This is a genomic window from Kitasatospora sp. NPDC033851 (genome assembly GCF_055576085.1).
Map to the genome: position 1 here is coordinate 113,672 of NZ_JBVIRL010000018.1, position 55,411 is coordinate 169,082.

55 protein-coding genes (1 of these 55 only partly in view) are annotated in these 55,411 nt (G+C 72.9%); 28 read left to right on the forward strand and 27 right to left on the reverse strand.

Features of this window, described 5'->3' with window-relative positions:
- The 3 genes from ACZ51D_RS29500 to ACZ51D_RS29510 all read left to right on the forward strand — a co-directional run.
- Positions 1–6: the 3' end of a ParB/RepB/Spo0J family partition protein gene (locus ACZ51D_RS29500; protein WP_465663937.1), read on the forward strand. The gene continues 1,017 nt to the left of window position 1, outside the view; the window shows 6 of its 1,023 coding nt (coding positions 1,018–1,023); its start codon lies off the left edge, out of view; it ends in the stop codon at positions 4–6.
- A gap of 237 nt (positions 7–243) precedes the next feature.
- On the forward strand, positions 244–429 hold the full coding sequence (locus tag ACZ51D_RS29505; protein WP_360502064.1) for a tautomerase family protein: 186 nt from the start codon (positions 244–246) through the stop codon (positions 427–429).
- 331 nt (positions 430–760) lie between these two features.
- A complete protein-coding gene (locus ACZ51D_RS29510) occupies positions 761–1,618 on the forward strand; it encodes a class I SAM-dependent methyltransferase (RefSeq protein ID WP_465623523.1) in 858 nt (285 codons plus the stop codon).
- A gap of 34 nt (positions 1,619–1,652) precedes the next feature.
- Here ACZ51D_RS29510 and ACZ51D_RS29515 read toward each other — a convergent pair whose 3' ends face one another.
- Entirely contained in the window at positions 1,653–2,510 is an 858-nt protein-coding gene (locus ACZ51D_RS29515; protein ID WP_465623522.1) for a class I SAM-dependent methyltransferase, read from the reverse strand.
- Positions 2,511–2,838: 328 nt separating this feature from the next.
- Between ACZ51D_RS29515 and ACZ51D_RS29520 the strand changes: the two genes are divergently transcribed.
- Entirely contained in the window at positions 2,839–4,044 is a 1,206-nt protein-coding gene (locus ACZ51D_RS29520) for a cytochrome P450 (RefSeq protein ID WP_465663939.1), read from the forward strand.
- A 126-nt stretch (positions 4,045–4,170) separates the two neighbouring features.
- Here ACZ51D_RS29520 and ACZ51D_RS29525 read toward each other — a convergent pair whose 3' ends face one another.
- Positions 4,171–5,202 (reverse strand): class I SAM-dependent methyltransferase, encoded by a 1,032-nt coding sequence (locus tag ACZ51D_RS29525; protein WP_465623519.1) that lies wholly within the window; start codon positions 5,200–5,202, stop codon positions 4,171–4,173.
- Positions 5,203–5,533: 331 nt separating this feature from the next.
- On the opposite strand from ACZ51D_RS29525, the gene ACZ51D_RS29530 reads away from it, so the two are divergent.
- From ACZ51D_RS29530 to ACZ51D_RS29560, 7 genes are all read left to right on the forward strand, one after another.
- A complete protein-coding gene (locus ACZ51D_RS29530; protein WP_360502052.1) occupies positions 5,534–5,704 on the forward strand; it encodes a ribbon-helix-helix domain-containing protein in 171 nt (56 codons plus the stop codon).
- A 13-nt stretch (positions 5,705–5,717) separates the two neighbouring features.
- A complete protein-coding gene (locus ACZ51D_RS29535; protein WP_360502050.1) occupies positions 5,718–6,062 on the forward strand; it encodes a VOC family protein in 345 nt (114 codons plus the stop codon).
- Between the two features lie 377 nt (positions 6,063–6,439).
- Positions 6,440–7,831 (forward strand): MFS transporter, encoded by a 1,392-nt coding sequence (locus ACZ51D_RS29540; protein WP_465623518.1) that lies wholly within the window; start codon positions 6,440–6,442, stop codon positions 7,829–7,831.
- Positions 7,832–7,939: 108 nt separating this feature from the next.
- A complete protein-coding gene (locus tag ACZ51D_RS29545) occupies positions 7,940–8,560 on the forward strand; it encodes a response regulator (protein WP_465663940.1) in 621 nt (206 codons plus the stop codon).
- Positions 8,561–8,758: 198 nt separating this feature from the next.
- Positions 8,759–9,556 carry an FAD-binding oxidoreductase gene (locus ACZ51D_RS29550; protein WP_465663942.1) on the forward strand — a complete coding sequence of 266 codons (798 nt, stop codon included), beginning with the start codon at positions 8,759–8,761 and terminating at the stop codon, positions 9,554–9,556.
- 79 nt (positions 9,557–9,635) lie between these two features.
- Entirely contained in the window at positions 9,636–10,406 is a 771-nt protein-coding gene (locus ACZ51D_RS29555; protein ID WP_465663943.1) for an O-methyltransferase, read from the forward strand.
- A 76-nt stretch (positions 10,407–10,482) separates the two neighbouring features.
- Positions 10,483–11,328: a class I SAM-dependent methyltransferase gene (locus ACZ51D_RS29560; protein ID WP_465663945.1), complete on the forward strand. Its 846-nt coding sequence runs from the start codon at positions 10,483–10,485 to the stop codon at positions 11,326–11,328.
- Positions 11,329–11,495: 167 nt separating this feature from the next.
- On the opposite strand, the gene ACZ51D_RS29565 is transcribed toward ACZ51D_RS29560, so the two are convergent.
- The 8 genes from ACZ51D_RS29565 to ACZ51D_RS29600 form a co-directional block, all read right to left on the reverse strand.
- Complete coding sequence (locus ACZ51D_RS29565; RefSeq protein WP_465663947.1) at positions 11,496–11,960, reverse strand: VOC family protein; 465 nt, start codon at positions 11,958–11,960, stop codon at positions 11,496–11,498.
- Between the two features lie 37 nt (positions 11,961–11,997).
- The gene (locus ACZ51D_RS29570) at positions 11,998–13,038 is read right to left on the reverse strand and encodes a pyridoxal phosphate-dependent aminotransferase (RefSeq protein WP_465623511.1); all 1,041 of its coding nucleotides are present in this window, start codon (positions 13,036–13,038) and stop codon (positions 11,998–12,000) included.
- Positions 13,035–13,430: a cupin domain-containing protein gene (locus tag ACZ51D_RS29575; RefSeq protein WP_360502028.1), complete on the reverse strand. Its 396-nt coding sequence runs from the start codon at positions 13,428–13,430 to the stop codon at positions 13,035–13,037. The genes ACZ51D_RS29570 and ACZ51D_RS29575 overlap by 4 nt, the downstream gene beginning before the upstream one ends.
- The gene (locus tag ACZ51D_RS29580) at positions 13,427–14,416 is read right to left on the reverse strand and encodes a methyltransferase domain-containing protein (RefSeq protein ID WP_465623510.1); all 990 of its coding nucleotides are present in this window, start codon (positions 14,414–14,416) and stop codon (positions 13,427–13,429) included. Before ACZ51D_RS29580 ends, ACZ51D_RS29575 begins: the two co-directional genes overlap by 4 nt.
- Before the next feature lie 182 nt (positions 14,417–14,598).
- Positions 14,599–15,717, reverse strand: coding sequence for an NAD(P)/FAD-dependent oxidoreductase (locus ACZ51D_RS29585; RefSeq protein WP_465663948.1), 1,119 nt, complete (start codon positions 15,715–15,717; stop codon positions 14,599–14,601).
- On the reverse strand, positions 15,710–16,672 hold the full coding sequence (locus ACZ51D_RS29590) for a cucumopine synthase-related protein (RefSeq protein ID WP_465663949.1): 963 nt from the start codon (positions 16,670–16,672) through the stop codon (positions 15,710–15,712). The genes ACZ51D_RS29585 and ACZ51D_RS29590 overlap by 8 nt, the downstream gene beginning before the upstream one ends.
- A gap of 238 nt (positions 16,673–16,910) precedes the next feature.
- A complete protein-coding gene (locus tag ACZ51D_RS29595; RefSeq protein WP_465663950.1) occupies positions 16,911–18,068 on the reverse strand; it encodes an NAD(P)/FAD-dependent oxidoreductase in 1,158 nt (385 codons plus the stop codon).
- Between the two features lie 157 nt (positions 18,069–18,225).
- The gene (locus ACZ51D_RS29600; RefSeq protein ID WP_465663951.1) at positions 18,226–19,944 is read right to left on the reverse strand and encodes an IS701 family transposase; all 1,719 of its coding nucleotides are present in this window, start codon (positions 19,942–19,944) and stop codon (positions 18,226–18,228) included.
- Positions 19,945–20,705: 761 nt separating this feature from the next.
- Here ACZ51D_RS29600 and ACZ51D_RS29605 point away from each other — a divergent pair.
- The 4 genes from ACZ51D_RS29605 to ACZ51D_RS29620 all read left to right on the forward strand — a co-directional run bounded on the left by ACZ51D_RS29605 (position 20,706) and on the right by ACZ51D_RS29620 (position 25,421).
- Positions 20,706–21,908 carry a 3-deoxy-7-phosphoheptulonate synthase gene (locus tag ACZ51D_RS29605; protein ID WP_465663953.1) on the forward strand — a complete coding sequence of 401 codons (1,203 nt, stop codon included), beginning with the start codon at positions 20,706–20,708 and terminating at the stop codon, positions 21,906–21,908.
- 82 nt (positions 21,909–21,990) lie between these two features.
- Positions 21,991–22,761 (forward strand): 2,3-dihydro-2,3-dihydroxybenzoate dehydrogenase, encoded by a 771-nt coding sequence (locus tag ACZ51D_RS29610; protein ID WP_465663954.1) that lies wholly within the window; start codon positions 21,991–21,993, stop codon positions 22,759–22,761.
- 27 nt (positions 22,762–22,788) lie between these two features.
- Positions 22,789–23,412: an isochorismatase family protein gene (locus tag ACZ51D_RS29615; RefSeq protein WP_465623500.1), complete on the forward strand. Its 624-nt coding sequence runs from the start codon at positions 22,789–22,791 to the stop codon at positions 23,410–23,412.
- Between the two features lie 92 nt (positions 23,413–23,504).
- Positions 23,505–25,421 carry an anthranilate synthase family protein gene (locus ACZ51D_RS29620; protein WP_465664000.1) on the forward strand — a complete coding sequence of 639 codons (1,917 nt, stop codon included), beginning with the start codon at positions 23,505–23,507 and terminating at the stop codon, positions 25,419–25,421.
- A 52-nt stretch (positions 25,422–25,473) separates the two neighbouring features.
- Here ACZ51D_RS29620 and ACZ51D_RS29625 read toward each other — a convergent pair whose 3' ends face one another.
- From ACZ51D_RS29625 to ACZ51D_RS29645, 5 genes are read right to left on the reverse strand one after another with little or no spacing between them, the layout of a single operon-like run.
- Positions 25,474–26,913, reverse strand: a complete 1,440-nt coding sequence (locus ACZ51D_RS29625) for a nitrosuccinate lyase (RefSeq protein WP_465663955.1) — start codon at positions 26,911–26,913, stop codon at positions 25,474–25,476.
- Complete coding sequence (locus ACZ51D_RS29630) at positions 26,910–28,889, reverse strand: FAD/NAD(P)-binding protein (RefSeq protein ID WP_465663957.1); 1,980 nt, start codon at positions 28,887–28,889, stop codon at positions 26,910–26,912. Before ACZ51D_RS29630 ends, ACZ51D_RS29625 begins: the two co-directional genes overlap by 4 nt.
- Entirely contained in the window at positions 28,886–30,100 is a 1,215-nt protein-coding gene (locus ACZ51D_RS29635; RefSeq protein ID WP_465663958.1) for an FAD-dependent monooxygenase, read from the reverse strand. Before ACZ51D_RS29635 ends, ACZ51D_RS29630 begins: the two co-directional genes overlap by 4 nt.
- A gap of 2 nt (positions 30,101–30,102) precedes the next feature.
- Positions 30,103–31,671: a class I adenylate-forming enzyme family protein gene (locus ACZ51D_RS29640; RefSeq protein WP_465623494.1), complete on the reverse strand. Its 1,569-nt coding sequence runs from the start codon at positions 31,669–31,671 to the stop codon at positions 30,103–30,105.
- A gap of 19 nt (positions 31,672–31,690) precedes the next feature.
- Positions 31,691–32,233: an SRPBCC family protein gene (locus tag ACZ51D_RS29645; protein WP_465623493.1), complete on the reverse strand. Its 543-nt coding sequence runs from the start codon at positions 32,231–32,233 to the stop codon at positions 31,691–31,693.
- Positions 32,234–32,379: 146 nt separating this feature from the next.
- On the opposite strand from ACZ51D_RS29645, the gene ACZ51D_RS29650 reads away from it, so the two are divergent.
- Positions 32,380–33,372 (forward strand): NADPH:quinone reductase, encoded by a 993-nt coding sequence (locus tag ACZ51D_RS29650; RefSeq protein ID WP_465623491.1) that lies wholly within the window; start codon positions 32,380–32,382, stop codon positions 33,370–33,372.
- Positions 33,373–33,435: 63 nt separating this feature from the next.
- A complete protein-coding gene (locus ACZ51D_RS29655) occupies positions 33,436–35,064 on the forward strand; it encodes an MFS transporter (RefSeq protein WP_465663959.1) in 1,629 nt (542 codons plus the stop codon).
- On the opposite strand, the gene ACZ51D_RS29660 is transcribed toward ACZ51D_RS29655, so the two are convergent.
- The 4 genes from ACZ51D_RS29660 to ACZ51D_RS29675 all read right to left on the reverse strand — a co-directional run bounded on the left by ACZ51D_RS29660 (position 34,992) and on the right by ACZ51D_RS29675 (position 39,069).
- A complete protein-coding gene (locus tag ACZ51D_RS29660) occupies positions 34,992–35,825 on the reverse strand; it encodes a class I SAM-dependent methyltransferase (protein WP_465663960.1) in 834 nt (277 codons plus the stop codon). The genes ACZ51D_RS29655 and ACZ51D_RS29660 overlap by 73 nt on opposite strands.
- 222 nt (positions 35,826–36,047) lie before the next feature.
- Entirely contained in the window at positions 36,048–36,539 is a 492-nt protein-coding gene (locus tag ACZ51D_RS29665) for a DoxX family protein (RefSeq protein ID WP_465663961.1), read from the reverse strand.
- 266 nt (positions 36,540–36,805) lie between these two features.
- Positions 36,806–38,368 carry a 4-hydroxyphenylacetate 3-hydroxylase family protein gene (locus ACZ51D_RS29670; RefSeq protein ID WP_465663962.1) on the reverse strand — a complete coding sequence of 521 codons (1,563 nt, stop codon included), beginning with the start codon at positions 38,366–38,368 and terminating at the stop codon, positions 36,806–36,808.
- A 38-nt stretch (positions 38,369–38,406) separates the two neighbouring features.
- Positions 38,407–39,069, reverse strand: a complete 663-nt coding sequence (locus ACZ51D_RS29675) for an FMN-dependent NADH-azoreductase (RefSeq protein WP_465663963.1) — start codon at positions 39,067–39,069, stop codon at positions 38,407–38,409.
- A gap of 322 nt (positions 39,070–39,391) precedes the next feature.
- Between ACZ51D_RS29675 and ACZ51D_RS29680 the strand changes: the two genes are divergently transcribed.
- Genes ACZ51D_RS29680 through ACZ51D_RS29690 form a run of 3 tightly spaced genes read left to right on the forward strand, consistent with a single transcriptional unit; the run spans position 39,392 to position 41,513 of the window.
- The gene (locus ACZ51D_RS29680; RefSeq protein WP_465623481.1) at positions 39,392–40,675 is read left to right on the forward strand and encodes an aromatic ring-hydroxylating oxygenase subunit alpha; all 1,284 of its coding nucleotides are present in this window, start codon (positions 39,392–39,394) and stop codon (positions 40,673–40,675) included.
- A 35-nt stretch (positions 40,676–40,710) separates the two neighbouring features.
- Positions 40,711–41,196, forward strand: coding sequence for an aromatic-ring-hydroxylating dioxygenase subunit beta (locus tag ACZ51D_RS29685; RefSeq protein ID WP_465623479.1), 486 nt, complete (start codon positions 40,711–40,713; stop codon positions 41,194–41,196).
- Positions 41,196–41,513: a ferredoxin gene (locus tag ACZ51D_RS29690; RefSeq protein WP_465623478.1), complete on the forward strand. Its 318-nt coding sequence runs from the start codon at positions 41,196–41,198 to the stop codon at positions 41,511–41,513. The genes ACZ51D_RS29685 and ACZ51D_RS29690 overlap by 1 nt, the downstream gene beginning before the upstream one ends.
- A gap of 62 nt (positions 41,514–41,575) precedes the next feature.
- Here ACZ51D_RS29690 and ACZ51D_RS29695 read toward each other — a convergent pair whose 3' ends face one another.
- A complete protein-coding gene (locus ACZ51D_RS29695; protein WP_465663965.1) occupies positions 41,576–42,631 on the reverse strand; it encodes an alpha/beta hydrolase in 1,056 nt (351 codons plus the stop codon).
- A gap of 461 nt (positions 42,632–43,092) precedes the next feature.
- Between ACZ51D_RS29695 and ACZ51D_RS29700 the strand changes: the two genes are divergently transcribed.
- The 3 genes from ACZ51D_RS29700 (at position 43,093) to ACZ51D_RS29710 (ending at position 45,677) form a co-directional block, all read left to right on the forward strand.
- Positions 43,093–43,842, forward strand: coding sequence for a maleylpyruvate isomerase family mycothiol-dependent enzyme (locus ACZ51D_RS29700; protein ID WP_465623474.1), 750 nt, complete (start codon positions 43,093–43,095; stop codon positions 43,840–43,842).
- 292 nt (positions 43,843–44,134) lie between these two features.
- Positions 44,135–44,731 carry a P-loop nucleotide/nucleoside kinase family protein gene (locus ACZ51D_RS29705; protein WP_465663967.1) on the forward strand — a complete coding sequence of 199 codons (597 nt, stop codon included), beginning with the start codon at positions 44,135–44,137 and terminating at the stop codon, positions 44,729–44,731.
- A 43-nt stretch (positions 44,732–44,774) separates the two neighbouring features.
- Positions 44,775–45,677, forward strand: a complete 903-nt coding sequence (locus tag ACZ51D_RS29710) for an NAD-dependent protein deacetylase (RefSeq protein ID WP_465663968.1) — start codon at positions 44,775–44,777, stop codon at positions 45,675–45,677.
- Positions 45,678–45,709: 32 nt separating this feature from the next.
- Here ACZ51D_RS29710 and ACZ51D_RS29715 read toward each other — a convergent pair whose 3' ends face one another.
- On the reverse strand, positions 45,710–46,405 hold the full coding sequence (locus ACZ51D_RS29715; protein WP_465623469.1) for a hypothetical protein: 696 nt from the start codon (positions 46,403–46,405) through the stop codon (positions 45,710–45,712).
- Between the two features lie 769 nt (positions 46,406–47,174).
- Here ACZ51D_RS29715 and ACZ51D_RS29720 point away from each other — a divergent pair.
- Complete coding sequence (locus ACZ51D_RS29720; RefSeq protein WP_465663969.1) at positions 47,175–47,699, forward strand: SMP-30/gluconolactonase/LRE family protein; 525 nt, start codon at positions 47,175–47,177, stop codon at positions 47,697–47,699.
- A 106-nt stretch (positions 47,700–47,805) separates the two neighbouring features.
- Here the strand turns inward: ACZ51D_RS29720 and ACZ51D_RS29725 are convergent, their stop codons facing one another.
- The gene (locus tag ACZ51D_RS29725) at positions 47,806–48,222 is read right to left on the reverse strand and encodes a DUF3291 domain-containing protein (protein WP_465663970.1); all 417 of its coding nucleotides are present in this window, start codon (positions 48,220–48,222) and stop codon (positions 47,806–47,808) included.
- Between the two features lie 144 nt (positions 48,223–48,366).
- Here ACZ51D_RS29725 and ACZ51D_RS29730 point away from each other — a divergent pair, with 144 nt between their 5' ends.
- Positions 48,367–48,984 carry a MerR family transcriptional regulator gene (locus tag ACZ51D_RS29730; protein ID WP_465663972.1) on the forward strand — a complete coding sequence of 206 codons (618 nt, stop codon included), beginning with the start codon at positions 48,367–48,369 and terminating at the stop codon, positions 48,982–48,984.
- Between the two features lie 155 nt (positions 48,985–49,139).
- On the forward strand, positions 49,140–49,985 hold the full coding sequence (locus ACZ51D_RS29735) for a hypothetical protein (protein WP_465663973.1): 846 nt from the start codon (positions 49,140–49,142) through the stop codon (positions 49,983–49,985).
- Between the two features lie 128 nt (positions 49,986–50,113).
- Here the strand turns inward: ACZ51D_RS29735 and ACZ51D_RS29740 are convergent, their stop codons facing one another.
- The 4 genes from ACZ51D_RS29740 to ACZ51D_RS29755 all read right to left on the reverse strand — a co-directional run bounded on the left by ACZ51D_RS29740 (position 50,114) and on the right by ACZ51D_RS29755 (position 53,215).
- Positions 50,114–50,311, reverse strand: a complete 198-nt coding sequence (locus tag ACZ51D_RS29740; protein ID WP_465663974.1) for a hypothetical protein — start codon at positions 50,309–50,311, stop codon at positions 50,114–50,116.
- The gene (locus tag ACZ51D_RS29745) at positions 50,308–50,757 is read right to left on the reverse strand and encodes a hypothetical protein (protein ID WP_465623460.1); all 450 of its coding nucleotides are present in this window, start codon (positions 50,755–50,757) and stop codon (positions 50,308–50,310) included. The genes ACZ51D_RS29740 and ACZ51D_RS29745 overlap by 4 nt, the downstream gene beginning before the upstream one ends.
- A gap of 212 nt (positions 50,758–50,969) precedes the next feature.
- Entirely contained in the window at positions 50,970–52,457 is a 1,488-nt protein-coding gene (locus tag ACZ51D_RS29750) for a sensor histidine kinase (protein ID WP_465663975.1), read from the reverse strand.
- A gap of 8 nt (positions 52,458–52,465) precedes the next feature.
- Positions 52,466–53,215, reverse strand: coding sequence for a response regulator transcription factor (locus ACZ51D_RS29755; protein WP_465623457.1), 750 nt, complete (start codon positions 53,213–53,215; stop codon positions 52,466–52,468).
- A 186-nt stretch (positions 53,216–53,401) separates the two neighbouring features.
- Between ACZ51D_RS29755 and ACZ51D_RS29760 the strand changes: the two genes are divergently transcribed.
- Both ACZ51D_RS29760 and ACZ51D_RS29765 read left to right on the forward strand, forming a co-directional pair.
- On the forward strand, positions 53,402–53,836 hold the full coding sequence (locus ACZ51D_RS29760; RefSeq protein ID WP_465623456.1) for an SRPBCC family protein: 435 nt from the start codon (positions 53,402–53,404) through the stop codon (positions 53,834–53,836).
- 193 nt (positions 53,837–54,029) lie between these two features.
- Positions 54,030–54,425, forward strand: coding sequence for an SsgA family sporulation/cell division regulator (locus tag ACZ51D_RS29765; protein WP_465623455.1), 396 nt, complete (start codon positions 54,030–54,032; stop codon positions 54,423–54,425).
- A gap of 11 nt (positions 54,426–54,436) precedes the next feature.
- Here the strand turns inward: ACZ51D_RS29765 and ACZ51D_RS29770 are convergent, their stop codons facing one another.
- Positions 54,437–55,321, reverse strand: a complete 885-nt coding sequence (locus ACZ51D_RS29770) for a winged helix-turn-helix transcriptional regulator (RefSeq protein ID WP_465623453.1) — start codon at positions 55,319–55,321, stop codon at positions 54,437–54,439.
- Positions 55,322–55,411 lie beyond the last annotated feature (90 nt).

The window sequence follows — 55,411 nt, forward strand, 5'->3', positions numbered from 1 at the left end:
GAGTAGCGGAGAAGGAGGAGGGACCGACCCCGCATGTGCATCTTGGCGGTACGGACCGCCCGCGGTCCACCGCCGCGACGAAGGACTTTCCCGGGTGCGACGGTCGGCAACGGTGCGGACCGCCGCGTGAGCAGCCGAATCGCGGACGGATCCGAGAGACCCGAGAGACCCGATGGATCCGATGGATCCGATAGGCCGGACAGGTTGGACAGACTGGACAGGTCGGACGGAGAGGAACCGGACATGCCCCTGGTACAGGTGAACTGGTGGAAGGGTGTGGGAGTGGCCGAGCGCCGCCAGCTCGTCGAGGAGGTGACGGCGACGGTCGCGCGGATCGTGAAGTGCCCCGAGGCCGCCGTCACCGTGATCATCAACGATGTCGAGACGGACCACTGGGGTCGCGGCGGGACGCTGGCCTCCGAGCTCTGAGCGAACGGCCGGGCCGCCCCCGGCCCGGCCGTTCCACCGCCCGGTCGCCTGGCGATCTCGACGGCGGGCGCGCTACCTTCGCGTCATCGGACGGCGAGGCCGTCAGCAGCCTGACGTGCGTGGTGCTGCGCGTCGATCCACCCGCGAATTCCAGCAGGGAGAGCGCTGTCCGCACGCCCGGGACCGCGCCGCGCAGCCCCCTCGCCGATCCGCACCCCGCAGGTTGCGATCGGGAGGACACCGGACATGACCATCCCGCACACCGGAACCCCATTCCCCGGAACATCAGCCCCCGGAACGCCGCACGGCCGGGCCGCCGCAAGGGGGCACCATGCCTGAGCAGACCGGCGCCGAGCCCAGCAGCACCGCGGTGCGCACCGCCCTGTGGCGTGCGCTCCACGTGCAACACGACGACCCGCCGGCGGTGTTCGACGACGAACTCGGTCTCCGTCTCGCCGATCCGGGCAGCGACTGGCGTCGGCGCCCCGACATGGACCCGGACGACAACCCGTTCGCCCGGGCCGCCGTCATCACCCGCGCCCGGTTCGCCGAGGACCTGGTCCTCGAACAACTCGGCCGCGGCGTGGGCCAGTACGTCATCCTCGGAGCCGGCCTGGACACCTTCGCCCAGCGCCGCACCGAACTCCTCCCGTCGTTGCGGGTCTTCGAAGTCGACTCGCCGGGACCGCAGTCATGGAAGCGGCGGCGGCTGTCGGAACTCGGCCTCGACACCCCCGCCGGACCGCACTTCGTGCCGTACGACCTCGAGTCGGGCGGATCCTGGTGGGAGGCCGCGGTGACGGCGGGCTTCGACGCCGGGCAGCCCGCCGTCGTCGTCTCGCTCGGTGTCACCACCTTCCTCGGCCGGGAGGCCGTCGTGGCCATGTTGCGCCAGGGCACCGCGCTGGCCCCCGGCTCGACACTGGCCACCACCTTCCAACTCCCGCTCGCCATGGTCGAACCGGGCCCCCGGGAGCTCCGCGCCCGGGTGGAGGAGGCCGCGCGCGCCTTCGGCACGCCGTTCACCAGCTTCTTCGAGCCCGAGGAGATGCTGGCGCTGGCCCGCGACGCGGGTTTCCGTACGGCCGAGCACATCCCCGCCACCGCCCTGACCGCCCGCTACTTCGCCGACCGCGCGGACGGTCTGCGGCCCTCCAACGCGGAGGAACTCCTGGTCGTCACCACGTGACGGCCGACCGGCGCCCCCGTGCGCCGGGCAGCCGTCAGGTGTGCGCCAGCATGAAGGGCTCGCCGGCCGCCGGACGGAAGTCGTCGGTCCGGCCGGCGAAGTAGCGCGCGGTGATCTCCTCGGTGGAGACGTACTGGGCCTCGCGGAATCCGGCCTTCCGGGCGAGGCCCAGTATCGCGTCGGGGGTGAAGTGGCTGCGGAACTGCACCCGGGGCCCGGGCTTCGGTTTGCCCGCGGCCGCGTGCGCGGCGGGATCCTCCGGTTCGTCGAAGGCGGTGGGCAGGATGAAGGTCATCGCCAGCGTCGAGCCGGCGGCGGCCCGCGCGGCCTGGTCCAGGGTGTCCCGCACCGCCTCCTCGCTGAGGTACATGGTGACGCCCGCGCACGCCAGCACCGCGGGCCGGTCCGGGTCGAAGCCGTTCTCGACCAGCCGGTCCCACCACACCTCGCCGGTCTCGAAGTCGACCGGCACCCAGTGCTGCCACGTCGAGGAGCCGTGGCCGAGTTCGGCCAGCCGCCGCCGCTTCCACTCCTGGGTCGCGGGCTGGTCGATCTCGAACACCCGCAGCCGGTCGGCGAATTCGGGCCGGCGCTGGACGAAGGTGTCCAGTCCCGCACCGAGGATCACGTACTGGGTCACACCGGCGGCGCACTGCTCGGCCACCAGGTCCTCGACGAACCGGGCCCGGGCCACCACACCGGCCCGGAACCCGCGCATCCCGTCCCCGGCCATGTCCGGACGCCGGTGCCAGTCCTCGCCGGGGGACACCAGGCGCAGTCCGATCTCGTCCTCGACCACGTGCGGAGGCGCGTCGGTCCGCACGTGCAGGGCCCGCCAGAGGGCCACCCGCACTGCTGTCTCGTCCGGTACCTTCGATTTCTCAGTAGGCACGGTCAACCTCTCGGGTCAGTGGCGAAGGGTGCGTGCACGGGGGACCGCGTCCCCGGTTCCGAGTTTCGAGAGCCCGGATTTACGCGTCAAGCAAGGCCCGGAAACACCGCCGCCGGACGGCGGCGGGCGCATTCGCCGACAGTCGAGTGGGGAGATTCCCCACTCGGACGGCCCGGCGTCGTCCCGGTCCGCTCCGCCTTGCCAGCCGTCAACCTCACTACCTATAAACGGAACTGGTCGAATGCCCTCGTCCGACGGCATTTTCGGCCCGCCGACTTCCGACAGGACGGGATGGAATCCCATGGTCGACCGGAAAACACCACCACCCATGACGAGTGCGGCCACGAACGGGCAGCCGTACGCCTTCGATCCCTTCGCACCGGGAGTTTCTGACGACCCGTATCCGCACTTCGCGAAACTGCGCGCGACCAATCCGGTGTACCGGCACCCGGCGGGTTTCTGGATCGTCACCAGGCACGCGGACGTGGTCAACCTGTTGCGGGCCGACCACTCGGTGGAGGACGACAACGTCGCCAAGAGCCGGATCCACTCCCTGTCCATGATGGACCAGGACCCGCCGGACCACACCCGGCTCCGCAAGCTGCTCACCAAGGTGTTCACCGAGCGGGCCATCAACGCGCTCGCCCCGCTGATCACCGGCCTCGTCGACGAGGCACTGGACCGCGTCGAACAGCGGGCGGCCGAGCACGGCCAGGCCGACCTGGTCTCCGAACTCGCCTACCCGCTGCCGCTGTTGGTGATCTGCGACATGCTGGGCATGGAAGCCGACTACCACTGGCTGCGGGAGCGGGCCGAGATCCTGGCGCACTCACTGGAGCCGGTCGCCGAGCCGACCCCGGAGCTCATCAAGGCGATCGAGACGGCAGAGACCGAACTCGTCGACCGCGTCGCCACCGTGATCGAGGCCAAGCGCCGCAACCTCGTCCGGGAGGATCCGGACCTGCTGACCCAGCTGATCCGGGCCGAGGACGACGGCGACGTGCTCAGCGACGAGGAGCTCATCGCCCAGGTCGTGCTGCTGTACCTGGCCGGCTACGCGACCACCATGAACCTGCTGGCCAACGGCCTGGTGGCGCTGCTCCGCCACCCCGGACAGCTCCGCCTGCTGCGCGAACGCCCCGACCTGGACGCGAACGCGGCCGACGAACTGCTGCGGTACGACACCTCCGTGCAGTACTCGCGCCGGATCACCCGCTCGCCCCACGAGGCGAGCGGCACGGTGATCCCCGCGGGGGCGACGGTGCTGGCCGGCCTGGCCTCGGCCAACCGCGACGAGGAGGTCTTCGGTCCGTCCGCGGCCGAGCTGCGGCTGGACCGGCCGAACGCCCGCAAGCACGTCTCCTTCGGCGGTGGGCCGCACCACTGCCTGGGGGCCGCACTGGCGCGGCTGGAGGCCCGGATCGCCGTGGGCCGCCTGGTGCGCCGGTTCGACCGGCTGGCGTTGGCCGAGGAGATCGTCTGGCAGCCGCTGATGATCACCCGGGGCCCGGTCTCCGTGCAGGTCACGGTGTGAGGCGGGCCCTGCCCACAGCCTGACGCCCACAGCCTGAGCCCGAACCCTGACGCCCACAGCCTGACGCCTGCGACATGCCCCTGGCCCGGCCTCCGTTCGCGGAGGCCGGGCCAGGGGCATGTCAGGTCAGCGGGGCTTGTGGCCCGACTGGAGGTTGAGGCCGCCGCTGGCGGGAAGCCGTACCGGCTTGGCGGGCCGGAGGCCGGCGGCGCGCTGCCAGGAGGCCATCTGCGAGGGCGACCAGGTGCCGGACTCGCTGGCCAGGGCGAAGTAGAAGTCCCGCAGCGCGGCCAGCTGCTGCGTCTTGCCCTCGCCGCTGGCGGCGGGGAACTCGGCGATGGTGTAGGTCCCGCCGGGGCGCAGCGCGCGGGCCACCTTGGCGGTGAGCTCGCGGTTCTGCGCGTCGCTGAAGTGGTGCGCGACGCCGATGATCACCACGGCGTCGTAGCACTCCTCGCCGAAGTCGTCGGTCAGCGCGTTGCCGGGCTGGTGGCGCACCCGGGTGCCCATCCGCTCCTCGGCCAGCAGCGGCGCGGCGTGCCGGACGGCGTCGGGCAGGTCGAACACGACGGCGCGCAGCGACGGGTGGCGGCGGCACAGCGCGACCGAGTAGGCCCCGTGCGAGCCGCCGATGTCGAGCAGGTCGGTGGCGCCCGCGGGGACCGGGATGGCCTTGGCCACCATGCCGGTCTGACCGGTCGTCAGGCACTTCATGCCACGCTGGTAGGAGTCCCACACCTCGTCGCTCATGCCGGTGTGGAAGTCCAGCGGCTTTCCGCTGCGCAGGTACTCGTCGGCCCGCGCCATCAGCCCCAGCTCGTAGAACTGCAGCATCAGTTTGTCGTTCACCGCGTGCTTGCTGGTGGTGACCAGCCATTTGCGGGAGAGCGGGCTGAGTTCGTACTGGTCGCCCCGGGCGCGCAGATATCCGGATGCCGCCAGCGCGGGGAGCAGTTTCGCGGCGCCGTCGGGGTGGATACCGCAGCCGGCCGCGATCTTTTCGGCGGTGGCGGGGCCGTGGGCCATTGTGTCGAACAGGCCGACCTTGACGGCGGCCATGATGACGTGGACGTATGTGCCCGCTACCTGGGTGTCGAGGACGGGCCGCGCGATCAAATTGAACTTGACCAGCAGCCATTCAAGTGGATTGCTTGCCATTAAGCCGAATCGCATGGGCCGAGCATAACGCGGGGTGCTTGGTCGGGGAACTCGTCGGGGTGGGGAACTTGCCTTCCGCGCGGGGGAGTTCGGGCCGCCTGCGCATTTCCGCTATTGGGGGGGACGGTCCGCGGATCGGCCGCCGTTCCCGGAATGCTCGGGCGCTATTCGGGCAGTCGAGTGCGGTGGAGTGCAGTGGAGTGCGGTGGAGCGGACGGCGCCGGCCGGGGCGCGGGGCCCGCGCGGCTGCCCGGTACACGAGGCCCTTGCGGCCGTCCGGTACTCGGTGCCACTTCTTTACGACCCACCCCGGCAGTGCTAGCATACTAGCATGACTGCCGAAGAGGTAAAGCAGTTCAACGTCTACCTGCCGGTGGAGCTGATTCGGCAGGTGAAGCACTACGCCATCGACCGCGAGCTGTCGCTGTCGGCACTGGTTGCCGAGGCACTGCGCAACCATCTCGCCGAGCGCCAGAAGCACATACAAGACGGAACCGCGTGAGAGGAATCAACACATGACGACCCGGGGTGCCGAGGGCGTTTACGTAGAGACTCACAACTGGGGCAAGACGGCCAAGTTCCTGGAGTCTCTGGGCTTCAAGATCGAGTTCGCCACCGAGCACGGTTCCGGGATGCTCAAGAACGACGAAGGACCGTACTTCGTCGTCAGCGAGATCCCTGAGGAGCGTGCACCGCAGGTCCAGCTCGTGCTCCGCGTCGAGGACGCGGAGACCTTCCGGCCCGATCCGATCGTCGAGGTGGTCTCCCCGTTCGAGGAGACCCACTGGGGCACCCAGCGCATGGTGGTCCGCGACCCGGACGGACGGGAGTGGAGCATCGAGGCGCCGCTCAAGGGCTGAGCGGCTGTCGCGAGGTGGGAGCGCGTCGACGGCCGCCGGAACCCGGTGGTTACCCCTGACGTCCGGCGCGCTCCCACCCCGTCGAACGCCCCCGATTCCCTTCGGGGCCGGGGGCGTTCCCCGTGTGCGGCGCGTGGAACGGGCTGAGACGGTGGTGGCTTCGGTGAACGTGCTGCGAACATGGTCCACCAATGCGGTGCCCCCTTGTTCGTGGTGGAGAGCCCTGGCCGGCCGTGGCCCTTTTCGCGCCAGCATGCTAGCAATCTAGTGTAATAGTCATCAGAGGGATGCGGGGTTGGTTAGCGATGGTCAGTGAAAGCATCTCGGCCACGGCGGAGGACACCTCGCGGTTAACACCGCCACGGCGGGGCCTCGGCATGCTCGTCGTGATGATCGGCGTGCTCATCTCCGCGGTCGACGGCACGATCGTGGTACTCGCCCTCCCGGCGATCGAAGAGGACCTGAGCATCACCCTGTCCGCCGTGACGTGGGTGGTCGTCGGCTACCTCCTCGTGGTCACCGTACTCGCCACCCAGCTGGGCCGGTTCGGTGACATGTTCGGCCGGGTGCGCATGTACAAAGCCGGCTTCCTGGTGTTCACCCTCGGCTCGGTGCTCTGCGCCGTCGCCTGGAACGCGTCGAGCATCATCGGCGCCCGGCTCGTCCAGGGGGTCGGCGCCGCACTGATCGCCTCCAACAGCGGCGCGATCATCTCGGAGCTCTACCCGCCGCAGGAACGCGGCCGTGCCTACGGCTACAACGCCTTCGGCTACTCGTTCGGCTCGGTCCTCGGCGTCCTGGCCGGCGGCGTCATGGTGACCTACGTGTCGTGGCAGTGGATCTTCTGGGTCAACGTGCCGATCGGCATCATCGCGCTGGTGCTGGCGCAGCGGGTGCTGCGCGACACCAGCGAGCGGCAGCGCCGGAAGTTCGACTTCGCCGGCATGATCACGCTGGGCCTGGGCCTCTTCGGGGTGCTCTGGGCGATGACCGGACTGGCGTCCGGCCCGCTCGACGCGACCCTGATCGGATACCTGGTCGGCGGCATCCTGCTCCTGGTGGCGTTCGTCTTCGTCGAGCTGAAGCAGAAGGAGCCGACCCTCGACCTGTCCCTGTTCCGCATCCCGTCGATGGCGCCCTCGCTCCTGGCCTCGATGCTCCAGGGCATCGGCAGCTTCGCGGTGCTCTTCCTGGTCATCATGTACCTCCAGGGCACCCGCGGGATGGACCCGATCGACGCCTCAATGCTGCTCGTCCCGGGCTATGTGATCGGCGCGGTGGTGGGGCCCTATGCCGGCAAGCTCACCGACAAACTCGGGTCGGTCATCCCCGCGACCATGGGGCTCGGCATCTCGGTCGTCGCGATGGGGATCTTCGCCCAGATGACCACGACGAGCAGCCTGTGGCTGACCGCCATCGGCAACCTCGTGATGATGATCGGCGGCAGCTTCTTCTTCCCGGCCAACAGCACCGCCGTGATGAAGGCGGCCCCACCCGACCGGCTGGGCATCGCCTCCGGTGTGCTGCGCACCTTCTCCAGCATCGGCATGGTCTTCTCCTTCACCACCGCCATGCTCGTGGCCTCGCACTCGATCCCGCGGAACCTGGCGTTCGAGATCTTCGTGGGCACCAGCAAGCTGAACGGCGAGCTCGCGAGCGCCTTCGCCCACGGCCTGAAGGCGGCCTTCTACACCATGATGGGGATCATGATCCTCGCGGCGGTCCTCTCCGCCCTGCGCGGCGCGGGCCGGAAGGCCGGCACGTCGTAGCGGGACCCGCCGCCGCGGGGGCTCGCCTCCCGGTCCCGAGTGCCCGGGAGGCAAGCCCTCGCGGCGGCGGGCAACAAGGCAACTGTCGACCGACTAGTTGGCGGGAGAATGGTGATCCGGACAGCGACGTCGAAAGCACCCGGCGGCTCGCGCACCACGGTGCTGATCGCAGGCGACCACCCGATCTACCGATCCGGTCTGCACATCCTGCTCGACGAGGTGGAGTCGTTCCACGTCGTCGGTGAGTCCGGAACCGGTTCGGACGCGGTGGCCATGGCGCACACGCTGCGCCCCCAGGTCGTGGTGATGGACATCGTCCAGCCGGGCCAGAGCATCGCCGAGGTGATCACCCCGATCACCGGCTGCTGCCCGGAGACGGCCGTGCTCATCATCAGTCCGCTCGACGACCGGGAGGCCCTGCTCTCCGCGATGCGCGCCGGGGCCCGCGGCTACCTGCTCAACGGCGCCCGCTGGCAGGACCTGGTGCTCGGGGTGGAGATGGTGCGCGCGGGCGGGCTGGTCTTCGATTCCTCCGCGTCCGAGTGGGTGCTGGAGCACCTCAGCCGGCCGCTGTCGCCCACCGGGCGCTACTCCGAGCCGGAGAGCGGCCGGTGCGACATGCTCCAACTGGTCCGGAACGTCGGTCCGGCCGGGTCCGCGGGGGCCCGGCTGCCCGGTGCACGCCGCACGGCCACGCGAGCCGGGGTCCAGCCCGCCACCCGGCGCTGACGGGCAGCCGGAGCGAGTCGCGGCTGGCAGCCGGCCGGAACGAGTCGTGGCTGACGGTAAGCCAAAAACCATACGCCGACCGGGAATTCGGGTGTCCGACTGGGGGAAGTCCCCAGTCGGGCACGCGTACGCGACCAGAGGCCCGCACGGTAGCGTTGCCAGCACTTTCTCGTCGCATTTCACGAAGCGAGGACGGCGATGGACCAGCGTTTCCACGCGTTACGGGTGGCCGAGGTGATCGTCGAGACGGAGGACGCCCGCTCGTTGGTGTTCGACGTCCCCGATGACCTCGCCGAGGAATTCCAGTACCGGCCGGGGCAGTTCCTCACCGTCCACATCCCCGATGCCGAGCACGGATCCGTCACCCGCTGCTATTCGCTGTCGAGTTCGCCGCACACCGCGGATCCCCTGATGGTGACGGTGAAGCGGACGCAGAGCGGCCGCGCCTCCGACTGGCTGCTGGGCAGCGTGCGGGTCGGCAGCGTGGTGCACGTCCAGCCGCCGGCGGGCCGGTTCACCCCCGCCTCGCTCGACGGCGACTTCCTCTTCCTGGCCGCCGGAAGCGGCATCACCCCGGTGATGTCGATGATCAAGTCGGCGCTGGCCGCCGGTTCGGGCCGGCTCACCCTGATCTACGCCAACCGTGACGAGCGATCGGTGATCTTCGGGGAGCAGCTGACCGACCTCGCCGCCGCCCACCCGGACCGGTTCACCGTCCGGCACTGGCTGGAGTCCCGGCAGGGGCTGCCGGACGCGGCCGGGCTGCGGGCGCTGGCCGCGCCGTGCCGCGACCGCGAAGCGTACGTGTGCGGCCCGGGGCCGTTCGTGGCCGGTGCGGTCGAGGCGCTGGCCGCGCTGGGGGTTCCGTCCGAGCGGACGCACCTGGAACAGTACCGGCCGCCGAACCGCACCGCGTTCCCGGAGCGGTCGCCCGGCGCGGATCCGTGCGCGTGGACCTCGCGGAGCGTCAACCGCCTTCAGCTGATGCTGCCTTGACACCGAACGCTCGACACTTGACGTACCGACGCCGAACGGCACCTACCCCTACGAGCGGACCCCGGATCGGAGATCGGTGATGGCGAAACGGCTGAGCATGCTGATGCGGATGGGCAACCTGACCCGGACGGGCCAGGTCGGTGACGGCCGGGAGGAGGCGCTCGCCGACTACGTGCTCGCGCACGCCGCCCCCGGGGACGTCGACGACGCGATCCGGGTGATCGACGAGTACGCCTACCGGAAGGCCACGCTGATCAACATCGGGGACGAGAAGGGCTTGGTACTGGACGCCGCGGTGCGGCGGGCCGAGCCCCGGCTGCTGCTGGAGCTCGGCACGTACTGCGGGTACAGCGCGCTGCGGATGTCCCGGGTGATGGCACCGCAGGCCCGGCTCTGCTCCATCGAGTTCAGCGCCGCCAACGCCTCGGTGGCCCGACGCATCTGGGACCACGCCGGGCTGGGGGAGCGGGTCACCGTGCTGCACGGCACGCTCGGGGACGACGGGCGCACCATCGACCGCCTCAACTCGGAGCACGGCTTCGGCCCGGGCCTCCTGGACTTCGTCTTCGTCGACCACATCGCCCGGGCCTACCTGCCGGACCTGCAACGCATCCTCGACCAGCGGTGGCTCCACCCGGGCTCCATCGTGCTGGCCGACAACATGAAGGTGCCCGGCGCGCCGCACTACCGCGCGTACCTGCGTGAGCGCGAGGGCACGCAGTGGCGCACCCGCGAGCACCACGCCCACGTCGAATACCAGTCGTGGGTCAAGGACCTGGTGCTGGAGTCGGAGTACCTGCCCGCCGGGGCCGCTGCCGCAGCCGGCGGCACCGGCCCCGCGCCCGCGTGACGACGGACCGCTCCCGGCCGGACCCGGGAACCCATGACCACGAGGCCCACGAGGGCCCGACGGAGAGGAACCAGCAGTGACGGCGACGGCGGACAAGACCGCGATCCGGACCGCGTTGTGGCGGGCCCTGCACGTCCGGGCCGATCCCGAGCCGCACGTGTTCGAGGACGAACTCGGTGCGCGGCTGGTGGCACCGGACGACGACTGGCGGTCCCGGCCGGACATGGACCCGGTGCGCAGCGCCCGGGCGCGGGCGTCCATCGTGGCCCGGGCCCGGTTCACCGAGGACCTGGTCGTCGAGCAGGCCGGCCGGGGCGTCGACCAGTACGTCATCCTCGGCGCCGGCCTCGACACCTTCGCGCAGCGGCGTCCGCGGGGCGCCGAAGGCGTGCGGGTCTTCGAGGTGGACCAGCCGGAGACGCAGGCGTGGAAGCGGGCGCGGTTGACCGAGCTGGGCCACGGGGTGCCCGAGGGGCTGCGGCTGGTCCCCGTCGACTTCGAGGCGGACGACGACTGGTGGCAGCGCCTGACGGAGGAGGGCTTCGACCCCGGCCGCCGGGCGGTGCTGGCCTGCTCCGGCGTGACCATGTACCTCACCAGGGACGCGGTCGCCGACACGCTCCGCAAGGCCGCGGCCCTGGCCGAGGGCTCCGCCCTGGCCATGACGTTCATGCAGCCGGTCGACCTGGTCGACCCGGAGGAGCGGGGCGCACGGGAAGGGGTGGAGCACGCCGCGCGCGCCGACGGGACGCCGTTCCGCAGCTTCTTCGGCCCGGACGACATCCTGCGGATGGCCAAGGAAGCCGGGTTCCGGCACGTCGAGCACCTCTCCGCGGGCGATCTCGCCGAGCGCTACTTCGCCGGCCGGGCGGACGGCCTCCGGCCCTCGACCATCGAGGAACTGCTGCTCGCCACCACCTGAGGCGTGACGACGAACCAGCCTGCGTGAACTGACGACACGTCATGTCACGCAGGCTGGTTCCGTGTTGGTGTCGCAGCCTTGGTGTGCCTGGTGCGCCGGGTGCGCGAACGGGCTCCGGGCCTGCCGCGGGTGCGCGGCAGGCCCGGAGCCCGATGGGTGCGGTGGTGTCAGCCCCTGCCCCGGACGTACGCGTTCGCCCGCCGCTCGAACTCCTCCGGGCTCACGTCCTCGATGCGGGTGGCGAGCGTCCAGCGGTGCCCGAACGGGTCGAGGAGCTGCCCGGTCCGCTCGCCGAAGAACTGGTCCTGGACCGGGCGCTTCGCCTCCGCGCCGGCCCGCACGGCCTGGGCGAAGGCGGCGTCCACGTCCGCCACGAACAGGTACAGGGTGACCGGCGTGCCGCCGAGGGCCCCGGGGCCGGGCAGACCGGCCGCGGGGGACTCGTCGGACAGCATCACGATGGTGCCGCCGATCCGGATCTGCGCGTGCGGCACCGAGCCGTCGGGCGCGGTGTACCGCTGCAGCTCCTTCGCCCCGAAGGCCCGGGAGTAGAAGGCGATCGCTGCGTCCGTGTCGGCCACGGACAGGTACGCCGTCAGTTCGGCGTAGCCGTCCGGAATCGGCTTGACCACGGTTGACCTCCAAAGATGCGTCGGATGCGGAGCGCGGCTACCGCACGCCCGCGGTGATCTGGTCGAGCGCGTCGAGGACCGCCCGCAGCTCCTCCTCGGTGCCGAGGGAGATCCGCAGGTGACCGGGGAAGCCGAACATCCCGGTGTCGCGCACGAGGATGCCGTGGTCCCGGGCCAGGACGTCCTGGGCCTTGCCGGAGTCGGGGACCGCGACGGTCACGAAGTTGGTGACCGAGGGCAGCCAGGGGTACCCGCGGCGGTCGAGCTCGGCGCAGAACCGGCGGCGCCGCTCCTCGGTCTCCCGCCGGACGCGGACCAGGAACTCCTGGTCCGCGAGGGCCGCCACCGCGGCGGCCTGCGCGGCCCGGTTCACGCTGAACGGCAGCACGGCCAGCGTCCGGCGCACCTCGGCGATCAGCTCGGCGGGACCGAGCGCGTAGCCGATCCGCAGCGCCGCCAGCCCGTAGGCCTTGGAGAAGGTGCGCAGGGCGAGCACCGGGGTGCCGTCCCGCAGCAGGCTCCTGGCCTGCGGCTGGTCCGCGGGGCCGAACTCGTGGTACGCCTCGTCGAAGACGAGCGGGGTGGCGCTGCCGCGCGCCGCGGCGGCCAGCGTGTCGAGCGCCGCCCCCGGCAGTGCGGTGCCGCACGGGTTGTGCGGATTGCACACGTAGCCGATCCCGCACTCGGGGAGCCGCTCCGCGAACGCTGCGGGGTCGATCCGGGGGCCGTCGAGCGGTACCCGGACGGCGCCACGGCCGATGCGCTCCAGCGCCGCCAGGTAGCCGGGGAAGGTGCCGGCGTTGACCAGGCCGGGGCGGTCCCGGTCGCCGAGGGTGAGCGCGGTCGCCAGCACCAGCTCGTCGCTGCCGTTGGCCACCGCGATCTGCTCCTCGGGCACCTCCCAGTGCCGGCTGAGGTGCCGGACGAGCCCCTCGCGCTCCGGCGACGGGTAGCGGTTGATGCGGTCCAGTTCCCCGGTCACCGCCGCGACCGCGGCGGGGCTCGCGCCGAACGGACTCTCGCTGAGGTGCAGGCGCACCAGCGAATCCGCCGACGGGACACTGGTGTTGTAGATCACAGATGATCTCCCACCAGGATCCCGAAGCAGTAACTCCCCACCGTGGCCTCCAGGGTGAGGAAGCAGTGCTCGCTGCCGGCCGGGATCCGCATCACCGCCGGCGACACCAACTCGTGGCGCACGCCGTCGAGATGGACCTCGATGCGGGCCTGGCCCGGTTCGGGCGAGACCAGCAGGTAGAGCTCGTCGACGTCATGGGTGTGCGGAGCGGCGACGGGCCGGCCGACGAGCTTGCTCAGCTCCCCGCCGGCGAGCTGCACGGGCAGCCCGCCGAACATCTCCGCGGTGACGTAGAAGGGCGCGGGCCGGTGGTGCCCGGCGACCGCGAGCGGGATGGGCAGTGCGGTGATGATCTCGGCGTCCGTTCCGGTCGCCCGGTCCTGCACGGTCACGACGCCTCCAGGACGAACAGGTAGGTGTGCGGAGCGCCGAACGGCACCGTGCGGCGCAGGTGCATCCCGCCGCGTTCGAAGAGCCGCTCGTACTCCTCACGGGTGTGGATGGGCACGCCCATCAGCGCGTGGGCGAGTTCGAAACCGCTGGAGAAGACCGGCAGCCGGGAGTCCTCGCCCTCGGTGCGCGGCCGGATCGTGGTGTCGGCCAGCAGGAAGACCCGCGCCTCCGGGAAGGACTTGCGCAGCCGGGGGATGACCTCCTCGCGGCGCTCCGGATCGGCCAGCAGGTCGTGCAGGAACATGAAGCTCATCACGACGTCGGCCTCGTCGCCGCCGTCGACCTGGTGCTCCTTGAAGAGGATGTCGAGCACATCCGCGCAGACCGGCTGCACGGTGCCGCTCAGGCCGTGCCTGGCGACCGTCTCGTGCGCCAGCACCGTCGCGGGCCGGCTGATGTCGATGCCGATCCCGCGGCTGCCGGGCCGGTCCTTGACCAGCCGGGAGATCCGCTCGCTGACGCCCGCGCCGAGGTCGACCAGGGTGCGGAAGTCGATGCCGGCGATCTCCTCGTCGAGGATGTGGCGCATCAGCGCGGTGTCCGCCTGGGCGGATCCGAGCGCGACCATGGCCTCGTCGCGTTCCAGGTCGACGCGGAAGCGGCGGTCGCCGCGAGCGACCGGCGCCGCGTTGGCGAAGATGTCGTGGTAGCCGCCGACGCCCCAGGTGAAGAAGCCCAGGGCCCGGGCGACGTCCTCGCTGAGGGCGGTCGCCTGGACCCGGTCACCGTGCACGTCGAGGTACCCGAACGAGCCCGCGGCCCGGACGAGCGCCCGGAACACGGCGGTGTCCAGTGTGTTGGTGGCGCAGAACGAGGGAACGTCGAGCGTCCGCTCTGCGGTCAGGTGTTGGAAGACTCCGAGCTGTGCCAGCGCGTGCACCACGTTCGCGCAGATGTAGCCGTTGAACGCGGTGTCCGGATTCAACGGGGTCAGCGCCTGGCCTTGCCATTGCACAGGGAGTGCTTGTGCCGACGACAATTCACACCTCTCAGATCTCACTGCGGAAAACCGGTGCGTCGGCGGGGGCGGCGCGACCGCCCCCGCCGACGCCGTCCCGCGGCTGGGGGAGGGGGCGGCCGTGCCGCCGCCCCGCCGCGGGAACGTACTCAGGCCGGCTTGTGCGCCAGGTTGGTGGCGAGGGAGAAGGGAGTGAGGTCGACCTCCGGCGTGACGCCGCGGTGCAGGTCGCGGATGATCCGGCCGGCGGTCGGCGCGTGGGCCAGGCCGTGACCGGTGAAGCCGGCCGCGAACAGGATCCGCTCGTGCGCGCCCTCGCCCCGGCCGATCAGCGCCGACTTGGTCGGGGTGACGTCCAGGGTCCCGGTCCAGGCGCTGTGCAGCTTGGCGCCCGCGGCCTTCGGGTACCACTTCGGCAGCTCCTCGACGGCCGCGTCGAACCAGATGTCGCGCATGCCCTCCTGCTTGGAGATGCGCTCCAGGCCGACCAGGAAGCCCTTGCCCCGGCCCATCGTCTTCAGGCCGGAGACGGGGTGGAAGGTGAAGGGCGTGTCGGTGTCGGTGTCGGAGATCGGGTCGGTGTACAGCAGCTCGGCGAACTGGCCCCACACCGGCAGCTCCATACCGGCGAGCTTGGCGACGTCGCCACCCCACGGCCCGGCCGCGATGACGATCGCGTCCGCGGTGAACTCCCCCGCGGTGGTGGTCACCTGGCCGCTGCGGGCGTCGATGCCGGTCACCTCGGTGCCGCTCAGCAGGCGGGCGCCGAGCTTCGTCGCCGCGTCCGCGTACCCCTTGACGATCGCTTCCGGCTTGACGCGGTAGCACTCCGGGGACCAGACCGCCGCCTCGAAGGTGCCGGCGTCCAGCCAGGGGTTGTACTCGACGGCCTGAGCGGGGGTGAGCAACTGGACGTCGGCGCCCACCTCGCGGTGGGCCGGCAGCAGCGCCTCGATCTCGGCCGCCTGCTCGGGGCTGGTCAGCACCGTGAGCAGCCCGAGGTGCTTCAGCCCGAGGTCGGTGTTCGTCGTCGTCGCGAACGCGTTGAACTCGGCCATGCTCCGGACCGCCAGCTCGGAGTCGTACGGCTTCTTCGGGAAGTAGGTGCGGAACGCCCGCGCGGTCTGCGACGTGGTGGCCTCGCCGAAGCGGTCCCTCTCCAGCAGGAGCACGTCGATGCCGGCCTTGGCGCAGTGGTAGGCGATGGACACGCCGATCACGCCGCCGCCGATGATCAGCAGTTCGGCGGAGCTCTTCCCGTCAGGCATGTGCACTCCTCGCGGTGGTCGGACGGAACGTCCAGGTGTCGCCCCCCAGTTCCCACGGGAACAGCTGCAGGTTCCAGGAGCCGAGGGCGTTGGTGTAGGTGGCCAGGTGGGAGAGCAGCGCGATGAAGTCCTCCTTGGAGGTGGTCTTCTCCTCGATGACGGAGACCACCTCCTGAGTGAGGTCCCACAGTGTGTTCAGCCCGCAGTAGCCGAGGAATTCGGTGGGCTTGACGATGAGGATCCGGGCCATCTCGACCAGGGCGGACAGCGGTGCGTCGGTCAGCCGGGCGGCCCGCACCAGGCCGGTGTGGGAGACGTAACCCAGCGGCCGGGTCTCGCCGTTGATGCAGACCAGCGTGGTCAGGACCGAGCCCTTGGTCCCGGCACCGGTGTCGAAGCGGCCCTCGTGCGCGGCGACCAGTTCGTCGGGCGGATCGATCAGGACCCGCTCGGTCTCCGCGGCGATCCGCTCGATCAGGTCGCGTGCCCGGGCGGACTCCGCCGGCACGCGCCGCACCCCGTGGCCGGACTCGCCGTCCACCCGCCGCACCTGCGCGAGGATCGGGGCGCCGTTGCCGTGCACCGAGTCCCAGACCAGCTGGCCGATCTTCGGCAGCGCGTCGAGGTCCTCCGGGACGACGGAACCGATCGGCGCGGCGGGCATCGGCTCGGTCAGCTCGCCGTACTTGATGGTGAGGTGCTGCACCGCGGAACAGAAGACGGTGCCGCTGGGCTGGATCTTGCGGTCGACCTTGTGGTCCGGCACGGCGTGCAGGAGGTCGTGCGCCGGCGGAACGTGGTAGATGCAGTCGCCGGCCACGAGCGCGTGTCCTTGCAAGGTCTGGTACGGCAGCGCGGCCCAGAGCGGCTCGACGAGTTGCGCGTTGCGGCCTTCGTCGAGGGTGATGCGAACCCTGGCGTCGATCGACGGCCAGGCGATCTCAAACTGGCGCATTGTTCCTACTCCGTTCTCCTCGGTTCCTCCAATGCCCGCATGCGTTCAACAGGTTCGGCGGGCCGTCGGATAGTGACGTTGGGACGCTATCAGCGACCGGAATCTCCGGGTAGGGAAATCCGCCGCACCTCCCGAAAAGCTTTCGACTTTGTCACGTCGATATCTCGGCGGTAAACCCGGTGTCTGTCAGTCGGGTTTGTCAGTCGTGTTTGTCGGTCGTGTTTGTCAATCGCGTTTGTCAGTCTCCCGGGTTCCGCGGCGGATTTGTCGGTATTTCGGGGCCGACCTGACAAAGCCCGGGTCCGGACGGCGTGGGCGCGAACGGCGTGAGGTCGACACCGGGGGAGCGGCCGAGGTGGAGGTCGCGGATCATCCGGCCGGTGGCGGGTGCCTGGCCGAGGTCCTGGCCGGTGTACCCGGCCGCGACCAGGATCCGCTGGTGCGCGCCGCCCGCCCTGCCGATGCAGGGCGTCCTGGCCGGGGTGACGTCCACCGTCCCGGTCCACACGCTGTGCAGCCCGACGCCCCCGAGCTTCGGGTACCGCCTGGCCAGCTCCTCGGCGGCCTCCCGGAGCCACACCTGCCGCATGCCCTCCTGCCGGGAGACGCGCTCCAGACCGACCAGGAAGGACCGGCCGGCGCCCAGTGTCTTCAGCCCGGACGCCGGGTGCATGGTGAAGGGGACGTCGAGCTCGCCGTCGGCGAGGACCGGGTCGGTGCCGAACAGCTCGGCGGTCTGCGCCCACAGCGGGAGTTCCAGGCCGGCCGAGGCCGCGAGTTCGCCGCTGCCGGCCTCGGCCGCGAGGACGACGGCCTCCGCGGCGAACTCCCCGCGGTCGGTGGTGACGCGGCCGCTCCCCGCGTCCAGCCCGGTCACCCTATGGCCGGTCAGCAGCCGGGCGCCGTGTTCCCGCGCGCCGGCGGCGTAGCCCCGCATCACCGTGTCCACGTCGAGGAGGTAGGACTGCGGGCACCAGATAGCGGACTCGGTGCCGGCCGGGTCCAGCCAGGGATTGCGCGCGCGGGCCTGGTCCGGGGTCAAAGGTTCCAGTTCCACGCCGACGGCGCGCTGGGCCGCCGCCTCGCGCTCCAGCGCGGCGGCCTCCTGCCGGTCGGACGCCACCACCAGCCAGCCGACGTCCGAGAGCACCAGGTCGGCGCCCCCGGCCGGGGCGAACGCCCGGTAGTCCGCGAGGCTGCGCACCGTCAGCTCGGAGTTGTGGACCTTCCCCGGCTGGTAGGTGCGCACCGGGCGGGGAGCCGGCGCGGTCTTTGCGGCGTCCGGGCCGAGCAGGACGACGTCGATGTCCGCCCGTGCGCAGTGGTACGCGATCGACAGCGCGGTCACTCCGCCGCCGATGACGAGCAGGTCCGTGGTGTGTGGCCGGCCAGGCATGTGCTCCCCCGTCTGAGGATTTCCGGTGTCGGAACGTGCGGTGCGGGAATTCACGATGCCGGAATTCACGATGCCGGAATTCACGGTGCGGGAATTCACGGTGTCGGAATGCACGGTGTCGGAATGCGCGCTTCAAGGGTGTGTCGGTGCGGCGGTGTCACCCGAGGTCTGCGCGGTAATCGGTTCGGGCGAGCAGCCGCACGAGATGGGCGACGGACGCGAGCGTGACGTGCCGGTGCCAGCCCGGAAAGGACCGGCCGCTGAAATCCCAGATTCCGGCGTTCCGGGAGACGGATTCCAGGTCCCGGTCCACCCGGCGCACGAGCCGGGCCAGTTTCAGCACGGTGGCGGCCGACACCGTCGTCAGCGTCGTCAGCCACAGCTCTTCGCACACGTTCTCCCCCACCGGGCTGACCGCGATCAGCCGCAGCGGCGCCTCCGCCCCCGGATGGGGCCGCTCGACGTCGGCGGGCCACCGGACATCGACGGTGGTGATCAGGTGGCCCTTCTCGACCGCGGGATCGGGGCCGTCGACCGGCCGGCGGCGGAACCTGGCCGCCTCGACGATCCGGCGCGCGGTGAGCGGCCCGTGCGGGCGGCGCCCGGTCAGCGCCGGGTCCTTGATCTGCAACGGCAGGGTCGCCGAGATCCGTACGAACAGGGGCACCTCGGCGGCGTGCAGCGGCCGCAGGAGCTGGGCGCGTTCCATGGCGCGCCCGTCGAGCACCACCGGCCGGTCGGGGCCCCCGGTGCGGGCCAGGACCTGCAGCAGGGCGCGGGCCGTGCACTCGCCGAGGGACTCCGCGCCGATGTCGTCGGGCATCCCCGCCCGCCGGCGCCGGTGCGCGTCCTCGACCCAGTCCTCGGGCACCTGAAGGCGCCAGCTGACCGGGGTGCTCGCCGTCTCGGAGACCGCGAGGACGCCGACCGCCCGCTGCCCGTTGACGGCCTTTCCCCGGATCGGGTCGAACCGCCGGCTCACCGCCACGGACTGCCGGCCCACCTTGGGGATCAGCACCGGGCGGATCACCCACGCCTCGGGCTCCATCGTCCGTGCCACGTACCGGGTGAGCGCGGTGCGGACGGGCTCCCAGTCCCAGGTGGAGTCGCTGATGAAGTGGTGCAGCCGCTGATCGATCCCCGGGCCGTCGACGAAGGCCGCGATGTTGCGGATGGTCTTGCGGCCGGGCGTGCCCAGGAGCCCCCGCAGGTACTGACGGGCCCTCAACCGCTGGTCACGCCGGGTGAACGTGGCGAACAGCTCGGCGCAGACCCGGTCGAGGACGAGCTCCGTCGGGTCGGACGAGCCGGTGAGCCCCAGCAGGGGGGTCGGGTCGTCCGGGGCGCGCGGGGCCGGCACCGCCGGGGCGGGCAGTGCCGCGGACGGGCCCGGCGCCCCGGTGTCGCACGGCGCCTCGGGCACCTCCCGCAGGCTCCGGCGCAACCGGTTGAGCACGTCGACGACGGTGCACGGTTCCAGTTCGAATTCCGCCGCCACCTGGTGGACCGGCGTGCTGGGCTTCGGTGCCGGCGGCGTCCCGGGGAACTCGGCGTACCGCGGCGCCGCCGCCGGGCGGGTGCGGTCCAGCCGGACCAGGTTGGTCGGCGGGGAGTCGGGGACCTCCAGGCGGCCGCGGAGCGCGCGCACCGTCCGCGGATCGAGCCCGGTCACCGAGGCGATCGCCCGGTCCGGCCAGTGCCGGCGCGAGTTGAGGATGCGGGTGGCCGCCGCGGTGCGGTCGTCGAAGGAGAGGGGCATGCCGTGCCGGGCGTTGGACGACACCGCGGCCACGAAAGCCTCCTCCTCGTCCCCGTCGAAGAAGACCACCTCGATCGACTGGTCACCGCGCAGTTCCGCGGCCTTCAGCCGGTGCATTCCGTCCAGGATCCGCATCGTCGTGCGGTGGACGAAGATGGGCGGGAATTTGACCGGTGACCGGGCGAGCGTGGTGACGTATTCCTGGTTCTCCCCGTGCGTTCTGATATTTTCCCCGTGTCGCAGAATACGAATGGGAATCGTGCAGGCCGGCAGAACCGCCGGCGGCTCCGGTGTCGAAAGGACCTCGGCCACGCTGTCGACCTGAGCGGCCGCAGCTTGTTCCCAGCGCATTGGTGCCCCCTCATCCAGTGAGTCCGTGTGGGGTATGGGTGTACCTGGAGAAAGCGAAAGGGTGGGATGGCCGGCCGACGCGCCGCACACCTGGCGCGCGCAGGAAGTACGCCACGCGGTACTCGATTCGGGAGATTCCCCCGACGGATCCCCGGCTCATGCTGAATTGGCAGATCTCGGCCCCAGGCTATACAAGCACTCGAAGGACAACAAGTGTGCGAGTCGATCGCCGCGGCAAGGGCGCTCCGTATTCTTCTCCCCAGTCGGACGGGTTACCGGAAATACCCAGTCGGACGGGTGCCCGAATGACCCAGTCGGACGGGCGGCGCGGAAACCGCGGAAATGCGCGGCCGCGGTCGGCCGCCGGCCCGGGACACCGGCCCGCGGCCGACCTGATGTGGAAGCACCTCACCTGACACAGTGCCCCGACGGGCATTGGCCCCGCCGCGCACGAGACCTGAGACTGAGGCGCAGTCAGCCGCCGATTCCCACCAGACCGTGTGTACCCGCCGCTTCGGGAGATCACCGTGCTCACTCGTACACCACCCGAGGACGCCTCGGTCACCGCCGCGTGCGACCTGGAGCTGGGTCCGGCGGCACAGCAGCCCCCATGGCCGGACGCAGAACTGGCCCGCCGGGTCCGCGGCCAACTGGCCGCCCTCCCGGGGCTGCTCGAAGCCGAGGAGGTGCTCGCGCTGCGCACCCGGCTCGCCGAGGTCGCCACCGGTGCGGCCCGGGTGGTGCAGGCGGGCGACTGCGCGGAGGATCCCGCCGACTGCACCCCGGGCGACGTCGCCCGCAAGTCGGAGCTGCTGGACCTCCTCGCCGGCCGGATGGAGGAGGGCACCGGCCGCCCGGTGCTCCGGGTCGGCCGGCTGGCCGGCCAGTTCGCCAAGCCCCGCTCCGCGCCGACCGAACGGATCGGTGACCTCGAACTGCCCGCCTATCGCGGGCACATGGTGAACAGCCCGGAGCCCGCCCCGGAGCGCCGGCGCCCCGATCCGACCCGGATGCTCTCCGGCTACCGGCTCGCCGACGCCGTCCTGCGGTACCTGGGCTGGGCCGACCGGGGCGCGCACCGGCGCCCCGCGCCGGAGGTGTGGACCAGCCACGAGGCCCTGCTGCTCGACTACGAGGTGCCGCTGGTGCGCCGCTCGGCGTCGGGCCGGGCCTGGCTGTCGTCCACCCACTGGCCGTGGATCGGCGAGCGCACCCGGCAGGTCGACGGGGCCCATGTCACGCTGCTCGCCCAGGTCGTCAACCCGGTGGCCTGCAAGGTCGGCCCCACGATGACGACCGGTGAGCTGCTGGCCCTGTGCGAACGGCTCGACCCGCGCCGGGAGCCGGGCCGGCTCACCCTGATCACCCGGATGGGCGCGGACGGGATCGGCGGCCGGCTGCCCGCCCTCGCCGCGGCCGTACGGGCCGCCGGGCACCCGGTGATCTGGCTGTGCGACCCGATGCACGGCAACACCTTCGCCACCCCGGACGGGTTCAAGACCCGGCTCCTGCCCCGGATCGTGCAGGAGGTGACCCGCTTCCAGGACGCGGTCGGCGACGGCGGCGGCGTCGCGGGCGGTCTGCACCTGGAGACCACCCCGGACGACGTCACGGAATGCGCCCGGACCCCGGCGGACGTCCCGCACGTCGGGGACAAGTACACCAGCCTCTGCGATCCGCGCCTCAACCCGGACCAGGCCGTCGAGGTGGTCTCGGCCTGGCGGACGTGAGCGCCGACCGGCTCGACGGCAGGCAACCGGCGGGCCCGAACCGGAACTTCCCCGTGCACACCCTGCAATGGAGGTCTGAACGATGGAGGACACAGTCGCCCTGGTCACCGGGGCAGCGGGCGGGATCGGCGCGGCCGTGGTCCGCGCCCTGGCCCGGCGCGGCACGCGAGTGGCCGCGGTCGACCGGGACGCCGGACGACTCCACGAGGTGACGGGGAAGATGGTCGCCGACGGCCTGTCCGTGGCGGCGTTCCCCGCCGACGTCACCCGCGCCGCCGAGGTGGCGGAACTGGTGGACGGCGTGGAGAGCACGCTGGGACCGGTGGACCACCTGGTCAACGCCGCCGGCGTGCTGCACCTCAGCCCGGTGCTCCGACTGACCGACGAGGACTGGGCCGCGACCTTCGCCGTCAACACCACGGGCGTGATGCACGTGTCACGCGCGGTGGTCGACCGCATGGTGCCCCGCCGTCGCGGCGCGATCGTCACCGTGGCGTCCAACGCGGCCGGCACGCCCCGCATGGATATGGCCGCCTACGCCGCGTCGAAGGCCGCGGCGACGATGTTCACCAAGTGCCTGGCCCTGGAGGTCGCCCGCCACGGCATCCGCTGCAACGTCGTCGCCCCCGGCTCCACCGACACCGCGATGCTCCGGTCCATGTGGCACGACGAGACCGGCCCGCAGGCGACGATCGACGGCCGGCCCGAGGCCTACAAGGTGGGCATCCCGCTGGGCAAGCTGGCCCGGCCGGCGGACATCGCGGACGCCGTGGTCTTCCTGCTCTCCGAACAGGCCGGGCACATCACCATGCACGACCTGACCGTCGACGGCGGCGCCACCTTGGGCGTGTGAGGAACCTTGGGCGTGAAGGAGAAGGCCATGGCAGGGATACCCCCCATCGAGCCCTACCCGATGCCGGCCGCGGGCGACCTGCCCGAGAACGTCGCCGGGTGGGAAGCCGACCCGGACCGGGCGGTGCTGCTCATCCACGACATGCAGCGCTACTTCGTCCGCCCGTTCCCGGACACCCTCCGCGGTGAACTGGTGGGCAACACGGCGCAGCTCCGCGAGCGCTGCGTGAGCCTCGGCATCCCGGTCGCCTACACCGCCCAGCCGGGCGGGATGACCGCCGAGGACCGCGGACTGCTCAGGGACTTCTGGGGACCGGGCATGCAGGTCGACCCCGCCGACCGCCGGATCGTCGACGAACTGGCGCCGGCCCCGGACGACTGGCTGTTCACCAAGTGGCGCTACAGCGCCTTCTTCCGGTCGGACCTGCGCGAGCGGATGGTGCGGCACGGCCGCGACCAGCTCGTCATCTGCGGCGTGTACGGGCACGTCGGGGTGCTGATGACCGCCGTCGAGGCGTTCACCAACGACCTCCAGACGTTCCTCGTCGCCGACGCGATCGCGGACTTCTCCGCGGACCACCACCGGCTGACCCTCGACTACGCCGCCCGGCGCTGCGCGGTGGTCACCACGGTCAAGGCGTTCTGCGCGTGACCGCGCCCACGACGCCCCCCGCGCCCACGACGCCCCCCGCGCCCCCCGCGCCCACGACGCCCCCCGCGCCCACGACGCCCGCGGCGCCGGACCTGCTCGAGCTGGTCCGGTCGCCGCGGCCACCGGCGTTCGCGCTGATCCACCGCCCGGAGCGGACCGGCGGCGAGGTGCTGGACGTCCTCGTCGGCGAGGTGTCCGCGGTGGCCGCCCTGGCCGACATCCCGCTGCCCGAACGGGCCGACGGCGCGGGCCACGACGTGCTGGTGCTGGTGCCGTTCCGGCAGCTCGCCGAGCGCGGCTTCGCCTGTACCGACGACGGCGAGCCGCTGCTGGCGATGACCGTCACGGCCCAGGCCGAGGTGCCCTGCCACGAGGCGCTGGCACAGCTGCCCGACCTGCCGATCCGACTCTCCGGTGAGCACTTCGACATCTCCGACGACGACTACGCCGACCTGGTGCGCACGGTCGTCACCGAGGAGATCGGCCGGGGCGAGGGCGGCAACTTCGTCCTCAAGCGCTCCTACGTCGCGGAGATCACGCACTACTCGCCCGGGCACGGCCTGTCGCTGTTCCGCCGACTGCTCCAGCAGGAGACCGGCGCGTACTGGACGTTCATCGTGCACACGGGCGACCGGACGTTCGTCGGCGCCACCCCGGAGCGGCACATCAGCGTGCACGGCGGCACCGCCGTGATGAACCCGGTCAGCGGCACCTACCGGTACCCGCCGAGCGGCCCGGCCCTCCCGGACGTGCTGGCCTTCCTCGACGACCGCAAGGAGACCGACGAGCTCTACATGGTCCTCGACGAGGAACTCAAGATGATGGCCGGGATCTGCGAGGGCGGGGGCCGCGTCGTCGGCCCGTACCTCAGGGAGATGGCCCGGCTGGCGCACACCGAGTACTTCATCGAGGGGCGCAGCACCCGCGACCCGCGCGAGATCCTCCGGCAGACCCTGTTCGCCCCCACCGTGACCGGGAGCCCGCTGGAGAACGCCTGCCGGATCATCCGCCGGTACGAGCCCGCGGGCCGCGGCTACTACAGCGGGGCCGTCGCGCTCATCGGCCGCGACGGCGGCGGCGGCCGCACGCTGGACTCCGCCATCCTGATCCGCACCGCCGACATCGACCGGGGCGGCCGGCTCCGGCTCGGGGTCGGGGCGACCCTGGTGCGCCACTCCGACCCCGCGTCGGAGGTCGCCGAGACGCGGGCCAAGGCCGCGGGGCTGCTCGCCGCGTTGCGGGCCGACCGGCCCGCGTCCCGCGCAGACGGGCCGCCCGTCCGGGCCGACCGGCCCGCGCGCTTCGCCGACGACCCGCGTGTCCGGGCCGCACTGGCCCGCCGCAACACCGGCATCGCCGACTTCTGGCTGACCGACGCGGACCGGCGCAACGGCCCCCGGTCCGGGCTGTTCGGCCCCCGGTCCGCGCTGGACGGCCGCCGGGTGCTGGTGGTCGACGCCGAGGACACCTTCACCGTCATGCTGTCCCACCAACTCAGGTCACTGGGCCTGGAAGTGACGGTCCGTCGGTTCGACGAGCGGTACACCTTCGACGGATACGACCTGGTCGTGACGGGCCCGGGACCGGGCGACCCGCTGGACGTCGGGCAGCCCAAGATCGCCCATCTGCACGCGGCGGTCGACCGGCTGCTCGCGGAACGGCGGCCGTTCCTCGCGGTGTGCCTCAGCCACCAGGTGCTCAGCGCCCGGCTCGGGCTGGAGGTGATCCGCAAGGGGGTGCCGAACCAGGGCCTCCAGCAGGACATCGACCTGTTCGGCCGCCCCGAGCGGGTCGGTTTCTACAACTCCTTCGCCGCCCGCAGCGACGACGACAAGACCGAGTGCCCGGGGATCGGCGCGGTGGAGATCAGCCGCGATCCGGCGACGGGGGAGGTGCACGCGCTCCGCGGGCCCGGGTTCGCCTCGGTGCAGTTCCACGCGGAGTCGGTGCTCACCGTCGACGGCGTCCGCGTCATCGCCGACCGGCTCGGTGAGGCCCTGGGACAGTGAGGACGACGGAAGGGGGCCCGCCGACCGAGGCGGGCCCCTTCCGTCGTCAGCGTCACTCCTTCAGCGCCCGATCGACCAACGGCCCGGCGGCGCCGGTGTAGTGGGCCGGGTCGCACAGGCGCTCCAACTCGCCGACGGGCAGCCGGCCGTCGAGTTCCGGGGCCTCGGCGAGCACCGCGGACAGCGGGCGGCCGGACCGTTCGGCGGCCGCGGCGGCCTCGGTCAGCAGGTGCCGTGCGGCGGCCGGGCCGAGGGTGGCGCCCAGCACGGCGGCGATCCGTTCCGAGACGATCCGGCCCCCGGTGAGGGCGAGATTGTCGCGCATCCGGTCCGCCCGCACCTGCAGCCCTTCGGCCAGCTCCACCGCGGTGTGCGCCGATCCGCCGGTCAGCCGTAGGCACTCGCGCAGCAGTTGCCACTCCGCGTGCCAGCCGCCGGCCGACCGCTCGTCCTCGACGCAGAGGCACTGCGTCAGCCCGGCCGACAGTACCGGTACCTGGAGCGCCGCGCTCCGGATCAGGGTGGCGAGCACCGGATTGCGCTTGTGCGGCATGGCGGAGGAACCGCCGCGTCCGGGCGCGCCCGGTTCGGTCAGCTCCGCGATCTCGGTGCGGGCCAGGGTCTGGACGTCGAGCGCGATCTTGCCCAGGGCGCCGGCGGTGAAGGAGAGCGCGGCGGCGAGGTCGGCGATCGGGGTGCGCAGCGCGTGCCAGGGCAGTCGCGGTCGGGCGAGCCCGGTCTCCGCGGCGAACGCGTCGGCGAGGGCGTCGGCGTACCCGCCGGGGTCGGCGGCGCCCCCCGCGTCGGCGTAGGCGTCGGCGTGGGCGAGGTAGCCGGCGAGGGTGCCGGCCGCCCCGCCGAGCGCCACCGGCAGACCGTCCCGCAGCACCCGGTCGACGCGGTCGGCGGCGTCGAGCACCAGGCTCCGCCAGCCCGCGGCCTTCAGCCCGAAGGTGGTGGGCACCGCGTGCAGGGCCAGGGTCCGGCCGGCCATCACCGTGTCACGGTGCCGGCCGGCGAGGCGGGCCAGCGCCCGCGCCGTCCGGCCGAGGTCCTGCCGGAGCAGGCGCAGCGCCCGGTCGGCGACCAGCATGGCGGCGGTGTCGAAGATGTCCTGGCTGGTGGAGCCCCGGTGCACGTACTCGGCGGCGGAGGGGTCGTCGGCGGCGACGAGCGCGGTGAACGCCGTCACCAGTGCCACCACCGGATTGGCCGTTTCCCGCGCCTGTACGGCGATGCGGCGCAGGTCGAGGCGGTCGGCCCGGGCCGCGGCGGTGATCGCGGCGGCCGCCGGTCCGGGTACGGTGCCCAGCCGGGCCTGGGCCCGGGCCAGTGCCGCCTCCGCGTCGAGCATGGCCTGCAGCCACGCCCGGTCGGCGACGGCGGCCTCGACGGGGGTGCCGGCCCGTACGGGGGAGAGCAGGCCGGCATCGGCATCGGCATCGGCACCGGTAGCGGCACGGGCGTCGGCGGGGGGCGGCGGCATCGTCATATCGGAACTCCCGTCAGTTCGGTCGGATCGCTCGCCGGGTCGGCCGCGACCGGTTGACGGTCCACCGGTGGCACGGCGAGCACGGCGCGGGCGATGGCGTCGGCGTCGGCGAGGGTCACCGAGTCGACCCCGGGGCGGATGCCGGCCGCGGTGACCCAGTGCACCGCCTCGGTGGGGACGCCGTAGGCGAAGCGGCGCGGGTGGGCCTGCCCGTGCGCGTCGAGCAGCCGGTAGGGGCGTTCGGTGACGGCGAGTCCGCCGGTCTCGTGGGCGCCGCCCCGGGCGTTCGGGATGCGGTAGGTGGTGCACTGCTCGGTGCGGAGCAGGTGGAGCAGGAGCGGATCCGCGGTGCGGCGCAGGTCCGGCTCGGGCAGCCGGGCCTCGATGAGGACCCCGGACCGCACCGCGGGTCCCGGCGCTAGGGGCGAGTTGGCGACGAAGCCCGGGGAGGCGGTGTCGAAGCGCACCTGGGTGCCGGGCCCGGTGAGGGTGAGGACGCCCGCCTCGATCAGGGCGATCATCTCCTCGACGCGCGACACCGGCGGGCCGATGGAGAGGAAGGCGTTGAGCGGGGTGTACCACCCGTCGAGCTCGTCCCGGTGCGAGTCGCCGTCCAGGCCGCCGTGGTCCACCGCGAGCCGGATCTCGTTGCGCAGGTCGCGGAGCACGTCCAGGGCGGCCTTCAGCGGCCCGCTGACGTTGCCCGCCTTCGCCTCCCGCACGTCCCGCGCCAGGTACGCCAGCAGCCAGCTCCGGAACTCCGCCCGCCCGCCGAACTCCGTACCGGCGCAGGGCCGGGCGATCCGTGCCCAGTCCCACCGGTGCGCGGGGGCGATGCCGTGGCGTTCCAGCAGCCGGGCCCGGTCCGCCGGGTCCGGCAGCGCCACGTACTGCTCCGAGAAGGCCTCCCGTTCGGCCTGCCGCCCCCGGGACGCCAGCAGGGCGCCGTAGTAGACCGCTTCGACCTCCCGGGCGATCAGCGGCCACAGGTCGGTGCCGAAGCGGACCCGGCCGCCCGCGCGGGCGCGGCGGCGCAGCCCGTCGAGGAACCCGGGTGTCAGCAGTCGGGGCCGGTGGCGGCCGGAGGCGCCCTTCTCGTTCTCCCCGCGTGCGTGGTGCGGGACTCCGCGGCGGGAGAAGGCGTAGAGCAGAGGCTCGTCCCCGCCGGGCCGGTAGCGCAGTCGGTCGCCGTCGCGGACGAAGGAGCCGCCGCGGCCGACGGTCAGCAGGGCCATGTAGTCGAAGAAGTTCAGCCCGAGGCCGCGCAGCAGCACCGGGCGGCCCGGCGTGACCGCGCTCAGGTCGGTCTCCGCGGGGTTGCCGGGCGGCAGGTAGCCGAGGTGGTGGATGCGGGCCAGGCCGGCCGCGCGCTCCTCCCGGGGGGTCAGCCGGGCCGGGAGGTGGCCCTGGGCCAGCACCACGGCGTCCAGGTCGTCGAGCCGGGTCCGGTTCTCCAGCCGGACGCCCTGCGCGCCGTCGGGCAGGCCGTGGGTGTCGGCCATGGCCACGGCGAGCGACCGGTGCACCCGGACGCGCACCCGCTCGGGGGCGAAGGAGACCACCCGCCGGAAGGCGTCCCGGAGGTAGTGCCCGTACAGCGCCCGGGTGGGGTAGGAGTCGGGGCCCAGGGTCCGTGCCTCGGCGAGGACGTCCTCGTCGTAGTCGGCGGGGGAGCCGAGCAGCGCCACGTTCCGCGCCCAGGCGTGCAGGCTGGGGCCGGGCTCGATCGGCCCGGCGATGCGCATGCTGGCGTCCGTGTAGACGGTGATCTGCGAGGCCACGGTGTTGGCCAGCAGGTGGCGGGACTGCCCGGTCCGCCAGACGGCGCCGGCGCCGGGGGCCTGCGGGTCGACGACGTGCACGGTGACGGCGGGGGCCGTCGGATCGTGCCGGGCGTTGGCGCACAGCCGCTCCAGGACCGACAGCCCGCGGGGACCGGCCCCGATGATGCACACCTGCAGGTGCCGGTCGGTCATCGGGCCGCCTCCCGGTGGGGGAGGGCGGCCGGGGCGCCGGTGGTGAAGTCCCGTGCGCCGTGCATCCACGCGAGGTGGTCGTGCAGGTCGGTGGGCGACATCCCGGACAGCGCCGCGTTCCTGGCCGAGGCGTCCGCACCGGCCGGGTGCCACAGCGCGATGCTCGCGCGGGAGATCCGTTGGACCGCGGCGGTGCGGTCGCGCCGCAGCCGGTTGTACTCCGCGAAGCACCCGGCGACGTCCGTTCCGCCGCCGTCCAGCAGGTCGCCCAGAACCACCGCGTCCTCCAGGGCCTGGCAGGCCCCTTGGGCCGCGTAGTGCAGCATCGGATGGGCCGCGTCGCCGAGCAGGGCGACCGGGCCGTCGGTCCAGTCGTCGACCGGGGCCCGGTCGACCAGCACCCAGGACCTCCACTGCTCACCGAGGTCGAGGAGCCGGCGCGGCGTCGTGTCGAGCCTGCCGAACAGGTCGCGGACGACGCGCTGTTCGACCGGGACGCCGGCGAGCGCCCGGGTGGCGCCGCCGTCGTGACTGGCGGCCAGGTTGAGGTACTCGCCCCCGGCGATCGGGTAGTGCACGAAGTGGCACCCGGGACCGGCCCACCACGTCACGGCGTTCCACCGCAGCGGCTCCGGCACCCGCTCCATCGGGATGATCGCGCGGTAGACGGTGATGCCGGAGATGCGGGGCGGTCCGTCGCCGACCAGCTGCCGACGGACCGCGGAGTGGATGCCGTCCGCCCCGATCAGTGCGTCACCGGTGATCCGCTCGCCGTTGTCGAGGACGGCCGTCGCACGGGTGCCGTCCTGCTCGTACCCGGCGACCGGCCGGCTCGGGCACAGCTCGATCCGCGCCGTGTCGAGGCAGGCCGCGAGCAGCAGCCCGTGGAGTTCGCGGCGGTGCACGACCACGTACGGGTTGCCGAACCGCCGCCGGTAGCCCTCGGTGAGCGGCACGCTGGTGACGTGCTCACCGGTGACACCGTCCATGAACCGCAGCTCGTCGACGTGCACCGCGTGGGACCGGACGTCGGCACCCAGCCCGAGGCGGGCCAGGGCGTGCATCCCGTTCGGCGCCAGCTGGAGCCCGGCGCCGAGTTCGGCGAAGTGCGCGCCGCGTTCGAGGACCACCACGTCGTGGCCCCGCCGCGCGATGCCCAAGGCGGCGGCCAGCCCACCGATGCCGCCGCCGGCGACGACTACCTTCGCCATCGCTATCGGCCCCGGTTCCCGTTGCTCAGGGCTTTCGCCAGCTCCAGCCGCTTGATCTTGGTGGTGGCGGTCTGCGGCAGGTCCGCCTGGCGCCACTGGACCGGCGCCGCCATCGGGGGCAGGCCGGCCGTGGCACGCTCCCACGCCGCCTGGTCGAGCGGCTTGTTGTCCCGGGTGCAAACCACCGGCACCGGCCTGCCGTCCGGGCCGGGCACGATGATGACCTCCGCCAGCTCGTCCAGCGCGGAGAAGAGGGTGTCCTCGGCGGTCAGGGTGCTGCCGAAGCCGGGGATGACGTCGACCTCGCGGTCGAGCAGGTGCAGGCAGCCCCACCGGGTGCGGTAGCCCACGTCGCCCATGCGCCACCACGCGTCGTGCTCCTGCCGGGCGTACCGCTCGGCTTCGCCCAGGTACGTCAGGACCCGGCCGTTGGAGCGGATCTCGATGAATCCGGGGGACGCCTCGGACACCGGCCGGCCGTCCTGGCTGACCACCCGGACCGCCGTCATGCCGGGGAACGCGTGGCCGACGCAGCGGCCGTCGGCGTCCTCGCCGCGCCACCGGGTGAAGATCCGCCCGACCACCGGTCCGGCCTCGCTCTGGCCGTAGAGCTGGGCGAAGATCGGCACCTGGTGCCGGGAGGCCCCCAGCATCCGCCGCACGGTCCGGGGGTGGATGGCGTCGAAGGTGCTGCTGAAGTACTTCACCTGGGCCAGCGGCCGTCGCGGGTCGTCCACCAGCTCCTCCCACCGCATGAACGTGTTGGGGTGGGCCTCGACCACACCCGGGCGCAGCCGGGCGAACAGGTCGGCGGTCCGTCGCGGGTCGTCGTCGGCCAGCATGACGAGCGGGAAACCGCGCAGCAGCGCGATGGCCATCGCGGTGAAGAGCCGGGAGTGCACGAAGGACACGTGCATCGCCACCGGGCGCCGCTTGCGGACCAGCGCGGCCGCCGCGGCCTGCGGCCGGTAGCGGGCCTGCAGCGTCCAGCCGGTGTGGACGGCCAGCTTCGGGATGCCGGTGGTGCCGGACGTGTGCGTGATCAGCGTCGGATGGTGGGCGGACACGGCGACCGGCGCGACCCGCGGTGAACCGGCCAGGTCCTGCAGCCGTCGGGCGTCGGGGTGGTCGCCCGCGGCGAGCAGCACCCGGCGCGCGTGGTCGAAGACCGCGGCGGGCAGTTCGCCGTCCAACTTGGCCTGGTCCGTGATGAGGTAGGGCCGGTCCACCCGGCGCACCAGCTCGGCCACGGTCGCGCCGTCGAGCTTCGGCGACAGCAGCACCGGCACCGCGCCGATCCGCACGGCCATGCACGCCAGCAGGGTGATGTCGAAGTTGTTCGTCTTGTAGACGACCACCCGGTCCCCCGGACGGACCCCGGCCGCCCACAGCCGGGACGCGAAGTCGTCGACCAGGTCCGCGATCTCCCCGACGGTCAGCCGACGGCCCGGCTCGGGCGCCAGGTCCAGATCGTGGTCGAGGACCACGACGTTGGCCGGATGCCGGGCCGCCGCCCGGTCGAAGAGCGTGCCCAGCCGGATTCCGCGATTTCCCACCCGTTGCAGCAGCATGTTCCGCCCTTCCTCCCGGTCACGCCTTCTCGACGATCGCCCTGACGCGGCCCAGCGTGGCCTGGAGGTCCCCGGCCAGCTTCTCGGTCCAGTCGGCGAGGAACCTCCTCCTGGTGGCCTCGTCCATCTCCGCGGTGATCCCCCGGATCCCCTCGGTCGCGGTGCCCATGCGCAGGCCGTGCACCAGGACGCAGCCGTCGCCGTCCGGCGCGATCTCGTACGACCAGACGCTGTCCTGCGGGTTCCCGGCGCTGTCCCGCATGGCCCAGCGGAAGAGCCGCCCGGGCTCGGCGGCGACCACCTGCGACTCGGTGCGCCACACGCCGCGGACGACGGGCGCCCACGCGACGACGTCCGGGGCGCGCAGGTTCTCGCCGCGGAAGACGGCGCCCACCGTCCCCGGGCGGCCGGCCACCCACGTACCGCCCGTGCACTCCGGGCTCCACTCGGCGCTCCGCGGCAGATCGCTGACCACCGCGTACACCTCGGCCGGCGACGCGGCGATCCGGATCCGCGCCCGGACATCGAACAAGGGCGTGAGCTGGAAATCGGTTGAGGTCATGGATCGAATCTCGTGCGGGTGGCGCCGGCAGTCAAAGAAGAGGTCGCGGGTGCGTCAAGTCGGCACGTCTTGTGTGAGTTGACGAAGCCTCAGGTCATTTCTCCGCACGTTCCCGCGCGCGGTCCACCGGTGCCAGAATCGGCAGGGTGCTGGCTGCCTATGTAGACCGACTCGGGTCACCCGAAGAGATTCGGCACGGCGAACTCCCGGCCCCACGGCCCCGATCGAACGAGGTGCTGGTCAACGTCCTCGCCTCGACGGTCAACCCGGTGGACACCTTCGTGCGGTCCGGGCAGTACCGGACCGCGCTGAGCTTCCCGTTCGTGATCGGCCGGGACGTGGTCGGCGTGGTCGCCGAGACGGGCGCCGACGTGTCCGGCTTCGCCCCGGGCGACCGGGTGTGGTGCAACAGCCTGGGCCACGACGGCCGGCCGGGGGCCGCGGCGGAACGGGCGGTTGTGGCGGCGGACCGGCTCTACCACCTGCCGGAGGGAGTGGCGCCGACCACGGCCCTCGCCGTGGTGCACCCCGGGGCCACCGCCTGGCTCGCGCTGTTCCGGCACGGCGCCCTCCGGCCGGGGGAGACCGTCCTCGTCGCCGGTGCCGCCGGCAACGTCGGCAGCGCGCTCGTCGTGCTGGCCGCCGAGGCGGGCGCCCGGGTGATCGCCACCGCCGCCCGCCGCGACCTGGCGTACTGCCACGGCATCGGGGCAGCCGAGGCGCTCGACTACGCCGATCCCCGCCTGACCGAGCACCTGAACTCGCTCTGCCCGCAAGGGATCGACGTACACCTGGACACCTCGGGCCGGAACGACCTCGGCACCGCGGTCGAACTCCTCGCACCCCGGGGCCGGATCGTGCTGCTCGCCGGCGCGCGCACGCACCCCGTCCTCCCGGCGGGGGCGCTCTACATGAAGGACGGCTCGATCCGGGGCTTCGTCATCTCCCGTGCCACGACGGCCGAACTGGCCGACGCCGCCGACGCCCTCAACCGCCTGCTCCCCACCGGGCGGCTGAGGGCCCGGAGGACGGAGACCCTGCCCCTGCCCGCCGCCGCCGAGGCCCACCGGCGCATGGAGGCCGGTGAACTGCACGGCAGGCGGCTGATCCTGGACATCGCCGGAGCGGCCGGGCGCTAGCCACTGCGTAAGCCGCTGCGTAGGGCGCGGCGAAGCTACTGCGAATCGAGGAGGCCCCGCCCGATGGAACGCCGATGGTGGACGCTACTGGTGGTGTGCGCGTCGATGTTCATGCTGCTGATCGACGTCAACGTGGTCGTCGTCGCCCTGCCGGACATCCAGCACGCGCTCGACGCGAGCTTCGCCGGCCTGCAGTGGATGACGGATGCCTACGCCCTCACACTGGCCGCGCTGCTGCTCACCGCCGGTTTCCTCGCCGACAGGTACGGAAGGCGGCGGGTGTTCGTCGTCGGCCTGGTGGTCTTCACCGGCGGCTCGCTGCTCTGCGGCCTCGCGCCGAACGCGTCGACGCTGGTCCTGTTCCGCGCGGTGCAGGGGAGCGGCGGCGCGATCCTGTCGGCCACCTCGCTCGCCCTGCTCGCCGGTTCCTTCCAGGGCAGGCAGCGTGGCGTGGCGTTCGGTGTCTGGGGCGCGGTCGCGGGCGTCGCGACCGGTCTGGGCCCGGTCCTCGGCGGCGTGCTCACTGGTGGCGTCGGCTGGCGCGGGATCTTCCTGGTGAACGTGCCGGTCGGCATCGCCGCGCTGGTCATCACGGTGCGCCGGGTGGACGAGTCCCGCACCACGGGGGACCGCCGGATCGACTGGCCGGGCGTGGTGACCCTGACCACCGGGCTGTTCGGCCTGGTGTACGGGCTGATCACGGCGAGCGAAGCCGGCTGGGGGCAGCGCGGCGTGCCCCTCTGGCTCGGCCTGGCGGCGCTCTGCCTGGTGGCGTTCGCGCTGGTCGAACGGCGGGTGCCGGAGCCGATGTTCGACCCGTCGCTGCTGCGCATCCCGACCTTCGTCGGCGGCTCGGTGGCGGCCTTCGCCATGAACGCCTCGCTGTACGCGGTCTTCGTCTACCTCGTCCTCTATCTCCAGAACGGCCTCGGCGGCAGCCCGCTGGTCACCGGCGTCCGACTGCTGACCGGCTCCGCCTTCACCTTCGTCGCCGCCTTCGCCGCGGGCCGGCTGACCAGTCGGGTGCCGGTGCGGTGGCTGATCGGCCCGGGCCTCGGCCTGGTGGGCGCCGGCCTGCTGCTGATGCGGGGCCTGACCGCCGGGTCGGAGTGGACCCACCTCATCGCCGGGCTCGTCGTCTCCGGCCTCGGCGCCGGCCTGGTCAATCCACCGCTCGCCTCGACGGCGGTGGGTGTCGTGCCGCCGCACCGGTCCGGGATGGCCTCGGGCGCCAACCAGACCTTCCGGCAGATCGGCATCGCGGTCGGGGTCGCCTGCTACGGCACGATCTTCGCGGCCTCGCTGCACGCGACGCTCCGGCACCGGCTGGCCGACATCCCGGCGCTGAGCGGCCAGGTCGAGCAGATCGCCGGTGCGGTGCACCGGGGAGTCACCGACCGGGCGGTGGCGCTCGCGCCGACGGAGGCCCGCGACGCGCTGGCCGACGCGATCCGGGCCGGATTCGCCGACTCCCTCGACGCCGTGCTGCTCGTCGCCGGCCTGCTGGCGCTGGTGGGTGGCGTGCTGGCCACCGCGCTGATCCGCAGCCGGGACTTCGTTGCCCCCCGGCCGCCGGTCCCGGGTCGGACGCCAGACGTGGGTCAGACGCCAGACCCGAGTCAGACGCCAGACCCGAGCAGGAAGGACTCGCCGACGTCCGGCCGGAGCCCGTCCGGGCGCCCGGCGAAGTAGCGCTCGGTCAGGTCCGCCGTCGAGACGTGCCGCACCTCGTGGAGCCCGCACTCGCGCGCCAGCCGGAGCATCTCCTCGGCGGTGAAGAAGCTGCGGAACCGGATCGGATAGTGCGGCTGCTCGCCCGCGACGGCGACGGTCTCGGGCGGCAGCAGGAAGGTCATCGCGAAGGCGGAGCCCGGGGCCGTCTTCGCCGCCTTGGTCAGGGTGTCCGCGACCGCGTCCTTGGTGAGGTACATGCTGACCCCGGTGCTGGCCAGCACTGCCGGCCGGTCCGGGTCGAAGCCGGCCTCGACCAGGCGCTGCCACCAGTCCTCGTCCGCCTCGAAGTCGACCGGGACCAGGCGCAGCCAGTCGGGCACCCCGTAGCCGAGCTCGTTCAGCCGCTGCCGCTTCCACGCCTGCGGGCCGTCCTGGTCGATCTCGAACACCCGCATCTCGGCGGCGAGTTCCGGGCGCCGCTGGGCGAAGGTGTCCAGGCCGGCGCCGAGGATCACGTACTGCCGGACGCCGGCGGCGAACCGCTCGGCGACCAGGTCCTCCACGAACCGCGCCCGGGCGACGACGCCCGCGCGGAACCCGCCGGTGGCGTTCCTGCCCATGTCGGGCCGACGGCGCCAGTTCTCACCCGGCGCGACGAGTTCCAGGCCGATCTCGTCGTCGAGGACGTGCGGGGGCGCGTCGACCTGGACGTGCATGGCCCGCCACAGGGCCACTCGCAAGGCGGTCGACTCGGGCGCGACGGTTCGCTGGGCAGGCATGACGTACTCGCTCTCGGTCCGTGGATCTCCGATCACGGTAGGTCATGCTCGGTGCCCGCGCCGTTGCGCCCGGGCGGATCCGTCGCGCCCGGGCGCGTGCTGCGGGGCTCGTCCCGTACTGCCGAGTTCACCCGATGGAATGACGCACGCTCCTCGGCATCGTCGCGGGAGCCGAGGAGCGTGGGATCGGTGTTCAGCTTGGCATCGGTCTGCTGCGGGGAATCAGTACGTCTCGTCGCGGAACACGCGCCACACGGTCGTCCCGGCGGCAACGCCGAGCGTGAGGGCGCCGAGCCCCCAGGCGGCACCGGTCCGCTCGCGGCCGAGCGCACGGTCGACGGAGAGCGGCCCCGGGCCGTCCCAGGCCAGGCAGGCCGCGGCCGTGATCAGGACCACCGGGTACTCGTAGCCGCCGTTCTCGGCCCACAGGCCCTCCCGCCGGTGCACGGCCGCGGCGTTGACCATCTCCCCGATGAGCGCGGCCGCCGCCAGCGGGGTGGCCGTCCCGGTCACCAGGCCCACGCCCGCGGCCAGTTCGGTGACACCGGCCAGCGTGGCCATCGCCCGGCCGTTGCGGTACCCGAACTTCTCGAAGTTCTCCGCCGTCTGCTCGTGGCCCGATCCGCCGAACCAGCCGAACAGCTTCCGGCCACCGAAGCCGATGGCGAGTCCGCCGACGACGCCCCTCATGATCAACCGGCCCGTACCCGCCATCGCCGTCCTTCCGTCCTCCCGGCCGTGCCGGGGATGCGAGGTGCCGCCGGGCGCCGACCACCGGCGACCGGGGGTGAGATTGCTAGCATCCTAGCAGCCTCGGCATCTCTGGCGTCTGGCATTCCTGACGTTCGGTCAAATTAGGTTGGCTGCAGCATCCCTGGCATCGCCCCTCCGGGTTGCCGGTGATCCCCGTGCTCCCGGGTGGCCCCGGTGGTCCCGGTGTGCGAGTGGGGAGATTCCCCGCTCGCACACCGCCACGGCCGCTACGACGACGGCTGGCTCTTCGCCGGGTACATCCCGGTGAGCGGCTTGGTCGGCGCGGGAGGGGGCGCCATGTGCAGCACCTCCGGCGAGAGCGGGATGTCCAGGCTCCGGTCCGAGCCGGCCAGCGCCCGCTCGACCGTGCGGTGGATCTCCGTCTTGTCCGAGCCCAGGTAGAGCCCGGCGGTCAGCCGCACCGGGTCGCCGCTGTAGTAGTTCACGTACTGCATGAGCCGCTGGCCGAACCCGTCGCCGGCCACATCCCAGGCGAGCTTGAACAGTCGGACCCGCTCCTCGGCCGAGACGCCCGGGCGACCCCGCACGAACCGGTCGATGAGCGGGCGCAGTTCCTCGTTGGCGAAGTCCCCGCCGGACGGCGCGTAGAAGAAGTTGCCCGCCGCCAGGATCTGGATGACCTCGACCATCCGGCGGTGCGTCGGCGCGGTCTGCATGAGGAACGCCATCATCCCCGGCAGGTACGGCACCCAGGTGCCGTCCGGCAGCGGGGCGGCCAGGGCCTCGGCGCCGTAGAACAGGGTCCGCAGGGTGTCGAGCCGGGAGATGAGGTCGCCGAGCTTCTCCTGGACGTGCAGGAACTCGTCGATCCCGGTCGCGTCGGCGACCTTCGTCGCGATGCCGCACAGCAGTTCCATCGAGGCCAGGCTCCGAGCGCCGTTGACCACCAGGACGCTCGGGTCGTTGCCGAGCACCCGGTTGACCAGGTCGCGGCTGCCGGGCCGGCCGTCGACGACGACCCGGTCCCACGGGACCAGCACGTCGTCGAAGACGGCGATGCAGTCCATCTCCTCGAACCGGCTGCTGAGCGGGTGGTCGAACTCCGTCCGGCCGGCCGGCGCCACCGGCTCGCGGCAGATGAACTTCAACCCCGGTGTGTCGGTGGGGATCGCGAACACCACCGCGTAGTCGTCGTCGCCCGGGGCGATGCCCCCGAAGGGGACGACCACGAGCTCCTCCGCGAACGGCGCCATGGTGCTGAGCATCTTCGCGCCACGGACGACGATGCCCTCGTCGGTCTCGCGCACCTTCCCCAGGTGCAGGAACGGGTCCTCCTGCTGGGACGAGGTCTTCGACCGGTCGATCGCCGGGTTGATCAGGACGTGCGTCAGGAAGAGGTCGTTGTCCCGTACGTGCTCGTAGTACCGGCGGGCGTTCCGGCCGAAGCGCTCGTCCAGGTCGCCGAACAGCGGGGCGTTGGTGTTCCAGCCCAGGACGAACGCGTTCATGAAGTCCGGCGACCGGCCCATCATCCCGAAGGTGTGGTCGGCGCGGAGCTTGAAGTGCCGCCGTTTGGCGACCAGGTCCTCCTTGCTCCGGCACGGCTGGAACGAGCGCGACAGCCGTTCACCCGTCGTGGGGTCCGCGTAGGTGCAGATGTCGACGTACCGCGGGTCCAGTTGGAGGTCGTACTGCTCCGCGATGGTCCGCAGCGGGCCGGCGAAGACCGGCTCCTCGGTGACGTGGGTGATGCGGCGGCCGTTGAGGTAGATCTCGGGCTGGAGCGACGTCAGGTTGTCCAGGTACTGCTTCCCGGTGCGTGCGGGCACGGTGTCCTCCTTGTCGGGCGGTGGGCGGGAGTTGCGGCTCAGCCGAGGACGGCGCTCTCGCGCCGGGCGAGGTCCCGGCCCGCCGCGCGGGCCTGTTCCTCTGCGGCGATCCGGGTGCGCGCGGCCAGCTCGGTGAACCGGTCCAGTGCCGGATCGATCCCAACGAGAGTCAACTCCCGTTCCACCACGGTGAGTTGAAGCTTCCACACATCGTCGAACATGCGACGCATCCAGCCGATGGCGTGGTCCCAGCCGTCCCGCGGCGTCCCCGGCCCGTAGGCGCCGCCCCGGGCGGTCACCAGCACCGCCGGCTTGCCCGCCAGCGGTCTCTCCCCGCCCGGGGCCATCCGCGGATCGGTGAGGACGAGGTCCACCCAGGCCTTCAGGTGCTGGGAGACACCGAAGTTGTAGAGCGGCGCCGCGACGATCACGGCGTCGGCGGCGACCAGCTCGTCGGTCAGCGACGAGGCCAGTGCCAGGGCGTCCCGCTGCTCGGGTGTGTGCCGCTCCGGGGGAGTGAACCGGGTCGCCACCGCGGCGGCCCAGGCGGTCGGCGGCAACGGGGCCTCGCCGAGGTGGCGCCGGACCACCACCGGCGCGTCCGGGGTCGCGGCGCGCCACTCCCGCTCCACGAGGTCGGCGAGCACGGCGGTGCTGGATCGGGGGCCGAGGATGCTGGTGTCCAGCCGTAGGAGAGTCATCACGAACTCCGGAGGTGGGGTGGGTGGGGGCGGCGCCGGGAGCATCAGCGCCCCCGTGTGCGGCGTCCTCGAACGGCCGGAGGCGGCTGGTCGGCGTTTTCCTGCGCGGGTCGATGCCCCGTCCGAGGGTCATCGGGAATCCGCCGCCTGTCAATGACGCCGGGAAAGGTTCCGGGGGTTTGTCCGACTGGGAATTCTCCCCAGTCGGACAAGGGCGCCGGCGCCGCGCTGATCGTTGACGATGAACTCGCTCGGTTGTCACAATCGTCGCGAATCTTGAGCGGGCAGGGCGGCGTTCGCGTGCCCCTAGGGAGGTTGCCCCATGAAGTTGAGCCCGGATTTCGGCACCGATCTCGCCACCGGGGTGGTGGACCGGGAAATCTACACCAGCGAGAAGATCTTCGCACTGGAACAGGAAAGGATATTCACCCGGACCTGGCACTACGCCTGCCTGACCCGCGATCTGAAGAAGCCGGGTGATTACTTCACGGTTTCCATCGCCAACCAGCCGGTGCTCGTGGTGCGGGGCAACGACGGTGAGATCCGCGCGTTCCACAATGCCTGCACCCACCGCGGCGCGATCCTGACCGGAGAGCGGTGCGGCAACCAGGGCCAGGTCCTCAAGTGCATGTACCACGCCTGGGCGTTCAACCTGAAGGGTGAGCTCACCGGCGTGCCCTACGAGGAGGGCTACGGACCGGACTTCGACCGCGGCGCCCTCGGCCTGAAGCCGGTGCACTGCGACACCTTCCACGACCTGGTCTTCGTCGCGATCCGGCCGACGGTGCCGTCGCTCACCGACTTCCTCGGCGAGATGACCGACCACCTCGCGCCGTACGTGCAGGGCATCGAGCCGATCGGCCGCAACAGCTGGATCTACGAGGGCAACTGGAAGTTCTGGCACGAGAACTTCCGGGACGACTACCACGCCGAGTTCACCCACCGCAGCATCCGCGACCTGCTGGTCGGCACCGCCGCACGGGGCTGGAACTGGGGCGCGGCGCCCGGGCATTCGGTCCTCCAGTGGGCCTTCCCTCCGCTCGACCCGCCGAAGTACGCCCGCGCCCTCCAGCGCTTCAGCGGGGTGGACTTCTCGGACGGCACCATGCCGGTCGGCTGGAACAGCATGCTCGCCCAGGGACCGCCCGGCCCGCCGGACGGCTTCGAGGGCTTCGGGGGCGGCGAACCACCGGAGATCCGGCAGGAAGTGCTCGCGCTCTTCCCCAACCTCGACATCCAGCCCGGCCCCAAGGACACCCCGCGCGGCATGAAGGCGGGGTACATCCAGACGGTCACCCCGCTCGGCGTCGATCGGGCCCGGGTCGACATCACCGTCTACTCGGACGTCGAGGACGACGAGGCCGCGCGGCGGGAGGTGCTGGAGAACCTCGCCGACACCCAGGGCTCGTGGGGCAAGATCAGCTGCGACGACACCGAGGCCGCCGCCCGCTGCCAGATCGGCGTGCGCGGCGAGGGCGGCCGGTACAACCTCTTCACCCGCGGGACCGAGCCCGGCCGGGGCGGCGAGGACGCCGACGTCCGGGACGAGTACTCGCAGCGCGAGTTCTTCCGGGTCTACCAGCAGTACCTCCAGGACGAGTCGTGAGCGGCCCGACGACGGAAGGAAGGCGCGACACCGCCATGTCCACAGTGGTCATGACCTCTCCCGGCCTGCGCAACGAGGTCGAGGACCATTACGTGTCCTACGCCCTGACGATGGACGACAAGCGCCCCAACGCCTGGGTCGACCTGTTCCTCGACACCGGTCTGTACGCGGTCGGCACGCACAACAACGTCTCGACGACCGGCATGTGGTGGTACACCGACCGGGGCCTCGGCGCACTGAAGGAGCGCGCCGCCTACATGAACGGCTATCTGCGCCACAACCCGACCCGGACCCTGCACACCGTCACCAACGTGCGCGCCCGGGAGACCGAGGACGGCCGGATCAAGGCCGAGGCGTACGTCGTCCTGTACATCGCCGACCGCGTCGAACCGTCCCGCTTCCACGTCTGCGGCCGCTACGACGACATCCTCACGCGGACGGCCGGCGGGCTGCGCTTCGTCGAGCACCGCGTCGTCCTCGACGCCGAGACCATGCCCGGCAACATGGGCGTCCTGCTCTGATGCCGCTGCGGCAGGAGCGGGGCGGGAAGGCCCGGGTGGCGCGCGTCGAGGTGGACCTGACCCGCTGCGCCGGGTACGGCCACTGCGTGGACGCCGCTCCCGCGGTCTTCCGGATGAGCGACGTCGCGGAGGTCGCCGAGGTGCTGCTTCCCGAGCCCGGACCCGAACTGGCCGACTCCGTACGCGAAGCGGCGCGGGTCTGCCCGGCCAACGCCGTGTTCCTGTTCAAGGACCGGTCGCCGGGCCCGGACGGGGTCACGCCGGACGGGGTGGAGCCGGGCGGAGACGAGCCGGGCGGAGGCGGGCCGGCCACTTGAGCGGGTGACGTCACGTCGTGCCCGATGGCACCCTCACGGGGCCATCGGGCACTCGTGTGCCGTCAGCAGTGTCCGACCACCCGGTTCAGCCAGGCCGCGGCCGCCGTCCGGAGGACCCCGGTGTTCGGCGCCAGGTTCAGGCCGTGCCCGGCGTTCGGGAGCAGGAGGACGTCGAAGCTGGGCGCGGAGCTCCAGAACGGCGCCTCCTGGGCGCGCAGGGCCGCCGCCGACGTGCAGTCCTCGTAGCCGGCACCGCACATCAGCGGGTCGTGGTCGCCGAGGGCGAACATGACCGGGACATTGATCGCCTTGCTGACCGAGGGATCGGTGATGAGCGGGTCGCTCGCCTCCATGAAGACGTCGACGTCCTTGGTGAGTTCGTCCATGAGGAGCACGCCCGGGTCCATCGGCTGGTCGGCGTAGAAGACGGTCGCCCGGCTGCCCGGCCTGGTGGTGGCGTAGCCGGCGTCGTACGGGTACCGGCCCCCGGTCACCGGGTCGGTGTTCGGGTCCTGCCCGTTCGCGATGATCGCCTGCGTGCCCGCCGGGTTGTTGTAGTGGCCCAGGGCGGTGACCAGCAGCGCGTCGACGTCGTGGTACGTCGACGCCTCGATCTCCGACACCGCGGAACCGAGGGAGTAGCCGGCCAGCACCACCTTGTGGAAGCCGGTGCCCCCTATTCGGCCGGCCCGCAGGTCCTGTACGACCTTGTGGATGTGTCCGGCCTCGACGGCCAGGGTCAGCTGGGAGCTCGGCGGGACGGTGCTGTTGCCGGTGCCGAGCCGGTCGACGACGAAGGTGGCGTACCCGGCCCGGTTCAGCATCCGGCTGAACGAGTAGGTGTCCGGCTCGTACGGGAAGTCCCAGTAGTTGTGGTTGTAGGTCGCGCCGTGCACCATCGTCACCACGGTGCTCGGCGAGGACCCGGCCGGACGGCACAGCTCGCCCCACAGCCGGCCGGTGCCCGAGCCCAGCGGGACGTCGACGGTGGTGGCCTGGCAGACCGGGGTGGTGAGGTCGGCGGCGGGAGCGGAACCCGCGACGCCGACCGACAGGAGCGTCGCCGCGGCGCACACCGCCGCGAGGCGCCGTAATGCGGAAACGGTCCGATTCTTCATCACGTTCGTCCTCACTTCGTCGAATCTGTCGCGACTGGTGGCCGGGCACCGATCGGATCGATCGGGCCATTTCCGTTATCGCTGTCCCGTATTCGGAGAAATGGAGGGGGCGCCCGGAATTCCGGATCCGGTGGCGTCCGGTGGCGTGGCTCGGCGCCGGCGCGAAATCCCCGTCGTGCTGCGCGGAACCGCGTGCGAGCAGGAACGGGTAAAGGGGCCGCGCGCGCGTTGATCCCCCCTGGGTCAGCCGCGATCGGGCAGGTGATACTGCGCGAGCATAACCGCCCGATGTCGTACCGGTACACCCTTCCCCGCGACCGTTGTCCGGCCGCCGGGAACGCGCTGACTTTCCGTCAACAGGAGGCGAGTGGTTCGGCCACGCCGCCGCCGACGAGAATCCGCGCATGGTTCCGAGCCCACGCCCAGGGGGGTGGGCTCGGTCGGCCGTAGAGTACGTGCCCGTGACCCACACCGCCGACCCCGCCGGCGCCCGACCGGCCGTCCTGCTCGCCGATGTCCGCGACTCCGCCGAGCGCCTCGCGGCCGACCTGGGTGGCCTGACCGACCGGCAGGCCCGTGAACCGTCCGCGCTGCCCGGCTGGAGCCGCGCCCACGTCATCACCCACCTCGCGCGCAGCGCCGACGTGTACCGCTGGCTGCTGACGCTCGCCCGCACCGGCACCGAGCCCGGCCCGCGGGCCGACGCGGCCGCGCTGGACCGCGCGCTGCGCGAAGGGGCCGAGCGCGGTGCGGCCGACCTCGTCACGGACCTGCGGCGCAGTCTGGACGGGCTGTTCGACGAGGCGGCGGCGATGCCGGTCGAGCGCTGGCCCGCGCTGGTGCCGGCCCTCGCGGGGTGGCGCCACCCCGCCTGGTTCACCCTCCACCGGGCCCGGCGCGAACTCGAGACCCACCACGTCGACCTCAACCTCGGCCGCACCAGCGCCGATTGGCCCACCGGCTACGTCACCTGGGCGCTCGACACGACCGCCGCCACCCTGGCCGCGCGGGACTTCCCCGTCGCCCGGCTGGAAGCCACCGACCTCGGCCGCACCTGGACCCTCGCCGCCACCGGCCCCGCCGTCAGCGGCCCCGGGCATGTCCTGCTCGCCTGGCTCGCCGGCCGCGGCCCGGCCCCGGAGACCCCCGCTGGCGGCCCGCTGCCGACCCCGCCGGCGTGGCCGCTGCCGCCGGTGCCCGGCTGGGGCTGAGAGCGGGGCCGGCTCGGGGGGTGCTTCGAGGCCGCCGGTCGGCTGTACACCGGCAGCGCGGTTTCGTACACCGGCGGTCCCTCCTCGTACACCGGCGGTCCCTCCTCGTACACCGGCGGTCCCTCCTCGTACGCCGGCGGTCCTTCCTCGTACACGGCGGTCCCTCCGAGTACACCTCGACGTCGGGCGGTGACAGCTGGGAGAAGGTCGACCGGACCGACCCACCGTCGGCCGTCCGTCACCCACCGGGGAGGTGGCGGACGGCGGCGGCCCGGGCGCAGAATCCGGTGGCATGACCTCACGCGGCACGACCCGACGTCCGACACTGGTTGTCGTCAGCGGCCCGCCCGGGGCGGGCAAGACCACACTGGCGCACGCCCTGGCGGACGCGCTCGGCTGGCCGGTGGTCTGCCGGGACGAGCTCAAGGAGCGCATGGCCGCAGGTGGCGCCGATCCCGGCAAAGCCGCTGATTCCAGGAACGTCGCTGATCCCGGGAACGACCTGGACCTGAGGACGCTGGAGGCGTTCTTCCGCGCGATCGGTGCACTCCTCGCGGCCGGGACGAGCCTGGTGGCGGAGGCGGCCTTCCAGGACCGCCTGTGGCGACCGGGCCTGGAGCCGCTCGCCGACCTGGCCGGCATCCGCGTCGTGCGCTGCGTCGTCGACCCGGAGCTCGCCCGCCGGCGCATCGCGCGCCGTGCCGCCGACCTGCCCTCGCGGGCCGTGCACGCGGACGCCGCACTCCTGCGCCGCATCGAGGCGGGGGAGCGGCCGATCGAGTCGTGGGCGCCGATCGCGCTCGACGTCCCCTGCCTGCTCGTGGACACCGCCGACGGCTGGCAGCCGTCCCTCGCGCGGATCGTCGCGTTCGCCACGGGGGACGCGTAGCCGCCCGGCGAGGTTGCCCGGCGGCGGGGTTACCCTCGGCGGTATGGACGCGTCGGAAGCCACCGCACCGCAACCGCCGGAGAGCTCGGCGGGTCCGGCGGGTTCGACGGTCCTCGCGGGTCCGCCGGTTCTCACGGGCCTCGTCCGGCTGCTGGACCGGGGCGGTGCGGTCGTGCTCAGCGGCGCCGGACTGTCCACCGAGTCCGGCATCCCCGACTACCGCGGCGCCACCGGCCGCCGCCGCACCGGCACCCCGATGACCTACCAGGAGTTCATCGGCAGCGAGGCCGCTCGGCGCCGCTACTGGGCCCGCAGCCACACCGGCTGGCCCGCCTTCGCCCGGGCCCGGCCCAACGCCGGCCACCGCGCGGTGGAACGGCTGCGCCGCTCGGGTCACGTCGCGGCGGTCATCACCCAGAACGTCGACGGCCTCCACCACGCGGCCGGCACCCGCGAGGCCGTGGAACTGCACGGCGGCCTCGACCGGGTGGTCTGCCTCGACTGTCGGCGCACCAGCTCCCGGGCCGAACTCGACCAGCGCCTGGACGAGTTGAACCGGGGCTTCCGCCGCCCCGGCGCCACCCTGCGCCCGGACGGCGACGCGCAGCTGCCGCAGGAGCTGGTGGAGGGATTCCGCGTGGCGCCCTGCGCGGACTGCGGCGGCGTGCTCAAGCCGGACGTGGTCTTCTTCGGCGAGAACGTGCCCGCCGCCCGGGTCGACCACTGCTACGAACTGGTCGACACCGCACGCTCGTTGGTGGTCCTCGGCTCCTCGCTCGCGGTCCTGTCGGGCCTGCGCTTCGTGCGGCGCGCCGCCCGTGCGCAGCTGCCCGTCGCCATCGTCAACCAGGGCCCCACCCGTGGCGACGACCTCGCCGAGCTGCGCCTCGACCTCGCCCTCGGCCCGGCCATGACCGAGGCCGCCCGACTCCTGGGCGCTGCCTGACCCGGTCGGCGCCCAGGAGTCGGGCGGCCTCGTCAGCCCGCCGGCTGCCAGGGCCGCCCGGGCACCCACAGCGGTACGGGTCCGCCGCGCGGCATGGCGCGTGCCGCGTCCTCCTCCAGCCACCGGCACACCCGCTCCGGATCGGCATCGCACAGCTCCACCAGCGCGGCCGCGGCGATCCGGGTGCAGCCCAGTACCAGCGCGAGGGTGTCCTGGCGGCGGTGCCGCTCCCGTACGTACGCCTCGATCCGCTCGTCCATGCGTTCCGCGCTGCGCCTGCCGTGGTACGGCGCGTCGGGTTCGTCCGGCCCGTCCGGTTCGTCCCCGGTGGCCAGGGCCTGGACGCCGTGCCAGACCAGGGTCAGCGCGCAGGGCTCGGCCGGGTGTGACACGTCGTCCCGCCGCGCCTGCTCGCGGGCCTCCGCCGACCGCTGCCCCAGCCATTCCAGGGCCGTCGGCTCGTCCCCCGCGCAGGACTCGACGACCAGCTTCGCCGCTCGTTCGGCGACCGCCCGCAGCACCGCCGTGGCCGGCGCCCGTAGCCCGGGCGCCGCCGGGTCGCCGAACGCCAGCCAGGCGTCCGCGAAGGAGGCCGCCCGCAGGCCGCCCACCCAGGTCGGTGCCACGCCCGCCGTGCCCAGCCACTCCTGCGCGCCCAGTCGGACCAGTCCGACGGCGACCAGGTACGCCGCGTCCCCGTCGAGCCCTGACAGTCGTCCGTTGCGCATCACACACACCACCCCCACCAGCGGTCATCACCCCGTGACGGCACATCCCATCACACCGGGACGGGAACGAACTAGACAGGGCCACGTCACAAAATGGGGTCGGTGCGGACCGCCGGGACGCGCCCGACCGTGCGGGCGGGGCGACCGACCGGGGGATGTAGCCGTGGACGCGACGGTCGATCGGGGGTGACGCGCGGTCAGGGGTGTTCTGCTGGCGGGCAGGCGACCGTCGCCGCCCCGTCGATCAAGTCGATCAAGTGATCAAGGAGAGACCATATCCCGCCTGCTCCGGCCAGCCCGCCGCTCGCCCGGCTCGCCCGGCTCGCCCCGAACGTCCCGCACACCCCGCACGGGCAGGGCCGCCGGCCTCGTCCCCGCGGCCTGCGCCGCCCTCGCCCTGCTGGCCGCGACCCCGGCCGTTGCCGTCGCGCCGCCGCTGTCCGACCCCCGGATCGTCGCCCACTTCGACCTGGCCCGGGGGCAGCAACCCGAGAACATCGCCCTCGAGCCGGACGGCTCCGCCGACCTCACCCTCTCCTTCGCCCGGCAGATCGGCCGGGTCGACACCGGCGGCCACCTCACCGTCCTCGCCACCCTGCCCGCCCCCGCGAACCCCGCCACCCCGCTCATCGGCGCCGCGATCGTCACCGGCATCGCCCGCGCCCACGACGGCACCCTCTACTTCGGCTACGCCACCGGCACCGACGACCTACAGGGCATTTGGCGGCTCTGCCCCGGCGGCACCCCCGAGCGGATCGCCGCGCTGCCCGTGACCGGTTTCCCCAACGGCCTCGCCCTCGACGAGCACACCGGCCGCCTCTACACCGCCGACTCGGCGCTCGGCGTCGTCTACGCGATCCCGGCGGACGGCGGCCCCGCCACCACCTGGTCCGACGACGCCCTGCTGAAGCCCGTGACCGCGTTCGGCGCCAACGGCCTCAAGGTGCACCGCGGTGCCGTCTGGGTGGGCAACACCGACACCGGCGACCTGCTGCGCATCCCCATCGGCGACGACGGCGCGGCCCGGCCCGCGGAGGTCCGGGCGAGCGGGCTCGCGGGCATCGACGACTTCGCCTTCACCGGGCGTGGCGACGCCCTGATCGCGGCCCTGAACGGGACCAGCGAGGCGGTGTACGTCGCGGCGGACGGCAGCCACCACACCGTCCTCACCGCCGCCGACGGCGTGTCCAACCCGACCTCGGTGGCCGTGCGCGGCGGGACGGTCTACGTCCCGAGCGCGGCGTACTTCACCCGCACCGACCCCAACCTGCTGCTCGCCGACCTGCGGCACTGACCGGCCGGCCTACCGGCCTACCGGCCCACCGGCCAGCCGAGCGGCCGAGCGGCCGGACGCCCGCCGCCGCACCCGCGTGCGGCGGCGGGCGGTGTCACGCCGGCAGTCAGGTGGCATCCGAGGCCGCGGCTCCGGCGCGCTCGGCATCGAGGCGGGCGTGGGCGTCGGCCCAGGGGATCGGGAGCTGCTCGACGGGCGTCGGCCAGAAGGTGAAGGTGGCTTGCTTCGTGGTGTCGCGCAGGCCCCTCATGACCGAGCGGTGGGGCTCGGCGGCCGCGAACGCGTTGAGGGCCTCGCGGCTCTCCCAGGCGGACAGCGTGTAGAAGGTCCGCCGCAGCGGCCGGGCGATCAGGGAGGCGCCGAGGGCGCCGGGCGCGCGGCGCAGCTGTCGCCAGACGGCCAGCGACTTGACGAAGAAGCGCGGCACGTCGGCGAGCGACCGCACCTCGAAGCGGGAGGCCATGACGACCGCCGAGGTGCCGGGGGTGGCCGGGTTCGGGGTGATCCAGGGCAGCGTGGGCATGGCTGACACTCCTCGTCGGGGAAACGGCGTCCGGGACGGCGCGGGGACGGCGCGGGGATGGCGCCGTATTGGGTAGTGGCACTATCTATGTTAGACAGTGCTGGTATCCAATTGCCAGACCCAGCGAGAAGGAAAGCGGGAGCAGTGCGCATCTCCGAACTGAGCCGCCGCAGCGGGGTCCCCACCGCGACGATCAAGTACTACCTGCGCGAGGGACTGCTGCAGCCCGGCCGCGCCACCGCCGCCACCCAGGCCGACTACGACGAGACCCACCTGCGCCGCCTGCGCCTGGTCCGCGCACTGATCGGCGTCCGGGGCCTCAGCGTCAGCGCCACCAAGGAGGTCCTCGGCGCGGTCGCCGCCCACGCCGGAGAACGCCACCAGGTCCTCGGACTGGTCCTCGGCGCCCGCCCGGTCGACGACGACACCGAACCGGCCCCCGTACCCGGCGGCGCCGAAGTCGAAGCCCTGATCGGCGAACTCGGCTGGCAGGTCTCCGAACACGCTCCCTCCCGCGCCGTCCTCGGCGAGACCCTCGAGACCCTCCGCTCCCTCGGTGAGGAGATCTCCCACGACGCCCTCCTCGGCTACGCCGCCCTCGCCGAGCGCATCGCCGTCCTCGACCTCGACCAGCTCGATCCGCACGCCGACCCCGTCGACCAGGCCGAGAGCGCTCTCCTCCGCACCGTCCTGCTCGAACCCGCCCTCCTCGCCCTGCGCCGCCTGGCCCAGGAACACGAGTCCGCCCGCCGCAACACCTGAGCCCGCGGGCGCGGGGACGGCCCGGCTGCCCTCCCCCCGGCCCGGGCCGGTTGCGGCGCTTCGTCCTGGCCCCGGCCGCGGTCGTCCGTAGGTCGGGCCGGGGCCGGCGGCGTGCCAGGCGATCGCGCGGGGGCCGGGGGTCGTACCGTCGGGCCATGCTCATCGGCCTGCTGTCCGCCCTTCTGGCCGCGCTGCTCACCGGGTCGGCCACCGTGCTGCAGGCGGTCGGCGCCCGGCGTGCCGCCGGCGCGGGCTCACCGGCGGGGGAGGCCGCCGCGTTGGCCGGGGCGCTGCGCGAGTGGCCGTTCCTGGTGGGCGTGGGGATGGACATGTGCGGCTTCGCCGCCGAACTCGTCGCCCTGGAGCGGCTGCCGCTCTACGTGGTCGAGGCGGCGCTGGCCTCCGCGCTCGCCGTGACGGCCGTCGGGGCGGCCCGCGTGCTGCGGGTGCGGCTGCGGCGCAGCGAGTGGGCCGGGGTGGTGGCGGTCTGCGCGGGGCTGTTGCTGCTGGCGCTCACCGCCGGGCGGGACGGCCACGGCACGGGCGACGACGCGCTGCGGCTGGGGGTGCTGCTGGTCGCGGTGGCCCTGCTCGGCGCGGGCTGGGCGGCAGTGCGGTACGGCGGTACCCGTCGGGCCCCGCTGCTGGGGTTGGTGGCGGGCCTGCAGTTCGGGGTGGTCGGGGTGGCGGTGCGGGTGCTGCCGGAACCACGGCTGCCGCAGCTGCTGGCCGAACCCTCGGCGTACGCGGTCGCGGTGGCGGGGATCGGCGGGTTCGCCGCGCTGACCTGGGCGATGCAGCACGGATCGGTGACCTCCGCGACGGCCGCGATGGTGCTGGGGGAGACGCTCGGCCCGGCCCTGGTCGGGGTGCTCGCCCTCGGCGACCGCACCCGGCACGACCTGACCCCGGTCGCCGTCCTCGGCTTCCTGGCCGCCGTGGTCGGCGCCCTGACCCTGGCCCGCTTCGGCGACGCCGAACAGCCCGCCGCCGCCGGCTGAGGACGGGCCCAGGAGGCGGCGGCCCACCGGGGGACGATCACGCCCAGGACGCTTGGCGTCGAGCGGTGGTTCGGCAACGGCGGGCGAGCGGACACCGCTCGCTGAGCAGGTCGGCGAGCGGTGGCGCGTCAGTTGTCGTCGGCTGCCGCGTCGCTGTCGGCTTGGGCGGCCGCGCTCTCGGCAGCGTCGAGCTTGTGCTGCATGTCCTGGACCTGGCTGGTGTCCACGGCTCCGGGAGCCGGGTGCCCGGTGGGGCCGCAGGCGGTGAGGAGGGCGACCCCGGCGAGGAGCAGGGCGGGGAGGACGGCGGGCGGGCGGCGGGTCACTTGGAGGCGCCCTGGTTGTGGGCGGTGCACCAGGTGGCGACGGAACTGAGGTCGTTCTGCCGGGTCTGCAGGGTGGTGACCAGGTTCTTGCGGGCGGTGAGGCGGTCGTTGAGGAGCGTCTCGATCTCGGTGTGGCCGGCGGCCTTGGCGTTGCCGGCCCGCTGCTGCAGGCGGGCGACCGACCCGGACACGGTGGCGTCGCCGTTCAGCCGGGTGAGCGCCTTGGTGACACGCTGCTCGGTCTTCGGCAGTCGCTTGCAGATGGCCTTCGCGCCGTCGCCCGTGGGCGTGGACCCGGCGGACGGGGCGGCGGAGGGCGAGCCGGCCGCACCGTCCGCCTGGGCGGGGACGGTGGCGAGCAGCGAGCCGGCGAGGGCGAGCGCGCCGAGGGCGGCGGCCCGGCGGCTGACGACCCTGCGGCGGACGGACGTGCGGTTGGCGGACATGGGCGTCCCTTTCTGCCGTGGACGGTGTCGGAACCGGGCCGGTGGGTGCGGGCCCGGTCCGGCCCGGTTGCCGGGAGCGTAGGACGGCTTCTTGTGGATTCCCTGTGGAACGCGGAGCTGTGGAAGGCGGAGCTGCGCAACGGCGAGCTGCGCAACGGCGAGTCGCGGAACGGAGAGCTGTGGAGCGCGAGCCGGAGGCCGGCGCTCGGTGCTCAGCGTTCCTCGCCCGCGATCCAGTCCCGCCGCGCCGGGAGCCGGAGGGTCGGCGCGTCGGCGTCGGGCAGCGGCAGGCGGACCTCCACCCGGCACCCGGTTCCGCCGGGCGGCTCGGTGATCCGGACGGTGCCCCGGTGCAGCGCGGCCTGCTGGGCGACGAGGGTGAGCCCGAGCCCCGAGCCGGGGCTGTCGCGTCGGCGGTGGAAGCGGTGGAAGACCGCCTCGCGTTCGCCCGGCGCGACACCGGGCCCGGCGTCGTCGACGGTGAGCAGCGCGACCCCACCGGCCGGGGCGAGCCGGACCGTCACCCGGGCCGGTTCGGTCCGTGCCGTCCCGCCGCGCCCGTGCACGGCGGCGTTGACCAGCAGGTTGACGAGCATGATCCGCAGCCCGGGCTCCCACCCGAACACCCTGAGTTCCGGCGGGAGTTCGACGGTGATGTCGGCCGCGGGGTGCCGGCGCCGGGCGTCGGCGGCGGCCGCGTCGGCGAGTTCCGCGAGGTCGACCGGGCCGAAGGAGTCGACCTCGACGAGGTCGCCGCGCGCGAGCGTGCCGAGCGCGGTGAGCAGGTCCAGCAGCCGGGCGTGGTCGTCGCGCAACTCGGCGACGATCTCCGCCCGTTCGCCGGGCGGGAGGTCCTGGTGGGCGGCCAGCACGTCCAGGTTGGTGCGCAGGCTCATCAGCGGTGTCCGCAGCTCGTGCGAGGCGGCGGACGAGAACGAGCGTGCGGTCTCCAGGGCTTGGGCGGTGCGCAGCGCCTGCTCGTCGTAGCGGGAGAGCAACAGGGCCAGGGCGGTGGCGAGTTCGTCCACCTCGGCGGTGCCGCTGCGCTCCGCCGCGAAGGGCGTGCCGCGCTCGGTGCCGGGGGACGGCGGGGCCGCCGGGTCGAGTTCCGCGGCGCGGCGGCTGAGCCGGCGCAGCGGTGCGGTGGCGCGCTCGGCGAGGGCGAAGCCGATCAGGGCGGAGAGCGGTGCGGCGACCGCCGCCACGAGCAGGACCCGGCGGCGTACCGCCGCCGTCTGGCTGCCGGCCAGGCCGCCGGGCTCGGTGACCCAGAGCGTGCCGCTGCCGCCGTTCGCCCCGCTGCCGGCGACGTGGACGGTGAGCACCCGCCAGGCCGCGCCGTGGTCGCGGACGGTGGCCGGCCCGCCCGGTGCGGCGGGGAAGGCCTGGTCGTCAGCGGGCTGCGGCCCGACCGACAGCAGCACCGTGCCGTCCTCGGCGGTGACCCGCACGCCCGAGTCCAGGGCGGCGTCCAGCACCTTGCGCTGTTGGTTCTGCTCGACCTTGGGACGGCCCCGGGTGTCGGCTGCCACCAGCGCGCGCACGCTCGGCAGGACGGCGGACGCCCGGTCGGCCAGCCGGGCGTCCTGCTGGTGCCGCAGGTCCCGGCCGACCAGCGGCAGCAGGAGCAGCCCGGCCAGCACCACCAGCAGCGGCACCACGGCGGCGGCCCACAGGGCGATCCGGGTGGAGAGTCTCACGGCGGCCGCTACCCGTTCCCGCCGGGCAGCCGCAGCACGAAGCCCACGCCCCGGACGGTGTGGATCAGCCGGGGCCGGCCGTCGGCCTCCAGCTTGCGCCGCAGGTAGCTGACGAAGGTGTCCACGGCGTCGCTGCGCACCTCGAAGTCGTACCCCCAGACCCGTTCCAGCAGCAGCTCGCGGGAGAGCACGATGCCGGTGTTCCTGGCGAGTTGCGTGAGCAGCTCGAACTCCCGCCGGGTGAGCCGCAGTTCACGGCCGTCGAGGTGGGCCTGTCGGGTCGCCGGGTCGATCGCCAGCGGTCCCGCCAGGACGCGGTCGGTGGGCTGCGGCGGGCGGCGGCGCAGCAGGGCGCGCAGCCGCAGCACCAACTCCTCCAGGGCGAACGGCTTCACCAGGTAGTCGTCCGCCCCGGCTTGAAGGCCTGCCACCCGGTCGGCTGGTTCGTCCAGCGCCGAGAGCATCAGGACCGGGAGGTCGTCGCCCCGGGCGCGCAGGGTCCGGCAGACCTCGGCGCCGCTGATTCCGGGCATCGAGACGTCGAGCACCAGGACGTCCGTCGCGGCCGGCGGCAGGGCGTCCGGGGTGGCGGGCAGCAGACGGGCGAGCGCCGTCTCGCCGTCCTCGGCCAGCGCGACGGTGAACCCGCTCAGCCGCAGGCCGCGTTCCAGGGTGCGCCGGATCGCCGCGTCGTCGTCCACCACCAGGACCCGGCCGCCGCCGGGGCCGTCCGCGCCCGCGGGCCCGTTCCCGTGCATCGGCTTCTCCTCGTGTTCGGGCCGCCGACTCTCTCACACCATCGTTCTCCGGCCGCCGCAGGGGGTGCCGTGAAGGCGCCGCGGGGGATGTCGTGAAGGGTCGGTGCATACAGGACGGGGATCGGGGCACGCGGACAGCACGGGCCGCCGCCGGGCGTGGCGGGGCCCGGGAGACGAGGAGGAACGATGGGAAGGATCGAGGAGTCGGTCGAGGTGTCGGCCCCGCTCGACACGGTGTACGAGCAGTGGGTGCGGTGCGAGGAGTTCCCGCGGTTCATGCGCGGCGTGGTGAGCGTCGACCGGGACGGTCCCGGCAGCAGCGCCTGGGTCGTGCGGACCGCGGGCGGCCGGCGCGAGTTCGAGGCCGTGACCACGGAGGTGGTCGAGGGCGAGCGGGTGGCCTGGGACGGCGGGGACGGGCCGGTGCGGCACTCCGGGGTGGTGACCTTCCACCACGTGGACGACCGGACCACCCGGGTCATGCTCCAGCTGGAGCTCGAACCGCACGGGCTCTGGGAGCATTTGGCCGAGGCGCTCGGCTTCGTCGACCGCCGGGTCATCGACGACCTGGGCGACTTCAAGCGCCACGTCGAGGAGGCGACGGGACCGCTGGACCGCTGAGCCACCGTCAGAGTAGCTGTGGCGCAACCGACATGCGGACGGGTTGGCCTCTCCGCCCACCGGAACGGCAGACTCACAGCGGCAGACGCCGCGGACGACCGCGCACCTCCGAACGAGCACCAGCGACCGCGCACCGCCGAACGAGCACCAGCGAACTCCCTAGGAAGAACTCCCGAGAAAGGGGACCCGCTCGATGGAAAGTCTCACCACCCGGATCGCCATGCGGCTGATGACCGGCGACGAACACAGCCGGGACCTGGACGTCGCCTGGTCCTACCGGCCCGACGACCCCTACGCGATAGACCTCGACTTCAGCGACTTCCAGGCCAACGCGGTGTGGACGATCTCACGCGACCTGCTGACGGCCGGTATCCACACGCCCGTGGGCGAGGGCGACGTCCACGTCGCGCCGTTCGACGACACCCGGCTGCTCATCGCGCTCGCCGGCAACGAAGGCGTCGCCCTGCTCGCGACCTCCGCCGCGGAGGTCGACCGGTTCGTCGCCGCCACCACCGAACTCGTCCCGGCCGGCTCGGAGCACACCCGGATCGACTGGGGTGGCGGTCTGGAGGACCTGCTGGCCTCCTGACCACCTTGCCGTCAGTCCGTCGTGAGCCGGTCGATGAGGGTGAGGGCGTCCTCGACGGAGCCGGCCGGGTCGACGACCGGGTAGAGCACGCCCCGTACGGTGCGGGTGGCATCGAGGACGAGGGTGAGCCGCTTGAGCCGGTCGACGCCGGCGGCCCGGAAGGTGGGCAGGCGCAGCGTGGCGGCCAGCTGCAGGTCGGCGTCGGAGAGCAGCGGGAACGGGATGCGTGCGTGCTCGGCGAACGCGGCCAGCTGGTCCGGGCGTTGGGTGCTGACGCCGTAGACGTGGGCGTCGCGGGCGGCGAACTCGGCCATCCGGTCGCGGTAGGTGCTGGACTCCAGGGTGCAGCCGGCGGCGCCCGGGATGGTGCCCCAGCCGGGCGGGTAGTCCTGGCCGCCGGGCGGGTACGCGCCGGGGTAGCAGTAGAGCACCGTCCACGCGGAGCCGGCCGCGACCGGGTCGGTGCGGTGGCCGGCGGCGGAGGTGAGCTCCAGTGGCGGCAGCCGGTGGCCGGTGAGGGCGTGTGCGCGGCGGGTCTCGGCGGAGTCGGGGGTGCTGGTGGCGGAGAGTGAGCCGTCGCCCAGGACGTAGCGCCCGCCCCAGTCCTGCAGGGCGACCAGGACGGGAAGCAGGCCGCGGCCGGTCTCGGTCAGGTGGTACTCGTAGCGCGGCGGGTGCGGGTGGTAGAGCCGCTTCTCCAGCACTCCGTCCTCGACCAGCGCCTTGAGCCGTTCGGTGAGGACGCGGCGGCTGATGCCCAGGGCGGTGCGCAGGCCGTCGAAGTGGTGGGTGCCCCCGGCGATGTCCCTGATCAGCAGGAGGGTCCAGGTGTCGCCGACCACCGTCAGGGCCTGGGAGATCGCGCAGTCGGGGTCCGCTGCTTCGGTGTGCCGCATGAGTATCGATTATAGTGAGTTCCAAAATGAGACTCACTCGTCGGAGCGGCCCGGCCGGACCGGCGCACGGGGGCCGCCGCGCCAGGTGCG

Coding starts and splice junctions, on each gene's coding strand:
- ACZ51D_RS29685 (WP_465623479.1), top strand. CDS start 40,711: ATGTCCACAGTGGTCATGACCTCTCCCGGCCTGCGCAACGAGGTCGAG.
- ACZ51D_RS29755 (WP_465623457.1), bottom strand. CDS start 53,215: ATGCACGGGAACGGGCCCGCGGGCGCGGACGGCCCCGGCGGCGGCCGG.
- ACZ51D_RS29630 (WP_465663957.1), bottom strand. CDS start 28,889: ATGACCGACCGGCACCTGCAGGTGTGCATCATCGGGGCCGGTCCCCGC.
- ACZ51D_RS29555 (WP_465663943.1), top strand. CDS start 9,636: ATGGCGAAACGGCTGAGCATGCTGATGCGGATGGGCAACCTGACCCGG.
- ACZ51D_RS29705 (WP_465663967.1), top strand. CDS start 44,135: ATGACCTCACGCGGCACGACCCGACGTCCGACACTGGTTGTCGTCAGC.
- ACZ51D_RS29535 (WP_360502050.1), top strand. CDS start 5,718: ATGACGACCCGGGGTGCCGAGGGCGTTTACGTAGAGACTCACAACTGG.
- ACZ51D_RS29585 (WP_465663948.1), bottom strand. CDS start 15,717: ATGCCTGACGGGAAGAGCTCCGCCGAACTGCTGATCATCGGCGGCGGC.
- ACZ51D_RS29615 (WP_465623500.1), top strand. CDS start 22,789: ATGGCAGGGATACCCCCCATCGAGCCCTACCCGATGCCGGCCGCGGGC.
- ACZ51D_RS29530 (WP_360502052.1), top strand. CDS start 5,534: ATGACTGCCGAAGAGGTAAAGCAGTTCAACGTCTACCTGCCGGTGGAG.
- ACZ51D_RS29695 (WP_465663965.1), bottom strand. CDS start 42,631: ATGAAGAATCGGACCGTTTCCGCATTACGGCGCCTCGCGGCGGTGTGC.
- ACZ51D_RS29715 (WP_465623469.1), bottom strand. CDS start 46,405: ATGCGCAACGGACGACTGTCAGGGCTCGACGGGGACGCGGCGTACCTG.
- ACZ51D_RS29625 (WP_465663955.1), bottom strand. CDS start 26,913: ATGACGATGCCGCCGCCCCCCGCCGACGCCCGTGCCGCTACCGGTGCC.
- ACZ51D_RS29510 (WP_465623523.1), top strand. CDS start 761: ATGCCTGAGCAGACCGGCGCCGAGCCCAGCAGCACCGCGGTGCGCACC.
- ACZ51D_RS29540 (WP_465623518.1), top strand. CDS start 6,440: ATGCTCGTCGTGATGATCGGCGTGCTCATCTCCGCGGTCGACGGCACG.
- ACZ51D_RS29550 (WP_465663942.1), top strand. CDS start 8,759: ATGGACCAGCGTTTCCACGCGTTACGGGTGGCCGAGGTGATCGTCGAG.
- ACZ51D_RS29595 (WP_465663950.1), bottom strand. CDS start 18,068: ATGCCTGGCCGGCCACACACCACGGACCTGCTCGTCATCGGCGGCGGA.
- ACZ51D_RS29680 (WP_465623481.1), top strand. CDS start 39,392: ATGAAGTTGAGCCCGGATTTCGGCACCGATCTCGCCACCGGGGTGGTG.
- ACZ51D_RS29610 (WP_465663954.1), top strand. CDS start 21,991: ATGGAGGACACAGTCGCCCTGGTCACCGGGGCAGCGGGCGGGATCGGC.
- ACZ51D_RS29545 (WP_465663940.1), top strand. CDS start 7,940: ATGGTGATCCGGACAGCGACGTCGAAAGCACCCGGCGGCTCGCGCACC.
- ACZ51D_RS29640 (WP_465623494.1), bottom strand. CDS start 31,671: ATGCTGCTGCAACGGGTGGGAAATCGCGGAATCCGGCTGGGCACGCTC.
- ACZ51D_RS29760 (WP_465623456.1), top strand. CDS start 53,402: ATGGGAAGGATCGAGGAGTCGGTCGAGGTGTCGGCCCCGCTCGACACG.
- ACZ51D_RS29600 (WP_465663951.1), bottom strand. CDS start 19,944: ATGCACCGGCTGAAGGCCGCGGAACTGCGCGGTGACCAGTCGATCGAG.
- ACZ51D_RS29590 (WP_465663949.1), bottom strand. CDS start 16,672: ATGCGCCAGTTTGAGATCGCCTGGCCGTCGATCGACGCCAGGGTTCGC.
- ACZ51D_RS29520 (WP_465663939.1), top strand. CDS start 2,839: ATGACGAGTGCGGCCACGAACGGGCAGCCGTACGCCTTCGATCCCTTC.
- ACZ51D_RS29770 (WP_465623453.1), bottom strand. CDS start 55,321: ATGCGGCACACCGAAGCAGCGGACCCCGACTGCGCGATCTCCCAGGCC.
- ACZ51D_RS29765 (WP_465623455.1), top strand. CDS start 54,030: ATGGAAAGTCTCACCACCCGGATCGCCATGCGGCTGATGACCGGCGAC.
- ACZ51D_RS29665 (WP_465663961.1), bottom strand. CDS start 36,539: ATGGCGGGTACGGGCCGGTTGATCATGAGGGGCGTCGTCGGCGGACTC.
- ACZ51D_RS29710 (WP_465663968.1), top strand. CDS start 44,775: ATGGACGCGTCGGAAGCCACCGCACCGCAACCGCCGGAGAGCTCGGCG.
- ACZ51D_RS29505 (WP_360502064.1), top strand. CDS start 244: ATGCCCCTGGTACAGGTGAACTGGTGGAAGGGTGTGGGAGTGGCCGAG.
- ACZ51D_RS29660 (WP_465663960.1), bottom strand. CDS start 35,825: ATGCCTGCCCAGCGAACCGTCGCGCCCGAGTCGACCGCCTTGCGAGTG.
- ACZ51D_RS29645 (WP_465623493.1), bottom strand. CDS start 32,233: ATGACCTCAACCGATTTCCAGCTCACGCCCTTGTTCGATGTCCGGGCG.
- ACZ51D_RS29735 (WP_465663973.1), top strand. CDS start 49,140: ATGCTCATCGGCCTGCTGTCCGCCCTTCTGGCCGCGCTGCTCACCGGG.
- ACZ51D_RS29725 (WP_465663970.1), bottom strand. CDS start 48,222: ATGCCCACGCTGCCCTGGATCACCCCGAACCCGGCCACCCCCGGCACC.
- ACZ51D_RS29525 (WP_465623519.1), bottom strand. CDS start 5,202: ATGGCAAGCAATCCACTTGAATGGCTGCTGGTCAAGTTCAATTTGATC.
- ACZ51D_RS29675 (WP_465663963.1), bottom strand. CDS start 39,069: ATGACTCTCCTACGGCTGGACACCAGCATCCTCGGCCCCCGATCCAGC.
- ACZ51D_RS29745 (WP_465623460.1), bottom strand. CDS start 50,757: ATGTCCGCCAACCGCACGTCCGTCCGCCGCAGGGTCGTCAGCCGCCGG.
- ACZ51D_RS29655 (WP_465663959.1), top strand. CDS start 33,436: ATGGAACGCCGATGGTGGACGCTACTGGTGGTGTGCGCGTCGATGTTC.
- ACZ51D_RS29690 (WP_465623478.1), top strand. CDS start 41,196: ATGCCGCTGCGGCAGGAGCGGGGCGGGAAGGCCCGGGTGGCGCGCGTC.
- ACZ51D_RS29635 (WP_465663958.1), bottom strand. CDS start 30,100: ATGGCGAAGGTAGTCGTCGCCGGCGGCGGCATCGGTGGGCTGGCCGCC.